Here is a 55,982-nt window from a genome sequence, read left to right on the forward strand (position 1 = left end):
GTGTGGCGGTGGGCGTCGATGCGCTGGAGTCCTACAGCAAGGCCTTCAAAACCGACCCGACCTCGGCGTTTGGCGGCATCATTGCCCTCAACCGCACGGTGGACGAGCGTGCCGCGCTACAAATTTCGAAGCAGTTCGTCGAAGTGCTGATGGCCCCGGGCTTCACGCCCGAGGCGCTGGAAGTGTTCAAGACCAAGGTCAACGTGCGGATTTTGCAGATTGACCTGCCACCCGGCGGTGCAACCGCCTGGGACCAAGGGCGCAACCTGATCGACATCAAGCGCGTCGGCTCGGGCCTCTTGATGCAGACCGCCGACAACCACGAACTGCTGCTGTCCGACCTGAAGGTTGTCAGCAAGCTGCAGCCCACGCCGGCTCAGTTGCAAGACCTGCTGTTCGCCTGGACCGTCGCCAAGTACGTCAAGTCCAACGCCATCGTGTTCTGTGCCGGCGGCATGACCATGGGCGTCGGTGCCGGCCAGATGAGCCGTCTGGATTCGGCCCGCATCGCCAGCATCAAGGCCGAGCATGCCGGCCTGTCGCTCAAGGGCACGGCGGTGGCGAGCGACGCCTTCTTCCCGTTCCGGGATGGCCTCGATGTGGTGGTGGATGCCGGCGCGACGTGCGTGATCCAGCCTGGTGGCTCGATGCGCGACCAGGAAGTGATGGATGCTGCCGACGAGCGCGGCGTGGTCATGGTGCTGACCGGCGTGCGCCATTTCAGGCATTGAGCAATAGCGCCGGCGACTCGCCGGCTTCTGAATCAAAAAAAGCGGCCTTGGCCGCTTTTTTTATGAGAAATAAGGTGTTTGCGCAAGGTGGGTATGCGCAAGCAGCTATGGTATTCAGAGCAAGCAACGGCATATCGAGGTTTTAACCCTGGGCGGTAGTGCCGTTCAGAGGCTCGCGAAAAACCGGGCTGCGGCATCCACCGTGGCGTCGATGTCTTCGGCCGTGTGCGCCGCGCTGACAAAGCCGGCTTCGTAGAGCGCTGGCGCGTAATACACGCCGCTGTCCAGCATGGCGTGGAAAAAGCGGTTGAAGGCCGGGCCGTCGGTCTTCATGACCTGCGGATAGTTCTGCGGCAGCGTGCCGAGCAGGAAAAAGCCGAACATGCCGCCTTCGCTGTCGCCGCAAAAAGGCACGCCGGCTTGGGTAGCGGCATGGGTCAGGCCGGTCACCAGGCTGCGCGTGCGCGCGCCCAGCGCGTCATAAAAATCGGGCTTCTGGATTTCGCGCAGCGTGGCCAGGCCGCAGGCCGTGGCGATTGGGTTGCCCGACAGGGTGCCGGCCTGGTAGACCCCGCCCAGAGGGGCCAGGTGCTCCATCACCGCGCGCGTTCCGCCAAAGGCTGCCATCGGCATGCCGCCGCCAATCACCTTGCCCAGCGCGGTCAGGTCCGGCTTGAAGCCGGGAATGCTGTGTGCATAGACGCTTTGCGCGCCGCCCAGCGCCACCCGGAAACCCGTCATCACCTCGTCGAACACCAGCAGCGCATCGTATTGCGTGCAGAGTTCACGGCAGCGCTTGACGAAGGGGACGCTGGCGCGCACAAAATTCATGTTGCCGGCAATCGGCTCGATCATCAGGCAGGCAATTTCCCGGCCATGCAGCGAAAAGGCTTCTTCGAGCTGGGCGATGTGGTTGTATTCCAGCACCAGGGTGTCCTTGACCACCTCGGGCGGAACGCCCGCGCTGGTCGGGCTGCCAAAGGTCGCCAGACCCGATCCGGCCTTGACCAGCAGGGCGTCGGAGTGGCCGTGGTAGCAGCCCTCGAACTTGACGATCTTGTTGCGCCCGGTGGCGCCGCGCGCCAGCCGGATCACGCTCATCGTTGCCTCGGTGCCGGAACTGACCAGTCGCACCATTTCGATGGAGGGCACCAGCTTGACGATTTCCTCGGCCATCTCGACTTCACGCTCGGTCGGCGCGCCGTAGGAAAAACCTTCCAGCACGGCTTTCTGCACGGCTTCCAGCACGGCTGGATGGCCATGGCCCAGGATCATTGGCCCCCATGAGCCGATGTAGTCAATGTAGCGCTGGCCGTCGGCGTCCCAGAAGTAAGCGCCCTGCGCGCGCTGCACAAATCGCGGCGTGCCGCCCACGGCCTTGAAGGCGCGGACCGGGGAATTGACGCCGCCGGGAATCAGTTTCTGGGCGCGTTCGAACAGGGATGCGTTGCGGAACGTTGTTGGGGAGAGGGCAGGCTTAGTGTTTGGTTGTTCCATTGGGGGGAAATTCAAAAGGTGTATGAGAAGTCAGGGCTGCATCGTTGGTGCCCGCGGCATCGGCCGTTTCGTCGTCAGGCTCTTCATCGGACTCGACCTGCGCCCAGAACAGCCGGTCCGGAACGATATGGCCCATGCCGGGGTGAAATCCGGCGTCCAGGCTGTGGTCCAGGTAGGTCAGCGCTTCGGATGTGGCGGCCTGCAGGTCGTGGCCGTTGGCCAGCAAGGCGCACAGGGCGGCCGACAGGGTTTCCCCAGCGCCTTCAAAGACTGCCTCGAAACGCTCGAACTTCTCACTGTAGAGCACAGCCTGCGGCGTGGCGAGCACATTGTCAATGAACTGGTCCGGCAGCGGGATACCCGTCACCAGCGTATACGGGACACCCAACGCGGCAGCCGCCTTGGCAATGTCGCGGGCCGACGGATTGCGTTCGGTGGACCAGTCGGGCAGCAGCCAGCGCCAGAGCGTGCTGTGGTTGCCGACCAACAGGGTCACTTGCGGCAGCATCAGTTCGCGAAAGGCATCCAGGTAGCTGTCGATCTTGCTTTCATCCCACCAGGACAGGCTGGGCATGTAAGCGATCAGCGGCACGTCCGAGTAGTCGGAGGCGATTTCGGCAATTGTGCTGATGTTCTCCGGACTGCCGACAAACCCGACCTTGATGGCGGCAACTGGCATGTCTTCCAACGCAGCGCGCGCCTGTTCGGTGACTGCCTCGTCGTCAAACGGCAAATGGTCGAAGATTTCCGCCGTGTCACGCAGATAGGTACCCGTGACAACAGACAGCGGATGAGCGCCTGCCGAAGTGATGGCCGTGATGTCCGCCGTGAGGCCGCCTGCGCCGCTCGGGTCATTGGCGTTGAACGTCATGACGCACGCAGGCGACGCATCGCTGTCCTCGATCTGGAGTTGCCGGCTGTCCAGTTCAGGTGTGTGGGGGTTTGCCATAGGCTTTGATTTTGCCCTGTGCATGAATTAGCAACGCCGTCTAGATACAATTGTTGCATTCTATTTGAAGGCAATTTAAGCTGTGACCCAATCAATGACCTGGATGTGTTTGATCTGTGGATGGATTTATGACGAGGCGCTGGGTGCGCCCGAACATGGCATCGCCGCAGGAACGCCATGGAGCCAGGTTCCAATGAACTGGACCTGTCCTGAATGCGGGGCACGCAAGGAAGATTTTGAAATGGTTCAGATGTAGGCTCGTGTGCCTGCTTGCCAAAAATATGACCACGGTGAACCCAACTGCTTCGGCGGCTGCAAAACAGGAGTAGCACAGTGAGCATTTCCAGTTCCGGACTCAAGGTATTGGTCATCGACGACAGCAATACGATCAGGCGCAGCGCAGAGATTTTCCTGAAGCAGGGCGGCCATGAGGTATTGCTCTCCGAGGATGGTTTTGACGCCCTGTCCAAGGTCAATGACTTCCAGCCCGACCTCATTTTTTGCGACATTCTCATGCCGCGTCTGGATGGCTACCAGACCTGCGCAATTATCAAGCGCAATGTCAAATTTTCGAACGTCCCCTTTGTGATGCTGTCGTCCAAGGATGGCGTGTTTGACAAGGCGCGTGGACGCATGGCGGGCTCGCAGGACTACCTGACCAAGCCCTTCACCAAAGACCAGCTGCTGCAAACCGTTCAGGCTTTGGGCTCTTCAAAACAAAGGGAAATCTGATGTCAATCAATAAAGTGCTGGTGGTGGACGACTCGAAAACCGAGTTGATGTTTTTGACCGATTTGCTGACGAAAAACGGCTACAGCGTCAAGACGGCGGAAAACGCAGAAGACGCTTTTCGCAGGCTAGCAGAGGAAAAGCCGGAACTGATTCTGATGGATGTGGTCATGCCGGGGCAAAACGGCTTCCAGCTGACCCGCGCCATCGCGCGCGATCCGCAGTATGCAGACATTCCCATCATGATGTGCACCAGCAAGAACCAGGAAACCGACCGGGTCTGGGGTATGCGTCAAGGTGCGCGCGACTACATCACCAAACCGGTCAATGCCGGCGAATTGATGGCCAAAATCAAGGCGCTTGGCTGAGCTTTGGCATAAGCCCACACCATGGCAAACAGACAAGCCCTTAAAGAGTTGCAAGCGCGTCTGGCAGAGCGATTGCAGCTTGCCAAAACACAGGGCATAGCGCCTTCCTGGCTGGCCGTTGAGGCCGCTGAAAAAAAATACCTTTTCCCGCTTGATCACTCAGGAGAAATCTTTCCCTGGGTTGGTATCCAGCCGGTTTCCTATACGCAGTCCTGGTTTTTGGGTGTGGCCGGCTTGCGCGGCGGTCTTTATGGCGTAGTGGATCTGGCTGGTTTTGTCGACGGTCAGGCATCGGGTAACCGAAGCGAACGTGCGCGCACCGAGTCTCGCTTGGTCTCGCTCAACAGTGCCCTTGAGGTCAATTGCGTCTTGCTGATCGACAAACTCTCAGGGCTGCGCAAACAGAATGACTTCATCGATTTTTCAGCGCCGGAGCCGGATGCCGGTGTGTTTTTTGGAAACCAGTACGTCGATCGCAATGGTGCAAGCTGGCAGGAAATCAACCTGCAACTGCTTGCACAGCAGGTTGATTTTTTGACTATTGCCGCCTAGTGCACCTTGGCATCCGTTCTACCCGTTTTTTGAAGGCTCATTCATGTCCGTTCTAGAAAATATCCAGAAGCTGTTTAAAACGAAGTCAGACTGGCCAGACGGCAGTGCAAGCACTTTTGGCATGAAGGATGAGTCTGCTGCCGGCCATACGATGGCACGCGGCCGGGCTGGCGCAGCACAAGCGCAAGAGGAGATTTTTTCACCCAGCATTTCCGAAGACGGCATCCTGATGAATACCGAACTTCTCAGTCTTCCCGTGCTGGGTGTGCGGCCGCTTGGGGAACACCAGAAGATACTGGTCGTGGCACTTGGGCTTGCTGTCGCCGTCCTGGCAGGGGTCACGTTTTTTGCACTCAGCAAGTCTGAACGCGTTGCGCAGCAGGTAGCGGCAACCGGACAAGCGCTGATGCAGTCCCAGCGCCTCGCCAAATCGGCCTCGCAGGCACTGGTTGGAAGCGCCCAGGCTTTCCCGGATGTGCGCGAAAGCGCCGATGTTCTCAGCAAGACCGTGATCGGAATGAAGTCGGGCGACGACACCCTGCGACTGTCGGCGGTGAGTGACGCGTTGCAGCCGGAAATGGCAAAGGTCGCGCCGCTGGTCGAGCGGGCCAGGCAGAATGCAGATATCGTGATGGGCCAAAAGGCCATCCTGCTTCAGGTGGGTGAGGCTCTGCGTACCATCAACCGGCAGTCCTCCGACCTGCTCGAAATTGCCGAAACTGTTTCTTCGCTCAAGCTTCAACAAAATGCAGCGCCGACAGAAATTTCCGCCTCCGGCCAGCTAGTGATGCTGACCCAGCGGATCGGCAAGTCTGCCAATGAGTTCCTGACCATGGAAGGCGTTAGTCCCGAGGCGGTCTTCCTCCTGGGCAAGGACCTGAATTCCTTCAAGGAAATTGCCCAAGGCCTGCTTGATGGAAGCCCTGAGTTGCGTCTGGGCGCATCAAGGGAAACACAGACGCGAGAACGCCTGGAAGCCCTGATCGCGCTTTACGAAAAAACGCGTGTCCAGGCGGGTGCCATCCTGGGCAACCTCCAGGGCCTGGTGTCAGCCCGGGAAGCGCAGGTTTCCATCATTGCCGATAGCGAACCCCTGCGCCGTGATCTCGAAGATTTGCAGGAAAAGCTGTCTTCACAGACGGGTCTGGGAATCGGGGCGCTTGCGACACTGGTTGCCGCCGCCTTTGTTGCCCTGCTGTGCGCAGCAGGTCTGGCTCGCCTGCAGGTGATCGACAGCCAGCAGCACCAAGCCGTTGCCGAAGGTCAGCGGCAGGATGCCAAAAGCCAGGAACAGGATGCCAAGCGCGTCAACGACGCTAACCAGGCAGCCATTTTGCGCCTGATGAATGAATTGCAGACTGTGGCCGAGGGTGACCTGACACAGGTTGCCACCGTTACCGAAGACATCACCGGTGCCATTGCCGACTCGGTCAACTACACCGTGGAAGAACTGCGCCAGCTGGTCGGCAATGTGCAGGACACGGCGACCCGGGTTGCGCAAACGACTTCACAGGTGGAAAATACCTCTACCGAACTCCTGGCCGCTTCTACCCAGCAACTGCGAGAGATTCGTGAAACCGGCCAGTCGGTGCTTGACATGGCAACCCGAATCAACGAAGTGTCCACCCAGGCTCAGGAGTCATCCCTGGTGGCCCGCCAGTCCCTGACGGCAGCAGAGTCCGGTCTGCAGGCGGTGCAAAATGCCATTGGCGGCATGAATTCCATCCGTGACCAGATACAAGAAACTTCCAAGCGCATCAAGCGCCTGGGCGAGTCGTCGCAAGAAATTGGCGAAATCACCGAACTGATTTCCGACATCACCGAACAGACCAATGTGCTGGCGCTCAACGCCGCCATTCAGGCTGCCTCGGCGGGCGAGGCGGGCCGGGGTTTCTCGGTGGTGGCTGAGGAAGTCCAGCGTCTGGCCGAGCGGTCCGCCGATGCAACCCGGCAGATTTCAGCACTGGTCAAGGCGATTCAGACCGATACCCAGGATGCCGTAGCCGCCATGGAGCGCTCGACCCAAGGCGTGGTCGAGGGCGCCAAGCTCTCCGACAACGCCGGCACGGCATTGACCGAGATTGACCAGGTGTCGCGCCATCTGGCCGAGCTGATTGAACAGATTTCCGAAGCCGCTTCCAGGGAAGCGGCTTCGGCCAATGTGGTGGCTGACAACATCCAGCATATTTTCGTGGTCACAGAGCAAACCGGAGAAGGAACCCGTTCCACAGCGCAGCAGGTGCGCGATCTTTCAAGCATGGCTGAAGAACTCCGGCAGTCGGTGTCCCGATTCAAGATTGTGTGACGCCTTAGCCAAGCCTTTGACTACGAACACCGATTCCTGAACCTGCCTGTTATTTATGCACCCCATGGTCACGAACTCAATTGCCGCCAAACCCGATGCCGTCATGAGTGACCTGGGGCCGCTGGCCTGGGTGTTCAACGAGCTCTGTAAATCTCTGGAGGCTGCCACCAAGGCGCTCAAGCGATTTATAAAAGAGGCTGAAGCAGCACGTGGTTCTGATCTGCTTGCGACGGACGCCAGCCAGTTGCGCGCTGCTCGCCAGCAGCTCCATCAGGCGGTTGGCGTATTGGAGGTGGTCGGTCTTGCGGAGCCTGCCATGGTGCTCCGCGCCATGGAGGCCGCTGTACAAAATTTCCTGCAGCACCCGGAGTTATGCAGCCAGGACGCAATCGCCAAAATCGAGTACGGCAGCTTTGCCCTCACAGAGTATCTCGAAGGCGTGCTGGCCGACAAGCCCTTTTCCGCCGTGTCGCTGTTTCCCCAATACCGCAATGTTCAGGAGCTGGTGCGAGCCGACCGCATTCATCCAGCCGATTTGTGGTCGTACCAGTGGCGCTGGCTTGAGCCGGAAGTGTCTCCGGTCGACGCGCATGCATATGGCCACGATGCGCGCGAAATGCTTGACAAGGACGTTCTCCAGCTGATGAAGGGCAAGGCCCCGCAAGCTGCCGCAAGTCTCAGGGATCTGAGTCTCGGGTTTGCAGCTGGACAGACCCAACGCCAGCCGAGAATTTTCTGGCTGCTTGCGGCTGGATTTTTTGAGGCCATAGCCCATAACCTGCTGCCCTCAGACCTTTACGTCAGGCGCTCCGCTTCCCGAATCCTGTTGCAATATGCCTCTTTGTCGCGAGGCGAGGCCGCCATTCCTGAGCGACTGGTCCTGGACTTGCTGTTCTTTTGTTCTCAAGCGGTGTCTGGCCGTGCCAGTGAAGCGCCCGTGCTTTCGGCGGTGCGCTTTGCCTATGGACTGGCCCGTTTCAAGCCCGTGGATTATGAATGGGTGCAATTCGGCCGTTTTGACCCCGCACTGCTGGCACAGGCGCGCAAGCGCATTGTTTTGGCGAAAGATGCATGGTCACTGCTGTGCGCGGGTGAGAGCACAAAAATCAAACAGGTCGCCGACCAGTTCGGTCTTGTGACTGATTCGCTGCGAAAACTCCATGCCGCCAGTGAACCGCTTGCGCGGGCCCTTTCTCAAGCGATTGAAATCACGGCAAACAGTAGGCAGGTTCCGGATATTGCGTTGGCAATGGAAGTCGCGACTTCCGTGCTTTATCTTGAGGCCGTGTTCGATGACCTGGATCCTTCCGATCCGCAATTGGCGATCCGGACCGCCAGTCTGGCAGAGCGGCTTCAGGGTGTCGTCGATGGCGGGTCGCCCCGGCCGCTGGAAAGCTGGATGGAAGAGTTGTACCGCCGGGTCAGCGACAAGCAGACCATGAGCAGCGTGGTGAGCGAATTGCGTGTCGCGCTGGCCGAGATTGAAAGCACGCTCGATCTGTTCTTTCGGAATTCCCAGGACAAGAGTCCCTTGCAATCGGTGCCGGGGCAGTTGGCGCAAATGCGCGGTGTGTTGTCGGTGCTGGGCCTTGACCAGGCTTCCCGGGCTGTGTTGCAAATGAAGGGCACTGTCGAGCAAATGCTGGACACCGAGATTGATGATCAGCAGGTGCGCGCGGCAGGAACTTTTGAGCAACTGGGCAACAACCTGGGAGTCTTGAGTTTCCTCATCGACATGCTTAATTACCAGCCAGCGCTGGTGAAAAAACTATTTGTTTACGATGAGGAAAAAGACCAGCTGACCTCCTTGATGGGGCGCTCGCCAAGTGCCCACACTGCCACTTCGAGCATCACTGTGGATATCGAGCAGCTTTCACCAGACACTGCCGATGCAGATGCAAAAGACGAAGACAAGATTTTTAATGACCTGGCTGGTGACCGTTCTGACAGTGTGTCAAACCTGGAGGGTGTGGTTGCGTCGCTGGCCGAATTTCAATCGGTAGCGTTTGCGAACAATGCCGCGTTTCAGCTGCCGGCTGGAGCCCCCGCACTGACCGACATTGTGTCCATTGAGATGCCGTTGTTTTCAGGGATGCCTGAGACGCCGGCTGGCATTGATTTCGAAGAAGATGATTTACGCGATATCTTCCTTGAAGAAGCCCGGGAAGTCTGCGGCCATGCTGTGCTGGCAATCGCCATGCTGGAAAGCCATCCTGATGACCAGGAGCAACTGACGGTTTTGCGACGCGCCTTTCATACGCTCAAGGGCAGTGCCCGAATGGTCGGGCTGGACGAGTTTGGCGAAGCTTCCTGGGCGATGGAGCAATTGCTCAACAGCTGGCTGGCTGACCAAAATGCGGTGAGCAGCGAATTTCGCGTTTTGTGCGGCCAGGTCATAGCCGGTCTGGAGCAGTGGACAGAAGACATCGCGGCCAACCAGGATAGTGCGTGGTCAGCCCTTGCGTTTTGCAACAGCGCTCAGGCCTTGCGCATGGAAGGGCGTTTCCTTGCCCTGGCCCTACCGGGTGATTCCGGTAATGGGCTTGAAATGCTTTCCCAGGGTGACGTACCAGTTTCGGAAATTGCCCCTTGGGCAGGGGCTGACATTGACAGCAAGCCCAAGCCTGACTTTTTCTTTGAAGAAGACGCCGGCATCGCAGCGCAAGCCCTGCCTGTCGGACAAGCCGATGCGGTTCCTGCCGGCATGGAAGAACTGGATTTCGACAGCCTGTTCCCAACGTCCTCCGAGCGCCGCCTTGCGGCCACAGTTCCGGATTTTGTCGAGGCGCCCACTGTTTCTGGTGCAGCATTCCAGATGGAAACGTCTTCCTGCATTTCAGCAGACGACAGCAACACCACGCACGAAGAAGTGCACGCGATCGAGCCGGATGACCAGAAGGAAAGAGAAGATGACGCGATCAAGGTCATCGATGGCTTGCGCATAGGCATTCCGCTTTATAACGTTTATTTGAATGAGGCTGACGAATGGTCGCGCCGTTTGGTCAGTGAAGTGGCCGAATGGGCACTTGAAAGCCATCAGCCCATCAGTGCGTCCACCGTGGCGCTTGCCCATTCGCTGGCAGGAAGCTCCGCAACGGTGGGTTTTCTGGCCTTGTCCGACCTGGCGCGTGCGCTGGAGCATGCGCTTGAAAATTCCCACAACCACCACAGCCACGGCGCTGGTGCCTATGGTGACCTGTTCATCGACGCTTCCGAAGATATACGCCGCTTGCTGCACCAGTTTGCAGCCGGTTTCCTACGTCAGCCCCTGCCTGGAATCCTTGAGCGGCTGGCCGGGCTTGAGTTTTCCGACTCGGTTTTGCCGGAAACAGACGACGATCGGCTTGAAGGCGTCAATGACCTGAAGCCTGCCGATGCAGCCGACGTGCGCTGGACCGCTGAGCGTTCGATGTCGAGCCCTGGCAGGACCATCAGCCAGGCAGCGTATGACGATGTCCACGACGACATTGATGCGGTCGATGCGATTGACCTTGACCTGTTCCCGATTTTCGAGGAGGAGTGCGACGAACTTATGCCTCGTCTGGGTTTGGCCCTGCGCAAATGGGCAGAAAAACCGGCTGACTCGGGCCCTCAATTGGAAATGTTGCGCGTGCTGCATACCCTCAAAGGCAGCGCACGCCTTGCTGGCGCGATGCGCCTTGGGGAAATGGCCCACCGAATTGAGTCCGAGCTTGCCTCCATTGGCTTGCAATCACCTGCCACTCAGGAGATTGAATTTCTGTTGACCCGTTTTGACGGAATGCAAAGTGCATTCGAAAGTTTGCGTCGTCTCGACACTGCATCGTCTCAGGCAATGCCGATCCAGGTCGAAACTTTGCCTTTCATTTCCGTTGAACCGGAGCTGCCGGACCTTCGTGTATTCCTGCCCGAAAATGATGTTGAGGAAAATGATGTTGAAATTTCCCCCGCCATCGACAGCACCCGTGCGACCACCAGTGCCAATACCTATGCCAGAAAAATTGAAATCCCCGGGCCGCAAGCCATGGTCATGCAGCCCTTGCGACAGGCTGCCAATGCCAGCATACGGGTGCGCACCCAGTTGCTTGACCGCATGGTCAACCAGGCCGGTGAAGTCATGATCAGCCGTTCACGCCTTGAGTCAGAGGTGGGCCAGTTGCGCATTTCCCTGACGGACATGACAGGCAGCCTGACGCGTTTGCGGCAGCAGCTTCGGGACATCGAACTGCAGGCTGAAACCCAGATGCAGTCACGTCTGGCGCTGGCGAAGGAAGACCAGGCAGGCTTCGATCCGCTGGAGTTCGACCGCTTTACCCGCGTGCAAGAATTGACCCGCATGATGGCCGAGTCGGTGAACGACGTGGCCACCGTGCAGCGCACCTTGCAGCGCACCATTGAAGCCACGGAAGACGATCTGGTCGCTCAGGGCCGCCAGGCAAGGGAACTGCAACGCGATTTGCTGCGTACCCGGATGGTCGAGTTTGAAAGCGTTTCCGACCGGCTTTACCGCGTAGTCCGGCAAACGTCCAAGGAAACCGGCAAGCAGGTGCGCCTCGACCTGCATGGCGGCAACCTCGAAATGGACCGGGGAATGCTGGACCGCATGATGCCCGCTTTCGAACATCTGCTGCGCAACTGCCTGACGCACGGTATTGAGGCGCCGCAAGTGCGTGCCCGGGCCGGCAAGGAGGCTGTCGGTCTGATCACCATTCAGCTCCGCCAGGAGGGCAACGACGTTTTCGTGCAGTTGGGTGATGATGGCGCCGGCCTGGACCTGGCCCGCATCCGCGCGCAAGGCGTCAAACAAGGCCTGATAACAGCCAGTCAGGCCACTGATGATGTAGCTACCGCCAACCTGATCTTCCTGCCGGGCTTTTCAACGGCGCAGGAAGTGACCGAACTCGCCGGGCGAGGCATCGGCCTGGACGTGGTACGGAACGAAGTGATTTCGCTTGGCGGCAGGATCAATACCTCGACCGTTGCGGGCAAGGGCACTGATTTCACCATGGTGTTGCCGCTGACGACTGCCGTGACGCAGGTGGTGATGATTCGGGCGGGTAGCATGTCGGTCGGTGTGCCGGCCAACGTGGTGGAAACCGTACGGCGCGTTAGTGCTGCCGAGCTGCAACAGGCTTACCGCTCTGGCATGCTCGATGTGGGCGGCGAGTCCGTTCCATTCTTCTGGTCAGGCGCCTTGCTGCAGGCCTCGCATTTCAGCAGCGAAGCCCAAGCCAAGACCACTGCCGTTGTTGTTTTCAGAAGCGCCGCCCAGCGGATCGCCATGCATGTCGACGAGGTGCTGGGCAACCGCGAAGTGGTGGTGAAGAATCTTGGTCCCCAACTGTCCGGGCTGCCGGGATTGACCGGCATGTCAATGCTGCCATCCGGTGCCGTGGTGCTGATCTACAACCCTGTAGGTCTGGCCGCTGTCTACGGCCAACAGGCCCGGACCTGGAGCAAGGACCACCTGGAGCAGTCCGCCAATCGCTTGACGGGCAACATTGCGCCGGTGCTGGCTGCGCCGCGAACCCCGCTGATTCTCGTGGTCGATGACTCCATCACCGTGCGCCGTGTGACCCAGCGCCTGCTGCTGCGCGATGGCTATCGGGTGGCCATGGCCGCCGACGGGCTGCAGGCCCTTGAGAGGCTGCAGGAAGAAATCCCTGCCGTGGTGCTCTCGGACATTGAAATGCCGCGCATGGACGGGTTTGACCTGGCGCGCAACATCCGGGCCGATGAGCGCATGAAGGATCTGCCGATCATCATGATCACATCGCGCATTGCCGGAAAACACAACGAGTATGCAATGGAACTGGGCGTCAACCATTACCTGGGCAAGCCTTACTCCGAAGACGAATTGCTGCGGCTGATCCGGCAATACTGCTCGGTGCAAACCCCTGTCTCTGCTTAAAAAGGCCTTTTGCGCATACAGTACGGGCGCGAGCTGCTACTAAAAAAATAGCGCTCAGGCATCAGGCCTTTTTCACAACCGCGTAGCGCTCCAAGGTCTTTGACCGTGCTGTGGCATGGTCGACCAGCGGCATCGGGTAGTTGCTGCCCAATGCCACGTCTGCGGCCATCAGCTCCACCCCGCCAGCCAGCCAGGGGCTGTGCAGTGCAGCCTTGGGCAACCGGGCCAGCACCGGCAGGTACTTGCGGATGAACTTTCCGTCCGCATCAAACTTTTCGCTCTGGCTGACGGGGTTGAAGATGCGGAAATAGGGCTGCGCATCGCAGCCGGTGCTGGCGGCCCACTGCCAGCCGCCATTGTTCGAGGCCAGATCGAAATCGTTGAGTTTTTCGGCGAAGTAACGCTCGCCCCAGCGCCAGTCGATGCCCAGGTCCTTGACCAGGAAGCTGGCCGTCACCATGCGCAGGCGGTTGTGCATGTAGCCGGTCTGGTTGATCTGGGCCATGGCGGCATCGACCAGCGGATAGCCGGTCCGGCCTTCGCACCAGGCAAGGAAAAGTGACTGGGCGTTTTCACCCTGTTCCCATCCAACCGCATCGTATTCGGGTTTGAAGGCACTGCCAGCCACATGCGGATAGTTGGACAGGATCTGGGCATAAAAGTCTCGCCATATCAGTTCACCTAGCCACGTGGCCGCGCCTTCGTTGCCTGTTTGACGCGCCAGCGCGACGGACGCCAGCTTTCGGACCGAGACGGTTCCGAAGCGCAAATGGACACTCAGGTAACTGGGTCCCCTGGTGGCGGGAAAGTCGCGGGTTTCCCGGTACTTTCCCATTCGGCTCAGGAAGTCTTCAAGCAGCGCATTTCCGCCCTGGCTGCCCGCCGGTAGCTTGAGCGTTGACAAATTCGTCACCTCAAATCCCAGTTCGGCCAGCGACGGCACGTCATGGGCTTCGTTCGCCGGCAGGGGCGCCAGTGCGGCGGCGTATGTTTCAACCGGATAGGGCTTGAGATAGAAGGCATCGACCTTTTTCAGCCAGGCATTCTTGTAGGGCGTGAACACGCTGTACGGCTTGCCCGCCAGCGTCAACACCTCCTGGCGTTCAAAAACGACATGGTCCTTGAAGGTGTGAAACGCCATGCCCTGGCCTTCAAGCAACGCCTGGATCTGAGCGTCGCGCGCCAGGCTGTAGGGCTCGTCGTCATGGTTGGCGAACACGGCATCCGCAGACAGTTGCCGCGCCAGCGCCGGCAGGGCACTGTTTGCCGACTCGTGCCGCACCAGCAAACCGGCGGAGGACGCCGATTTGTTGGGACAGAGTCGTGCCAACTGGCCATTCAGGTCCACCAGCGATTCCCGGATGAATTCCACGCGTCGGTCTGACTTGGGCAGCGCATCCAGAATCGACCTGTCAAAAACGAAGACGCAGTACACCTGTTCGCACGATTTCAGCGCATGGTAGAGCGCCGCATTGTCCTCGGCCCGCAAATCCCGCCTGAACCACATCAACCCTGTCTTGTATTTCTTGTGCATGCGGCCAATGGTAGTGAAAAGAATCCGGACCTGGCGCCTGAGTGCTTTTTGGCGGTGAAGATGGGCTTAGAAGGCCGGCTGCTTGCAACCGGCGTGCTTCGCCTGTGGCAAGTCAACGCGTAAAATCTCCGGATGGCCACGGACCCCACCCCTTTGATCAATCTCACGCACCACTTCCTCATTGCCATGCCCGGGCTGGAGGATGAAGGCTTTTCGAAAAGCGTGATCTACATGTGCGAGCACAGCGAGCGAGGCGCGCTGGGCCTGATCATCAACAAGCCCAGCGACATCAATGTCCAGGGCTTGTTCGACAAGGTCGAACTGCCGCTGCGCCGCGAAGACCTGACGACAATGCCGGTGTTCCAGGGCGGGCCGGTGCAGACCGAGCGCGGCTTTGTGCTGCATGAGTCCATGATGCCTGGCAACGAATCGGTGTACGCCTCGACCATGTCGATTCCGGGTGGTCTGGAAATGACGACATCCAAGGACGTGCTCGAAGCCCTGTCCACTGGCGCCGGTCCACGCAAGGTGTTTGTCTCGCTCGGCTATTCGGCCTGGGGCGAGGGCCAACTCGAGTCGGAACTGCTCGACAACAGCTGGCTGACGGTGGCCGCCGATTTGGGCTTGATCTTCGACACGCCGGTTGAGGAACGCTACGACAAGGCGCTGAAGCTGCTGGGCCTTGAAAGCTGGATGATTTCCCCTGTTGCCGGACATGGATGAACCGCAAACGCTAGCGGACCCCGATGGTTTTCAGCCACCTGAGCCATCGGCTGCCGTGCCGCATCCAGTGGCGCGCCTGCAGACTTTTCTGGCCTTTGATTTCGGGTTGAAGCGCACCGGCGTGGCTTCGGGCAACAGCCTGACCCGCACAGCGTCGCCGCAGGCCACCATTGCCGCCGAAGGGGTCGCGCGTTTTCCGCTGATCCAGGCGCGCATCAAGGAATGGCAGCCCGATGCGCTGGTGGTCGGCGTGCCATTTCACCCCGACGGCGCCAGCCACGACAATACCGTGCGCGCGCGAAAGTTTGCGCGCCAGTTGCGTGGCCGTTTTGGCCTTCAGGTGTTCGAAGTCGATGAGCGTTACAGCACCACCGAGGCCCTGGCCGGCGGCGCAAAAGATGCCGATGCCGCGTCGGCCTGCATCATTCTGGAACAATTTCTAAGGAGCCTTCCCCATGAGCAGTCTGGTTCTTGACGCCGAGGCGCTGTATGCCGATCTGCTGCGCGGCATGCGCCAGCAGCTGGCCGCTTCCCCTCAGCCGCCGCGCCTGGTGGGGGTGGCGTCGGGCGGTGCCTGGCTGGCCGAGCGCCTGAAAAAAGACCTTGAGCTGAAGGAAGACATTGGCATCCTGTCGTCGTCCATGCACCGCGATGATTTTTCGCACCGCGGGATGTCATCCAGCGGCCAGACGGTGCTGCCCTTCGATGTCAATGGCTCGCACCTGATCGTCGTTGATGATGTGCTCTATACCGGCCGCACGATCCGCGCCGTGCTCAACGAACTGTTTGATTACGGACGGCCCGCCAGCGTCAGGCTGATGGTGCTGGTGGACCGGGGCGGGCGCGAGTTGCCGGTCCAGGCCGACCTGGCCGTGGCGCGCGTCGTCCTGCCGGCTTCGCAAACGCTGGAACTGGCCCGCACCGACGACGGCCGGTTCCGGTTTCGTCTCCAGGCTATTCAAACCCCCGCCTGAACTGAAAGCGCAAGAGGAACTTAACGCGTGTTGTACCGACGAAACCCCCAACTCAACAAGAACGGCGAGCTGATCCACCTGCTGTCCACCGAAGGCCTGTCCAAAGCCATCCTGACGCAGATTCTGGACACCGCCGCCAATTTCGTGTCCGTCAGCAGCCGCGAGGTGAAAAAAGTCCCGCTGCTGCGCGGCAAGAGCGTGTTCAACCTGTTTTTTGAAAACTCCACCCGCACCCGCACGACGTTTGACATCGCCGCCACGCGGCTGTCGGCCGATGTCATCAACCTGGACATTGCCCGTTCGTCGGCGTCAAAGGGCGAATCGCTGCTCGACACCATTGCCAACCTGAGCGCCATGGCGGCCGACATCTTCGTGGTGCGCCACAGCGAATCGGGCGCGCCCTACCTGATCGCCCAGCATGTTGCGCCGCATGTGCATGTCGTCAATGCCGGCGATGGCCGCCATGCACACCCGACGCAGGGCCTGCTCGACATGTACACCATCCGCCACTACAAGAAGGATTTCAGCAACCTCACGGTCGCCATCGTCGGTGACGTGCTGCATTCGCGCGTGGCGCGCTCCGACATCCACGCACTGACCACGCTCGGCTGCGCCGAAGTGCGGGTGGTCGGCCCCAAGACCCTGGTGCCGTCCGACATGGCGCAGATGGGCGTTCGCGTGTGCAACACCCTCGAAGAAGGCATCAAGGACGCTGACGTGGTCATCATGCTCAGGTTGCAAAACGAACGCATGACCGGCGCGCTGCTGCCCAGCAGCCAGGAGTTTTCGAAAAGCTTTGGCCTGACGCCTGAAAAGTTGCAGCTGGCCAGACCGGATGCCATCGTGATGCATCCCGGCCCGATCAACCGGGGTGTGGAAATCGATTCGGCCGTGGTCGATGGCGTGCAAAGCGTCATCCTGCCGCAGGTCACGTTCGGCATTGCGGTGCGCATGGCCGTGATGAGCATCGTTGCAGGGAATGAGGCATGAGCCCCCACGCTTCCCACTGCGTGTGGTTCGCTGCCCCCCGGGGGGGCGCTGCGCCTGCGGCCCGGCAAAGCCAAGGATGTGGCCCCCACGGTCGCCCACTTCGTATGGCTTCCTGCCCCCCGAGGGGGCCGCTGCGCCTGCGGCCTGGCAAAGCCAGTTCCGCGGCCCCTGCTGGTGTGGAGAAAGACGCCATGCCATGCCTGCAACAGGGCGGTTTTGCTCGGGACCGCTTGTTGCCTGGACCGGCGTTTTTATTTTTCACGTCGGAAAAAATCAAATGAAGCTTCTCATTAAAAATGGCCGTGTCATCGACCCGGCCACCGGCTTCGACCAGGTCGGCGACCTGGCGATTGCCGCCGGGCGCATCGTCTCGCTGAACGGTGGGCTGGCCGATTTCACGCCGAACAAGACCCTTGACGCGACCGGCTGCATCGTCGCCCCGGGCCTGATCGACCTGTCGGCGCGGCTGGGCGAGCCTGGCCATGAGCATGAAGGCATGCTGGAAAGCGAACTGGCTGCAGCGGTTGCCGGCGGCGTGACCAGCCTGGTGTGCCCGCCCGACACCGACCCGGTGCTCGATGAGCCCGGCCTGGTGGAAATGCTCAAGTTCCGTGCCGAAAAAATGCACCAGTCGCGTGTCTTTCCGCTGGGCGCCCTGACGCGGGCGCTCAAGGGCGAATCCCTGACCGAGATGGTCCAGCTCACCGAATCGGGCTGCGTGGGCTTCAGCCAGGCCGAGGTGCCACTGGCCAATACGCAGGTGTTGATGCGCGCCATGCAGTACGCCGCCACGTTTGGCTATTCGGTCTGGCTGCGTCCGCAGGAAGTTCACCTGGGCAAGGGCGTGGCCGCCAGCGGAGCGCTGGCCACGCGCCTGGGGCTGAGCGGCGTTCCGGTGGCTGCCGAAACGATTGCCCTGCACACGATTTTCGAGCTGGTGCGCGCCACCGGGGCGCGCGTCCACCTGTGCCGCATCAGCAGTGCGGCCGGCGTGGCGCTGGTGGCCCGTGCCAAGGCCGAAGGCCTGGATGTGACCTGCGACATCAGCATCAACAGCCTGCACCTGACCGATGTGGACATCGGCTACTTCGACAGCCGGATGCGCCTGGACCCGCCGCTGCGCCAGCAGCGCGACCGCGATGCGCTGCGCCTGGGGCTGCTCGACGGCACCATCGATGCGCTGGTGTCGGACCACACGCCGGTTGGCGCGGATGCCAAGACCCTGCCGTTCGCCGAGGCCGAGGCCGGCGCGACCGGCCTGGAACTGCTGCTGGGACTGGCCTGCAAATGGGGCATCGAGAGCGGCGCGAACATGCGCCGGGTGCTGGCTGTGCTGACCAGCGAACCTGCCCGCGTGCTCGGACCTGCGCTGGGCACGCTGCAGGCCAGCGCGGGCCGGCTGGTCAAGGGCGGCGTCGCCGATGTCTGCGTGTTCGACCCGACAAGCGAGTGGACGGTCAAGCCGGCTGCCTTGCGCAGTCAGGGCCGGCACACGCCGTTCTCAGGCCACGCCCTCCCAGGCTCCGTTCGCTACACCCTGGTCGGCGGGCAGCTCGCCTTCGAGCGCGCCTGAGCCATGCCGGCAGGCTTTTTTTCGATGGCCGGCAACATGCCCGCAGACGCTTGATGAGGCGCATCCGGGCCTGCTGGCGTTTGCTGCGCGTTTTTTTTCATATCCTGACCGGCCTGTGGATTGCCGCCGTGCGCCTGCCACGCCTGCAACCTGCCGCTCAGAGCGCCCAGGTCCAGGTCTGGTCGCTGGCATTGCTGGGCCATATCGGTATTGCGCTGGAGGTTCGCGGCCAGCCGCCCGTTTTGGGACCGGTGCTGCTGGTGTCCAACCACATCTCCTGGCTCGACATTCCGGTGCTGCACGCCGCGCGGCATTGCCGCTTCGTCTCCAAGTCCGACATCAAGGACTGGCCGCTGGTCGGCACGCTGGCCACGGCGGCTGGCACGCTGTACATTGAGCGCAGTTCGCGCCGCGATGCCATGCGCGTGGTGCACCTGATGCGTGATGCGCTGCTGGCTGGCGAGGTGCTGGCGGTGTTCCCCGAAGGCACCACGGGCGATGGCTTGAGCGTGTTGCCCTTTCATGCCAACTTGCTGCAGGCCGCCCTGTCGGCCGATGCGCCAGCCCAGCCCGTGGGCCTGCGCTTCATTGACAAGGCCAGCGGCCAGCCCAGCCACGCGCCAAGCTATGTGGGCGACGACACCTTGCTGGGCTCGATCTGGCGCACCTTGTCCGCCCCGCCGATGGTGGCCGTGGTGCATTTCGGAGAGCCCGAACAGGCTGCGGGGCGCGACCGGCGTGCCTGGAGCGCGCAGTTGCGCAGCAGCGTGGACGGCTTGCGCCGGGGTTGACGCTTGCCGGATGGCCTTTTCAACCTCATCCGGCAGACTGGTGTTTTGACTGGCGGTGTCGCCGCACTGGCTGTGGCTACGCGTCCCCTGCGGGATGGGTCTGAAAGGAAGGCCTCGGACTCGGATTAATTAGGCTACTGAATTAATAGCTGAAAGTTCAATGGGGGCATGCGCAAGAGGCATATTTTGTTCAGAATTTGCATCTGTTTCGCGCACAAAGGTCACCACATGGTCCACTTCGGCCCGGATGCCCACCCATTCGCCGACCGCATGGTCGTGGTGGCTCGGCACATGGGCCAGCAGCGCTTCGCCACTGGCCAGTTGCATCGTGTACAAAAACTCTGAACCGCGAAATGACTTGCGGATGATGCGGGCCTTCACCGGCGCGTTGTCGTCGTGCACGATGTCGTCGGCGCGCAGCAGCACGTCGCATTCGCCGCCAGGGTAGCTCGACGGCAGCGGGCACTCGTCCAGCCCGACCAGATCGCCCAGCGGGGTGCGTGCCACCACGCCGCTTGGCTGGTGCATCAGGGTGGCCGGCACAAACACGCCGTGGCCGATGAAGTCGGCGACGAAGCGGGTGGCCGGCCGGTGGTAGAGCGCATAGGCGTCGTCCCACTGGTGCAGGTGGCCTTCATGCATCACGCCGATGCGGTCGCCGATGGCAAAGGCTTCGAGCTGGTCGTGCGTCACGAACAGGGCGGTGGCGCCCGCCGCTTTCAGGATGCCGCGCACTTCATGCGCCAGCCGTTCGCGCAGATCGACATCGAGGTTGGAAAACGGCTCGTCGAGCAACAGCAGGCGCGGCCCCGGTGCCAGTGCACGGGCCAGCGCCACGCGCTGCTGCTGCCCGCCTGACAGCTCGTGGGGAAAGACTTTGTGGGCATGGCCCATGCCGACCAGTTCCAGCACCTCGTCAACGCGCCGGTTGCGGGCGCAAGCGCTCAGGTGGTTCAGGCCGAAGGCCACGTTGCGGGCCACGTCCAGGTGCGGAAACAGCGCGTAATCCTGGAACACCATGCCGATCTGGCGCGACTCGGCGGGCAGATGAAACTGTGGACTGCTGACGATTTGACGGGCCAGCCGGATGCTTCCCACATGCGCGCGCTCCAAGCCCGCAACGGCGCGCAGCAGCGTGGTCTTGCCACAACCCGACGGGCCGATCAGCACACCGATCTCGCCGGCCTGGAGGCTGAATGACACGCCATCAACCGCCGCGTGGCGGCCTCCTGCGTAATGCACACCGAGTTGGGAGACTTCGAGAAACATAGGTTGATTGTAGATGCTTACAATTCTCATTTGCAGTAACTGGCTGCAAACACCACGGCGCAAGCGGGCAGGGCAGGGGCCAGCCGGCAACAGCCTTCCATCGGGTTTCAATGTTCCGCCGACTCTTCTTTCGCTTTGTCCCTTCCGCCTTTCTGCTCCTGCTGGTGGCATTCCTGACACTGCCGGTGCTGGCCGTGGCGCTGTCCTGGCTGCAATTCGACGCCACGGCGCGATCCATCCTCACGCAGATGCTGCAGACGGTGCTGCCCGACTACGCCTGGACATCGCTGCTGCTGTGCCTGCTGGTCGGCACGGGCGTCGCTGCCGTCGGCATGGCCACGGCCAGCGCAGTGACACTGTTCGAGTTTCCGGGCAGGCGCACGTTTGAATGGGCCTTGCTGCTGCCGCTGGCCATGCCCGCCTACGTGGTGGCCTATGCCTATACCGACTTCCTGCAATATGGCGGGCCGCTGCAAACCTGGCTGCGCATGGCTTTCGGGCTGCAGGGCCGGCTGCTGCCAGAAGTGCGTAGCCTGGGCGGCGCGGTATTGGTGTTCACAGTGGCGCTGTACCCGTATGTTTATTTGCTGGCGCGCACCGCCCTGTCCGAGCGCGCCGCGCACCTGATGGAAGCGGCGCGGCTGTTGGGCGCGCCGCTGTCCCGGCGCATCCGCGAGGTCGCCCTGCCGCTGGCGCGTCCGGCGGTGGCGGCCGGCGTGGCACTGGCGCTGATGGAAACGCTGGCAGACTTTGGCGTGTCCAGCTACTTTGGCATCCAGACCTTCACCGCCGGCATCTACAAGGCCTGGCTGTCGATGGACAACCGCTTGGCGGCCGCGCAACTGGCGACCGTGCTGCTGGTGTTTGTCGCGGTGCTGCTGCGCATCGAGCACAGCGCCCAGCAACGCATGCGCTTTGCCGCTGGCCGCGGCGCGCGCGCCGGGTCCGCCGACGCCGCACCGGTGCCCTTGCGCGGCGGGCGGGCGGCGCTGGCTTGGGGCCTGTGCGCCGCGCCGATCGCCTTCGGATTCGTGCTGCCAGTGTTGTTCATGCTGCGGCCGCTGGTGCTGGGCTGGGACAACCTGTTCTGGGACCAGTTTGCCAACTGGACGCTGAACAGCCTGTGGCTTGCCGGGCTGAGCGCCGTGTTGGCCACCGCGCTGGCGTTGGGCCTGGCATTTGCCGTGCGGCGCCAGCCCGACCTGCTGACCCGTGGAGCGGTGCAACTGGCCAGCCTGGGCTATGCCGTCCCGGGCGCCGTCATTGTCGTCGGGCTGCTCTTGCCGGTGGGCTGGTTGCAGGCGGCTGCACCGCAAACCGGCGCAGGGTACTGGATCACCGCCACCGTGCTTGGCGTGGTCTGGGCCTACCTGGTGCGTTTCAGCGCAGTGGCGCTGCAAAGCATACAAAGCGGGTATTCGCGCATTCCGGCCAGTTTTGACGACAGTGCCCGCCTGCTTGGCACCACCGGCGCCGGCCTGCTGGCGAAGGTGCACTGGCCGCTGCTCAAGCGCTCGGTGGCGGTGGCAAGCCTGCTGGTGTTTGTCGATGTGATGAAGGAATTGCCCGCCACGCTGGTGTTGCGGCCCTTTAACAGCGACACCCTGGCTGTGGTGACTTACCAGTTGGCGCGTGACGAGCGCCTGGGCGAGGCGGCCCTGCCGGCACTGGCGCTGGTGCTCGTCGGCCTGCTGCCGGTGGCTTTGCTGAGCCGCACCCTGCGCGTAAAAAAATAACCGTTCTGGCGCCTGCCCAGCCAGACTGTAGTCATCAGACTACCGGTTCAAAATCCGCCTGCCTACTTCTTCGCCGCGTTGCCATGGCTAGCATCTTATTTCTGCAAACAGGGACGGTTGCCCTTGCGGCGTTCTTCGGAATGCCAGGCAGAGTGACACCATAACGAGGAGAAAAGCATGAACCAAGATCGAGTGGAAGGTAACTGGCTCCAGTTCAAAGGCAAGGTCAAGGAGCAGTGGGGCAAGCTGACAGATGATGACCTCGATGTCATCGCCGGCAAGCGTGACCAGTTGCTGGGCAAGATCCAGGAGCGCCATGGCGTGACGCACGAAGAAGCTGAAACCCAGGTGAATGCCTGGCACGAGCGCAATCCGACCAATTTTTTCGAGCGTTACTGAGCGGCGGCCGGTCAAGCGCCTGCCTTGCAACTTAAAACTCAACACCCTCAAACTTTTCAAGGATTCATCATGAAAACCAGAATTCTGATGCTCAGCGCGGTCATGTCTTGCATTTTGGCTGGCAACGCCGTGGCCTTGACCAAGGCCGAATACGACACCCAGAAAAAGCAGGTCAGCGCCGACTACAAGGTCAACCGTGACAAGTGCGGCAGCCTCAAAGCCAATGCCAACGATATTTGCGTGTCTGAAGCCAAAGGCGCGGAAAAGGTCGCCAAGTCGGAACTTGAATCCCAGTACAAGCCCAGCGCCAAGCACACCCGCGATGTCGCCATGGCCAAGGCCGACGCGGCTTACGACACTGCCAAGGAAAAGTGCGACGACCTGACCGGCAATGCCAAGGACGTGTGTGTCAAGGATGCCAAGGCTGCGCATGTAAAAGCCAAGGAACAGGCCAAGGTCGTCCAGGCCTCAACCGACGGCAGCGCCAACAAGACGGCGAATGTGAAAGAAGCCCGCAAGGAAGCCAACGCAGAAACGCGCGAAGCCGATTACAAGGCTGCCAGGGAGCGCTGCGACAGCCTGGCCGGCAATGCCAAGGACACCTGCCAAGCCGATGCCAAGGCCAAGTTCGGCATGTGATGCTGGCCTGAGTGCGGGTCCGGGCAGTCCCGGCCCGTCATGACTAGGCCCTGAAAACCCCAGAACTGCGCCGACAGGCCGGGATTTTTTGTCGTTCCTATTGACCCCTCTCTTTTTGATAGCCAGCATCAAGTGCGGGACAAGCGCTGCAAGCCTTTTTTAGCAACAATTCTGCCGGTTATGGCGGTTATGGCGGTTCAGGCGGCCATGCGACAGTTGCCCGCCCTTTCAAACGAGGACGGACAGGGCAGAAGTTTTTCCAGGGTTTGCGCAATCTTCAGCAGGCGCGGATCGTCGCCCGCTGCCTCGTCGCAGGTGTCGTTGATACAGAAGAACGGCAAATTGCCGAAGTTCCGCGTCAGCGCCTCAAATTGCTGCGCCGCCTGGGCATCGCCTGTGTCGATATAAAGGGGATTGAGGACCTGCTGCTCTGCATAGCCCATTTGCACCATCCAGCGCGGTGCCAGGTCGGGAACGATTGGCGGAATCCGCCAGGAGCGGAAGACGGTGGAGCGAACCTGCGCAAACCAGTCTTGAGCCAGGTGTTCAAGCTCATGCATGATGCTTTTGCGCATGGCCCGCGGCGTATGCGAATACACCTGGGGAAGGTGCAGGTAGTGCGGGTAGCGCTCGGTCAGCCAGCGGCCGGACTTGATCGATGCATTGACCAGCGCTGTCTCGCCTGGATGCAGCGACTTGGGGTGCGTCGCAGACACAGGCTCCAGAAACACCTTCAGCCGCCCTTCGAACCACCATGTGGGATTGACCTTCTGGCCAAAAAAAACGTCGTCGTTCAGGTAGATGAAACGCTCGGACAGGCCGGGAATGTGGTGCAGATAGGACTCGATATGGCCCGAGTCGAACACCTTGGGCGACGCGGGGGGCAGCAGGGTACGGTGATCAACCAGCGTTACCTGGCTCGACGGCTGGAGCCAGGCCGGTGTTTGCCCGTCGGTCACGATGTAGACATGGCCGTGGTCCGGGAAAAATAGCTCCAGCGCGCGCAGGTTGAAAAGCAGCTCTGAATTGTCCCGGTAGCGGCCGGCCACGTTGCCAAAAACCGCCAGTTCTTCACCGTTCTGGCAGGCCCAGGCGGCATAGGCACTATGGCGCTTGCTCAGCCAGACAGGATCGGCACCGTTTACCCAGAGATAAACAATATCGATCCGGCCTGTATCTTCACTTGGGCCACGGAGCGGAGTCTTCAATTTTTGCTTGTCCTTGCCGTTCAGGGCATGAGTGCGTTCAGCATTGCTTGTACGGGACAAGGCATGAACTGGAAAGTTCTGGGCAGCGGCTCAACGAGAGCCATGGGCTTGAAAAGTGCGGAAATTCCCACTCAAGTTGCTAGCCAGAAATTTTTGGTTAACGGATATGCCTTCTGCGCTTGTTCTGATTGCATGTTCCGCTATTTAAATAATAGCAAGAACAAGACAGCGAAGAGCTTGCACGAAAGTCTCCATGGCACCGGATTTTTCAATGTCCGGCATTTCCATCCAAAGTAATTTCGTCGATCACCTCGGTGAGGTTACATTTTAAGCAGATTTGATACAAAGAAAACCCTCAGGAAAAATGGCATATTTCAAGGTGGGCTCGGGTTGCTGTCGCAGATTGGTTTCAAACGTTTTTCAGCCCTGCGACCTGAAATGCCAAGCACAGTTGGCTTGATGCCTTGGGGTTGGGCTTGCATCCGCGCGATCGTTTGCTGGTGACGAAATTGGCGCTGGGACTGTAGGCGTGTATAAAAGCCAGCGTTGTAGTGAATGAATGTCACGTTTGATGCAAAATAACAATTTTCAGAAACCCTGACCACGCCCTGGGTCCTAACAAACGCCTGTCTCGCATGCCTAAAAACCATCAGAACGATCGGGTAGACGCGACGCAGATGCCTGCATTCCTGGCCAATGGTGGCGAAATGGGCCGGCTGATCAATGCCCAGGATTGGCGTGGGACCGCTCTGGGCCCACCTGCCAATTGGCCCACCACCCTTAAAATCATGCTGGCCACGCTGCTCAGCAGTCCCCAGCCGATGATCATGGGCTGGGGCCCGGGTTTTCTCTCGTTCTTCAACGACAGTTATCGCCAGATGCTCGGTTCGCGCTTTCAAGGTCTGTCGGGCGTGCCTGCTGCCGAAAAATGGACCGATTCCTGGGCAGAAATCGAGCCCATTGCTCAGAAAGCACTTGGCGGCGAAGGCGCCTACTACGAAGACATGGCCTTGACCCTGACACGCAAGGGCTACAGGGAGCCGACCTGGTGGAGGCTTTCATTCCTGCCTTTCCGCGACGAAGCAGGTCAGGTCCCTGGCGTGTACTGCCTTCTCGTCGAAACCACCGAAAAACGGCTGGCGGAACAGCGCAAGGCGCAAGCGCAAAAGCAACAGGCTTTTCAGGTCGATATCAGCGATGCCTTGCGCGACGCCCTTGAACCAGAGCCCTTGATGATGCTGGCGTCTCAAAAACTGGGCCAGTACCTCAACGCTGCGTGTGTCGGCTATGCCGAGGTTGGAGAAACGGGTGAATGGAGCGCGTTGATGCCGATGTGGACCGATGGCAGATATTCCAGCCTGGCTGGAAGTCACCGGCTTGACGCTTACGGAGCGGTCCTGCTTGCGGAACTCCGTTCGGGGCGCACCGTGGCCATCAATGACACATCTGTCGATCCGCTCACCGCTGCGGCAGTCTGCGAGGCCAGCGACAAGCCCGTGCGGGCCTGTGCCTTCATGGGTTCTGCACACATCGTCAACAACCGCCTTGCGATGGTACTGTTTGTGGTGGATTCCCGGTCGCGTGTCTGGCTGGACTGCGAGAAAACGCTGATTGAGGAGGTTGCGGCACGGACCTGGATTTCACAGCGGCGGCTGCTGGCAGAAAAAAACTTGCGTCTGACGAATGCGATGCTAGAACAGCGCACGACCGAACTGCTGCGCAGCGAGACGGCGTTGCGCCAGTCGCAAAAACTGGAAGCATTGGGGCAACTCACTGGCGGAGTCGCCCACGATTTCAACAACCTGCTGGCCGTGATCAACTCGTCGGTCGAACTGCTGCGCAGCCATCGGCTCCCCGCAGAACATTGCGACTATTACCTGGAACTGATCCACGACACGGTGGGCCGCGCCGTCAAACTCACGGGCCAGCTGCTTGCCTTTGCCCGCCAGCAGCCGCTCATCCCGGAAGTGTTCGACGTCGACCGGCAGGTGCAAAGCGTGATTGATCTGGTTAAACCGCTGCTGGGATCGCGGATAGAAATCCTTCATCAGTCTTGTCTGCAGGAAGGCTGTTTCGCCTTGGCCGACGTCAACCAGTTCGAAACTGCCTTGTTAAACCTGGCGGTCAATGCCCGCGATGCCATGAATGCCAGTGGCCAGTTCGTCATCGCGGTTCAAAAGGTCGACAGGATACCGGCCGGCCCGAGTCGCGGTCACCGGCAGGGCGAATTCATTGCCATTTCGGCCAGCGACACGGGCTGCGGCATTGCGCTGGAAAAACTGGAGGCGATTTTCGAGCCTTTTTACACCACCAAGGAGGCCGGCAGGGGAACAGGCCTTGGCTTGAGCCAGGTTTTTGGCTTTGCCAAGCAATCGGGCGGAGAGGTGAATGTCAGGAGCGAGCCCGGCAAGGGATCTGTTTTTACGCTCTATTTGCCACGCGCCGAAAGGGTTGCCGAGTCGCAGGCTGCGGCTCCAGCGCCAGAGCCTGCAATGTCCTGCCAGGGTATCGGTGTGCTGGTCGTAGAGGACAACGAAGCCCTGGGTCAGATCGCCTGTGAAATTCTCGAGTTGCTGGACTACCGGCCAGTCTGGGCTGCCAGCGCCGCCGCCGCGCTGAGACTCCTGGCCGATGACGCCGGACGGTTTGGCCTTGTTTTTTCAGATGTCGTCATGCCCGGCATGGATGGATTCGAGTTCGGCGAACAGGTTCGGCGCGAATATCCGGGACTTCCGGTGGTACTGACCAGCGGCTACAACTCCGTCATGGCGCAACAGGAACATCATGCGTTCAAGCTGGTTTTGAAGCCTTACACGTCGGACACGCTGGCGCGCGTGTTCAGACAGTCCGTTGCCGAGCACAAACCGACGGTCTTTTTGCCCCCCGGCACGACCGGCTGAAGCAGAAAAGTCCGGCGTTCCCAAGGGTGTACAAGTTTCATGGGCTCGCATAAATCGCCTGTCGACCAAGTTTTTGCCCTCGAGGGGTGTTTCTATGCTCCGAAAAGCAAAAGGGCTGGTACCAAGACCAGCCCTTTTGCTCGGTTTTCAATCCGAGTCAGATCTTGTCGACGGCGTCTTTCAGGACTTCCTTGGCGTCGCCAACATTTTTCTGTACCCGTCCTTCTGATTGTTTCAAAAGACCTTTTGCCTCTTGCTCGGGGCTGTCGATCAATTCCCCCGTCGTGGATTGAACCTTGCCAGCCGCTTCCTTGAGCGCGCCCTTGACTTGATCGGTGTTCATCGTGTAATCCTTTTCAGTGTTCAGGTGAGTGGTGACGCTACTTTAGTGCCGTTTGCACACCGTGAAAAGCGTTGCAAAGCTCAAGCAGACGTGGGCTGCTTCCTACGTACCGATTTGCGCCAGACCGCATTTTGCAATTTGGTGTTGCCCAAGTGGAAAGCGCAGGCTTTTTTGGGCAGGCGCGCTGTTGGATCAGTCCATTTCAGACGCTTGGCAAGCGTCAACGGAAAACATCATCCGTCTTCAAAAAACATGAGTAACACCAGTTTTTGCGCCATGTAAATAGGCTTTTTTTTTAAAAACAGTTCTCGGGGCGTGCCGTTGACAAATGTCCGAAGTGGCCATCAACGCAAGGTGCGGTTTCATCATGGCGATAGAACTCAATGGTGTTTGGCCAAACCCTCCGGCATGAAAAGACGGGCTGGACAAGCTGCAACAGCAAGCGCTGTTCTTTCTTCTACAGATGTTGAATCACGCTGGATGGCCGGCCGCTGTTCAGGAGTCGATCCATTCGCTGTGAGGGAGCTTTGCGCAGGACGCAAAGACAAGGCACGTATCCGCAAACCGCGCTGACCATGTTCAGGTCGACAGCCTTTCATGAAACATTCACAATGAAAACGTGTGCACGACGCATCACACCGATCAATACCCTCATCACAAGGCTGCAAATATGGAACGAGACACCTTTACGGAAATCCTTGCCCGGGAAGGATTCAAGGAAGTGGTGACCGTGACACGGGAACCCGGCGGGTTTCTTGAGATGCACATGCATCCTTTCGAAGCCAAGGCGTTGATCCTCAGCGGTGATCTGTGCCTTCAGACGGGTGATGAAGACCAGTGCTATCGGACCGGTCAGGTGTTTCATCTGCCCGCGGGGAAACCCCATTCCGAGCAGTATGGACTTGAAGGCGTCACGTACCTGGTGGGCCGGCGATGACGTTCCGTCCGTCCATGACTGCCATGCCTGACCACTGGTGACCGGTTTAGCGTGCCAGCTGGTTGAGCTGAATGATGGGCAGCAGCACGGCAAGAACGATCAGCATCACGACCAGGCCCATGACCACGATCAGCAGCGGCTCCAGCAAGGTGGCCAGTTGCAGCGCACGGCGTTGCACTTCGGTGCCAAGCTGGCGGGCTGCGCGGTCCAGCATGACCGGCAACTGGCCGGTCTGCTCACCCAGGCGGGCAAACATGCTCAGTAGCCCTGGAAAACGCTTTTTATGACCGATGGCTGAGGCCAGCGGTGTGCCTTCGCGCACCAGCACCAGCGCATCCAGCGCATCGGCACGCATGGCCCGGTTCGACAGCGTGTCAGCCGCTGCCTGCAAGGCCTTGAGGATGGGCACGCCGGCGCCCGCCAGCATGGCCAGGGTGCCGGCAAAACGCGCGGCGTTGTAGCCGCGCGAGAGCTTGCCCAGCACCGGCAGCGTCAGCCAGGCGGCATCGAACCTTTCACGAAAAGCAGCGCTGCTCCAGGCCAGCCGGAAGCTGGCTGCCATCGCAGCCAGCGCCAGCAGCATCAGCCAGCCCTGGTTGCGCACGAAGCCGGCCAGGCCGAGCATGATGACGGTCAGCGCTGGCAAGGCCCGCTTGCTGCCAGCAAACACCTGCGCCACCTGCGGCACCACATAGCCCAGCAGGAAGGTCACGATGGCAATGGCCACCAGGGTGACGATGGCCGGGTACAGCGCTGCGCCCACCAGCTTGGCCTTGAGTTCCTGACTCTGCTCCAGGTCGTCGGCCAGCCGCTCCAGCACCATGCCGAGATTGCCGCTGTGCTCGCCAGCGCCCACGACCGCGCAATACGTCGCTGAAAACTCGCGCGGGTGCTGGGCCAGCGCGGTGGCAAAAGGGGTGCCGCCGTTGACCTCGGCCCGCAGGTTGGCGACCAGGTGGCGCTGGGGAATGTTTTCGGATTCGTCGGCCAGCGCCGTCAGCGCCCGCTCCAGCGGCAGGCCCGAGGTGACCAGCCCGGCGATCTGGCGCGTCCAGATGGCCAGCGCCGTGGCATTGAAGACACGTTTGCTCCACAGCGTGGTGTTCCAGCCCGAAGCGCCGGCCGGCTGCACACCTCTGCCTGTCGCGCCAACTGCCTGGACCGCCAGCGGCACCAGCGCCTGCGCCCGGAGCATGCTGCGCGCCGACCGTGCGGTGTCGGCCTCGATGATGCCCTTGCGGGTTGCGCCCTCGGCGGTGAGGGCTTCGAATGAATAGGCAGGCATGGAAAACTCTCGTTAAACGTTCAGCAGCTCCGGCGCACGACCGCCCAAAACCAGTCAGGGCCGCGGAACTGGCTTTGCCAGGCCGCAGGCGCAGCGCCCCCCCGGGGGGCAGCGAACCACACAAAGCGGGAAGCGCTGGCGTTTTCGCTCCAGACCAGCCGGGGCCGCGGAACTGGCTTTGCCAGGCCGCAGGCGCAGCGGCCCCCCCGGGGGGCAGCGCATTACACGAAGTGAAAAGCGCTGGCGTTTTCGCTCCAGACCAGCCGGGGCCGCGGAACTGGCTTTGCCAGGCCGCAGGCGCAGCGGCCCCCCCGGGGGGCAGCGCATTACACGAAGTGAAAAGCGTGGGGGTCATCTAATCCCGAGTCACACGCACCAGTTCCTCGCGCGTGGTGATGCCGGCCTGCACCAGCCGTTCGCCGTCGTCGCGCATCAGCGTCATGCCGTTTTCGAGGCCCGCCTCGCGCAGGTCGGCTTCCGACGCCCGGTGGTGAATCTGCGCCCGGATGGCGTCGTTGGTCGCCAGCAATTCGAACACGCCGGTGCGTCCCTGGTAGCCGGTTTGGCCGCAGGTGGCGCAGCCGGCGCCTTTGCAGTGAACGCAGACCTTGCGCACCAGCCGCTGCGCCAGCACGCCGAGCAGCGACGAACTGAGCAAAAACGGCTCGATGCCCATGTCGGTCAGGCGCGTGACGGCGCTGGCAGCGTCGTTGGTGTGCAGCGTGGCCAGCACCAGGTGGCCAGTGAGCGAGGCCTGGATGGCGATCTGCGCGGTTTCAAAGTCGCGGATCTCACCGATCATGATCACGTCCGGGTCCTGGCGCAAGATGGCGCGCAGGGCCTTTGCAAAGTCCAGGTCTATTTTTGCGTTGACCTGGGTCTGGCCGACGCCGGCCAGTTCGTACTCGATCGGGTCCTCGACCGTCATGATGTTCTGGCGCCGCGTGTCGAGCCGCTCCATGGCGGCGTACAACGTGGTGGTCTTGCCCGAACCCGTCGGGCCAGTCACCAGAATGATGCCGTGCGGCTGCGCCACCAGGTGCTCGAAGCGGCTCAGCACGTCGCCCTGCATGCCGACGGCTTCCAGGTTGAGCCGGTCGCCACTCTTGTCCAGCAGCCGCAGCACGGCGCGCTCGCCATGGGCGCTGGGCAGCGTGCTGACGCGCACGTCCACGGCACGGGTGCCGATGCGCAGGGAAATGCGGCCGTCCTGCGGCAGGCGTTTTTCGGCAATGTCAAGTTCGGCCATGATTTTCAGGCGCGAGATCAGTGCGGCATGCAACGCGCGATTGGGCTGCACCACGTTGCGCAGCGAGCCATCGACCCGAAAGCGCACGGCTGAATGGCGCTCGTAGGGCTCGATGTGGATGTCGCTGGCGCCATCGCGCGCGGCCTGCGTCAGCAAGGCATTGAGCATGCGGATGATGGGCGCGTCGTCGGATGTTTCCAGCAAGTCCTCGATGGCCGGCAGTGCCTGCATCATGCGGGACAGGTCAACATCGCTTTCAACCTCGCTGATGACGGTGGCAGCGCTCGATTCGCTCTGGGAGTAGGCGGCGCTGATGCGTTGCTGGAGCAACTCGGGTGCCTCGATGCTGATGTGCTGGACCTCGAACTTGCGCATCACTTCGCTGATGGCACCTGCCGTTTGAGGCGTGCCCAGGCTGTGCAGCCACAGCGTCAGGTCGCCGCCGAAGTCCTCCAGCAGCAATTGCTGGCTGCGTGCGAACCCATAAGGCAAAGGGTAGCGGGCGGGATGTTCCATGCTTATCGGTCGTTCACCAGGGGCAGCGGGGCTGTCTGGAACAGGGGTGCAGCCACTGGCCTGGCCGGCGCCACCGCAGGCATGGGCGTGATCGCCGGCAGCACCGGCGACTCGTTGACCGGCACCAGGCTGCTGTTGACTGGCTGCGTCTGCTGTTGAGTGGTGCGCATCAGGTCATAGCGGTCCATCGACAGGGCGTTCGTGGAGGCGGCATCGCGCACCACCACCGGCCGCAGAAAGACCATCAGGTTGGTTTTCTTGCGGCTGCGGCTTTCGGACTTGAACAGGTTGCCGAACACCGGCACGTCACCCAGGCCGGGCACCTTGTCCTGGTTGCCTGAGTACTCGTCCTGCAGCAGGCCGCCGAGCACGATGATCGCGCCATCCTCGACCAGCACGTGCGACTCGATCGAGCGCTTGTTGGTGATCAGGCCGGTGGCCGAATTGACCGAACCCGGCTGCACGCTGGAGACTTCCTGGAAGATCGCCATCTTGACCGTGCCGTTTTCGCTGATCTGCGGCTTGACGCGCAAGGTCAGGCCGACGTCCTTGCGCTCGATCGTCTGGAAGGGGTTAACGCTGCCGTTGCTGCCACCGCTGCCGGTGTTGGTGAACTGGCCTGTCACGAAAGGCACGTTCTGGCCAATGATGATCTTGGCCTCTTCGTTGTCCAGCGTGATGAGGTTGGGCGTTGACAGGATGTTGCCGGCGCCCGAGGTCTGCAGGAAGTTGGCCAGGAAGCCGAGGAAGTAGACGCCGTTGCTGCGCGCCGCCACACCGAGGTTCAAGCCGGTTCCGGGGGGCAGGGGTGTGCCGCTGGAAGCGCCCAGGGCCGACTGGATGATGTTTTTGCCGCTGCTGCCAAAGTTGGTGCCCAGCAGGCCGATCAGGCTGTCGCCCTTGCCGCCGAGGGGCCCCTGCCACTGGATGCCGAACTCGGCCGCCTTGTCCATGTTGACTTCGGCAATCAGGCTTTCCACGTAGACCTGCGCCCGCCGGGCATCGAGCTTTTCAATCACCGCGCGCAGTTGCCGGTACTGCGGCTCCGAGGCGGTGATGATGAGTGAATTGGTCGACGGGTCGGCCTGGATCTGCCCGCCGGTCGAGGGGCCTGCGCTCGGGGTGATGGGGGCGGTCGCTGCACTGCTGGGCTGGCCCATGCTGCTGGTCGTGCCCGCTTGTCCCGCCGTGTTCATGGCCGGTGTATTGCCCATCTGCGGCGTTGCCGGGCTGGCCGAACCGCCGCCGGTCATGGAGGCGCGCAAGACCGTCGCCAGGTTGGTGGCATCGGCATTCTTCAGGTAGACCACATAGATGTTGCCGGCATCGCCGTTCGGGCCGTTCATGCTTGGCGTGTCCAGGGTCTTGAGCAGCGACTTGACCAGTTCCAGGCGCGCGCCATTGGCGGCACGAACAATCAGCGAATTGCTGCGCGGCTCGGCGAGCACGGTGGTTTTGTAGCTGGCCTCGGCGGTCACCACGCCGCCGCCAGCGCTGTTGTCGAGCAGCCGCGTCAGCAGGGGCGCCAGGTCGGTCACCGACGCATAGCGCACCGGGAGCAGTTCGACATTGGTGGCGTTGGCCACGTCCAGCGCGGCAATGATGCGGCCCAGGCGGTTCAGGTTGTCGGCATAGTCGGTGATCACCAGCGAGTTGTTGCCGGGGTTGACGTTGATGGTGTTGTTCGGGCTGATCAGCGGCCGCAGGATGGGCAGCAGGTTGTTGGCATTCTCAAAGCTGAGCTTGAAGATCGTCGTGGCGATCTGCCCGCCGCCGACTGGCACGTTGGTGGACACGGCGCCGCCCTGCAGTTTGGCGTCAGCTTCGGGAACGATCTTGTCCAGGCCGGCGGCGTTGACCACGGTAAATCCCTGCAGTCGCAGGATGGCCAGAAACTGGCTGTAGGCCACGGCCGGGCTGACCGGGCGTTCGGTTGTCAGCGTGATCGTCCCCTTGACGCGTGGATCGACCACCACGTTGCGGCCCGTCAGCGTGGCCATGGTGCGGGCCACCGCGTCGATGTTGGCATTGACGAAGTTCAGCGTGATGGCTTCGCCGCGCTTGCCTGCGGCTGCCGGTGACGCCACTTGCGGCTGCGCCTGCGAATCTAAGGGAAATAGGCCTGTTCCGCATGCTAGCAGGGCACTTCCAGCTATTGAAAATATAGCAAGCTGGTGTTGTTTGAAGTTCGGATGTTTCATGCGGCTTTAACCCACTGTGATGACGGCCGTTGCGCCATTGCGCCGCCCGATGATGTTCAAGAGATTCGAGAGCGCGTCGACGCTCCCGGGCGAGGCGCTGGCAGCGCCATCGAATCGCAGCCGCTGGCCGACCCACTGGCCTTGGCCGGTGAGTTGCAGACTGCCGTCAAGGGTGCTCAGCTCAAGCGTGGGTGGGCTGCCGCCCGTCAGCATGAGGCGGTAGCTGCCCATGGGGTGCAGCGTGGACAGGCGTGAGGAAATCTGCAGGGCGTCAAGCTGCAGGCGGCCTGCCAGCACCAGCCGGCCCTGTGTCCATTGGGCTTTGAGGCCCTGGGTCGAAGCCGCCAGCTGGCCTTGCGCCTGCACCGTGTTCCACGGTGTGCCCAGGCCTGAGAGCAGTGCGGCGGGCCATTGTGACTGGCTGTCAGAAATCGCCAGCTGCACGCCGCTCCAGCCTGTCGGCCGGGCCTGAAGCCGCCAGGCCTGCTGCATGCAGCATTCGGCGTGGAGTTGAAGCTCCAGGCCGGTCCAGTCCGGCCGGATCCGCCAGCTCACCTGTCCGGGCAAGGCCACGGCGTCGAGGCTGCCTGCGCCCCCCGACAACACGAGTCGCGCCGAGCCCTGCCAGAAATTGCCCCGGGGTGCCGCCAGCAGGGCATGGCCGCCGCTGGCCTGAAGAACCAGCGCCGCAAGCCAGCGCGCCGGGGCAAACAGGCCCAAGGCCAGTACCAGCCCGCCAAGCGCGCCCGCCACTGCCCAGCGCCAGGGGGCAGTGGCAAAGGCAGGGCTGGCAGCGGTAGGGGCAGGGTGGGAGGGCATGGTCTGGCTAGCGGGCTGGCAGGCCCATCACAAGAACGCCATTCCAGACCGGGCCGCCTGGCGTCGAGGCGCGCACCAAACGGGCCTCAATCAGTGCCGAGCGGGCATTCAGGCGCGCCTGCGTCAGCCACTCTGCCAGCGCATCGGGGGTGGCGTCCTTGACGGTGATGCTGGCGCGCTCGCCTGCCAGCACCAGCTGGGCGCTGGCGCCCAGCGTTTGCTTGGTGGTGGCGGTCAGGGCGCGAACCGCTTCGTCAAAGCCCAGTGGAGGCTGCTTCTGGACGGCCTGCGCCTGCAGCTGCATTGCCTGCATGGTCTGCAGTTGCGCGTCCAGCACCCTGGCTTGGGCGTCGGCGGTGCGCAGCGTGCCAAGTGCCGGCCTGATGCTGAATTGCCAGAGCACGATGGCCAGGACCAGCAGGCCAGCCAGCCGGATGCCATTTTTTTCGCGACCCGGCAGTTGGACCCAGCGCGCTCGCAGCGGCTCCAGGGCACTTGTCAAGCTCATGGAAAACGCTCCTCTTTCATTGTCAGGCCATCGGCCTCCATGCGCAGGCTGTAACCCCGGGGCTGCAGTCGCGCGTCGATTTCGGCCAGAGCGGAAGCCGAGAGGGAAAGTCCTTTCATGCGGAGTTCATTTGCTATGAATTCAATAGCTGTCGGTGAAGTCGTATCGGGCGCGGAAGCCTGAAAATGTCCTAACATGGTTTCCATGTCGGCAGCCGAGGCGACGCCATTGCGGCGTTGCAGGTCGGACAGCGCGCGGGCCATTTGCACCGGCGCGTCCACGACCACGCGCACGTCGGGGAACGTGGCGGTCAACAGGTTGCGGATGGAGGAGCGCTGGGCGGCCTGTGCGGACTGCTCTTTCCAGGCCCAGGCCTGAAGGCCCACCAGGTTGGCCAGTACCAGGGCCGCACTGGCCCATCGGGCGGCACGCCAGCGCGGCGCCCTGAACAGCGAGGACAGCATGGCCGACAGATGCTTGCGGGTACGGGTGCCCCTGGTGTAGAGCAGGTCGAACTGCGCCATGTCCCAGTCCGACTGCGCCGCCGCCAGCCAGCGCTCCGGCGGCGTCTGCAGCCGGGCTGGACGGTTGAAGAAATGTTCCGCCAATGCGGCAACGCCGGGTTCTGCCAGCACTTCGGCCTCTTGCGGCCATGCCATCAGCGCGGCGCTGGCCACTGACAGCGGCAGCAGCGTCACGCCTTCAGGTCCGGTGCGCATCAGCTGGGCCTGGTCGGGCGTGCCAGTGATATGCAGCGAGGCGGGGGCATCGCCAGAGGGCGGCGCCAGTTCGGGTACGATGCGCGCGACCGGCCTGCCGGCCTGCGTCAGCATCGCCAGCCAGGCATGCAGCCAGGCCCTGTCACAGGCCGCGACCCACACGGGTTCGTCTGCGCGCGGGTTCGGCTCGATGGCGAAATGCAACTGGCTGGTCTCGTCAAGCACGCTGTCTTCCAGCAGCCCGTCGAGCACGGCACGCAGCCGCCCGGCATTGCCATCCTGGAACAAGCCACCCTTCAGTGCGCCCCGGGGCAAGGCAAGCCGGTGCCAGGACAAGCGGCTGGCGGGAACCACCGCCACGATGACGGCGCTGGAGGGTGCGGGCAACAGGGATGCGGGTGCCTGAACGGCGCGCAAAACGGTGTATCCGTCATCGCTCAAAACGCCCTCGCAAAGCATGGCGGCAGTCGGAAGCGGCTGGGAAAGGGTGACGATCAGGGTAGTCATGCTTGTATTAAGGGGCCATTGTAGGGGGGCGTGTCAAGGCACCGAAGCGCCCCGGTCGCGCCACAAGGTTTTCACCTCCAGACCGTCGCGCTGCACCACTGAACGTTCCTCGACCACTGCCTGGTCCAGCCGCAGCCGCCCCTGAACCTCGAAGAAACGTGAATTGACGCTGTGCTGCGCTTCATTCAGCGGCAAGGCCGTCTGGCCAAGCTGCGCAGTCACTTCGGCCAGCGTCTTGAAGTGATTTGCCTGGCGTGTGTTCACCAGCCGCTGGGCCTGCCCCATTTCCAGCGAAGGAATGCAGGCCGACAGCACGGTGGCGCTGGCGGTGTTCAGGTTGACCGGGGTGCGCACCGGCAGGAGGGTGATGTAAGGCCGCAGGACGGCCAGACTCGGCGCCGACAGTCCCAGCCAGACCAGCTGATCGATGCGCTGCGGCAGCAGGGGCGCCTGTTGGGCAGCCGCATTTTCGGGGCTGGTGTCCAGCGCAAGCCGCAGGTTTTCAACCAGCACCTGCAGTTCCCCCGGGGGAAGTCCCAGCAACTCGAACAGCTTGGCAAAGGCTTTCACCGACGGCTCGGACACCTTGCCACCGCTTTCCACCAGGTTGATGATGTTCAGGCGCGATTGCAAATCGGTGATCAGGCCCGACAGGAAGGTTTGCGAAGCAGTGGCCTCGTCGTCCGGGTTGGTTTTTTTGTCGGCCGCCAGAAAGGTTGAAAGCCGCGCTTCTTCCAGCGGCACAGCCCAGGGTTCCGACAGGTAGTCGGCGCCGCCTGAGCGGGCATCCTCGCGCAGGATCAGGCGCGCCCAGTCGAGCGCACCGGTCAGCAGCCAGAGCGACTGCACCCGCGCACGTTCGGCGGCTTCTACTTCAACGCTGCGCCATTGCTGCCACAAGGCACCGGCCGCGAGGCTGGCCACCAGCGCCACCGTCAGCATCGCCGTGAGCAGGGCTGCGCCCGCCTGGCGGGCTTGGCGTGCAGCCGCTGCCGCGCCGGGACGCGCCAGCGACTTTCCAGTGTGCATCACGACTTGGAGCCCGCCAGCGCTGGACGGACCCAGTCGCGCGTGATGACGCCGTGGATGGCTTCGCTGCCGGGAAGGGTCAGCACCAGCCGGACGCCGTCGGGCAGCGCCAGGTCGTTGTCAGCGGGCTCGGGTGGGCTGCGAATCGGCGACGCTGCGGGGGTGTTGGCGTTGTCGCTGGACAGAGGATTGGTCCAGGCATTGCCGCGAAAGTAGAAGATCTGCCATTGCGCCAGCGGTGTGATGCGGACTTCGTCCCTTTTTTCGGCATCGCCCGGGTTCTGTGCCCACTGGGCGGCACGCTCCCAGGCGGTTTGCAAGGCGCCCCGGGAAAACTGCGGCGGCGACTGCCATCGCAGCCACTGGTCGGTGCCGTTTACATTGCGCCGTGACCAGGCCACTACCAGCAGGCCGTCGCCAGGCCGGACGGTGCTGCGGCGGACAATCCGCAGTCCGCGCCCATCCCAGTCCAGGGTGGGTGTGCGAGGCAACTGCGCCAATGCGTCCAGGTCTGCCGACCATTGCGTGAGGCCAGCCTGCAAGGTGAGCACCGCATCAGCCCGCTGTTGGATCTGCGCCTGTGCCCGCACCATGCCGTCGAGCCCGCGCCAGCTCAGGCCGGCCATCAGCGCCATCGCGGCCAGGGCCACCAGCAGCTCGATCAGGGTAAAGCCGCGTGCCTGCGCAGGGCGCGGCAAACGGCGTGAAGCAGCATGTCGGAGCGCCATGTTCAGTACCTTCCCACGATGGTCGACAGCGCGAGTATTCGCGCTGCACCGTCGAGCACCTGTGCTTCAACCCGGAGAAAATTCGGATTGGGCGTAGGCTGCACCCACAGTCGCACCGCCAGGCTGCGGCCGGCTTGTTCGCAGGTGCTGGTATTGTCGCCAACCGCTGGCATTTGCCGGGACAGCCGAACATTCACCAATGCATTTTCGGCGCACAGGTGGGCCAGCAGCAAATCAGACTGGCGTTCCGAATTGCGCGTCAACGAGCCTGTGGCCCGCACACCGGCGGCCAGCGCGACCGCGACGATGCCAAGCGCGACAAGCACCTCGATCAGCGTGAAGCCGCGAACGCCAAAGCGTTTGATCCGGCTGCGCAGCATCACCTGCTACCTTCCACCATGACCGAGAAAGGCCGGATGCCATCCGTGGCCAGAATCAGGCTGCGCGAAGGGTCCGAAATGGACACCAGGCGAATTTGCTGCGGCCCGATGACCGGTTCTGGTCCTAGCACCACGACATTGGTGACGGCTGCGCGAACGTCCGGGCCCAGCCACTCAGAGGGAAAACTTGAGCCTTTCGCCAAGCCTTCGAAAACAAAGCCGGTGGCGGTGGGGCGCCATCGCACCGGGTTGGCAGTCATGCGCGACTGCGCCCGGGCTGAATCTAGCAGGACCGCGAGCCGCTGCGCTTCGCGTTCCAGCGCCGTCCCCGACGTGTCGCGCAGCGCCAGCCCCACGCCCGCTGTTGCTATGGCCATGATCGCCAACACCATCAGCAATTCAATCAGTGTGAACCCGGCCTGGCGAATTCGCCGTGCAGGCGCACCGCGCGTCATGGCAACCTTGGAATGCAGCGAATCAAGCAAAGCGGGAAACGTGCGCGTACTCGTTCCAAACCAGCCCGGGCTGTGGAACTGGTTGTGCCAGGCCGCAGGCGCAGCGGCCTCCTCGGGGGTCGGCGCAGCACACGCAGTGACAAGCGCGGGAACTACCTCAATCCCAGCTGCCAATATCCGCATTCTTGCCCTCTCCACCGGGTTGCCCGTCGGCACCGAAGGACATCACGTCGATTTCGCCCTTGATGCCAGGGTTTAGGTACTGGTAGGGTCGACCCCAGGGGTCGTTGGGCAGCTTGTCTACGTAGGATTTCCAGTTGGAAGGAATTGATCCGGTGGTCGGCTTCGCCACCAGCGCCTTTAATCCCTGCTCGGCGGCAGGGTAGCGCTGGTTGTCCAGCCGGTAAAGTTTGAGCGCCTGCATCAGGTTGTTAACGTCGGTCTTGGCAGCCGTGGCGCGCGCATCGTCAGCACGTTCCAGTACGTTGGGCACCACCAGCGCGGCCAGCACACCGATGATCACCAGCACCACCATCAGCTCAATGAGAGTGAAACCTGCTGAGAGGCGCCGTCGAACGGACAGGAAGGAAGGTTGTTGTGTAGTCATATAGTCGCTTCAATCATAATCGTGCCATGCAGACAGATGCCCATCACCTATGGTTTACCAGAATTGTGACATTCACCATCTCCGCACTGGCTGCTGCCAGCGTCGTGTACTGGGGTCTGAAGATCCGGGGACTGCCAACGCCGGTCGTGCCTTCCTCCACGCTGCTTGAGCCAACGCCTGCTGCCAGTTCACAGGCCATTGCCCGGGCGCTGGGCGGCGGGATGACCCCTGCCGCCACGCCGTTAACCGCAGCGCCTGCAGCCAGTCGCTACAACTTGATTGGCGTGGTGGCAGGACGCATCCAAGCCGGCGCTGCGCTGATATCGGTTGATGGCCAGGATGCCAAACCGGTTCGGGTGGGTACCCTGGTTGACAACGAGATGGTGCTGGAATCGGTAGACGGTCGGCAGGCGGTATTGACCTCAAGCACGGGAAGTTCGGCAAAGCTGACGCTGGAGATGCCCAAGCTGACTCAGTAATGCTTGTTTTTCCATGCCACCCGACGTATGACCCACCAATTTTCAGGAGATCAGCGTCGAAACGGTTCAGGTTGAATCCATCAAACCTGGTTCTGTTGCATTCTTATTTATTTTGCAAATAATTGAAGCAAGATACTGCCGTTGTCGAGTCGCTTGGTTTACACCTTGCAATCATTAAGCGATGATTCTTTCTTTGACAACGTATTGAAAACCATGTCTGTTACCGAGACCGCACCAAAAAATCCAGCCCTCACGGCTTTGCCTGGACTCGGCAGAGCTTTGGTGTCGGCTGGAAAACTGGGCCAAAAGGCAGCCGAGGACATTTTCCTCAAAGCGCAGGGCAGTCGAAGCAGTTTCATCGCCGAATTGACAGGGTCAGGCGCGGTCTCGGCGTTCGACCTGGCGCACATCATGGCAACCTCCTTTTCCGCGCCGCTGGTGGACATGGACGCTGTCGATATGCAGCGTTTGCCCAAGGACTTGCTCGATACAAAAATCTGCCTGGCCTGCCGCATCGTGGTGCTGGGAAAGCGCAACAACCGGCTCATCATTGCAACCGCAGATCCGTCCGACCAGAGCGCGGCAGAACAGATCAAGTTCTCCACCCAATTGGGCGTTGACTGGATCATTGCCGAATACGACAAGTTGTCCCGGCTGGTCGATGGTTCTGGCGCCACGGCGTCAGAGATGATTGAAAACATCGTTGGCGAGGAGTTCGAGTTTGACGAGGACATCTCGGCGCCGGCTGCTCAGGAAAATGAAGCGAGTGCGTCGGAGGTTGAAGACGCACCGATTGTCAAATTCCTGCACAAAATGCTGGTCGACGCTTTCAACATGCGTGCGTCAGACCTGCACTTTGAGCCGTTCGAGCATTCCTACCGGGTTCGATTCCGCGTGGACGGCGAACTGCGTGAAATTTGTTCTCCGCCCATAGCGATCAAGGAAAAGCTGGCCGCGCGCATCAAGGTGATTTCCAAGCTGGACATTTCCGAGAAACGGGTTCCGCAGGACGGCAAGATGAAGCTCAAGATCGGGCCCGACCGCGTGATCGACTTCCGGGTTAGCACCTTGCCCACCATGTTCGGCGAAAAAATCGTCATTCGTATCCTGGACCCCAGCAGCGCCAAACTGGGCATTGACGCACTGGGCTACGAGCCGGAAGAAAAGGAACGCTTGCTGGAAGCGATCAAGCGGCCCTACGGCATGGTGCTGGTGACAGGGCCGACAGGCTCGGGGAAAACTGTCTCGCTCTACACCTGCCTGAACATCCTGAATACCGCCGGTGTGAACATTTCCACGGCCGAGGACCCGGCCGAGATTACCTTGCCCGGGGTCAACCAGGTCAGCATGAACGAGAAGGCTGGAATGACCTTCCCGGTGGCCCTGAAGGCCTTTTTGCGGCAAGACCCCGACATCATCATGGTCGGCGAAATCCGTGATGTCGAAACTGCAGACATTGCCATCAAGGCTGCTCAAACCGGCCACCTGGTGCTTTCCACACTGCACACCAACGATGCGCCGACAACCCTGACGCGCATGCGAAACATGGGGATTGCGCCCTTCAACATCGCCTCAAGCGTGATCCTGATCACTGCCCAGCGGCTGGCACGGCGCTTGTGCCCGCACTGCAAGGCAGCCATCGAGATTCCGCGCGATGCCATGCTTCAGGCTGGCTTCGAGGACGATGAGGTCGATGGCTCATGGAAGCCTTTTCATCCGGTAGGTTGCGCCAAATGCAACAACGGCTACAAGGGCCGGCTGGGCATTTACCAGGTCATGCCCATTTCCGAAGAAATCCAGCGCATCGTCCTGCGCGACGGCAGCGCCATGGAAATCGCGGCCCAGGCCGAAGCTGAAGGCGTGCGCAGCCTGCGCCAGTCCGGCTTGTACAAAGTTAAACTGGGAATGACCTCGATGGAAGAGATATTGGGCTGCACCAATGCCTAGCCTGGTGCGTGGCATGGCCTGGACAAGGACATCGGGCGGCAGCGACAAGACGGCTCAAAAGCCGTCCACACAACGATAAGGCTTTATGGCAACCGCATTGTCCAAAGATATCAAGGAATTTGTCTTCGAGTGGGAGGGCAAGGACCGGGGCGGCAAACAGGTTCGCGGCGAGGTTCGCGCTTCGGGCGAGAATCAGGTCAAGGTATCGCTGCGCAGGCAAGGGGTAATGGCAACCAAGATTAAAAAGCGCCGCATGCGTTCAGGCAAGGCCATCAAGCCGCGTGACATTGCCATCTTCACCCGCCAGCTCGCCACCATGATGAAGGCCGGCGTGCCGCTTTTGCAGTCTTTCGACATCGTGGGCCGCGGTAATCCCAACGGCAGCGTAACCAAACTGCTGAACGATGTGCGTACCGATGTTGAAACCGGAACGTCGCTCAGCGGTGCTTTCCGCAAATACCCGATGTACTTCAATGCGCTGTACTGCAACCTCGTCGAGGCGGGCGAGGCTGCCGGTATTCTGGAGTCGCTGCTCGATCGCCTGGCAGTTTATATGGAAAAAACCGAGGCCATCAAGTCAAAAATAAAATCGGCACTCATGTATCCGGCTTCCGTCGTAGTGGTGGCTTTCGTGGTGGTTGCCGTGATCATGATTTTCGTGATTCCCGCGTTCAAGGAGGTGTTTTCATCATTTGGCGCCGATTTGCCGGCGCCCACACTGATCGTCATGGCCATCAGCGAGTTTTTTGTCGCCTACTGGTGGCTGATTTTTGGCGGCGTAGGTGGTGGCATCTATTTTTTCCTCCAGGCCTGGAAACGCAGCGAAAAAATGCAGAAGGTCATGGACCGGCTGCTGCTGAAACTGCCTGTATTTGGCACCCTGATCGAAAAATCCGTCATTGCCCGCTGGACCCGTACCCTGTCCACCATGTTCGCGGCCGGCGTGCCGCTGGTCGAAGCGCTGGACTCGGTCGGTGGCGCATCGGGAAACTCGCTCTACGCCGACGCCACCGAGAAAATCCAGCAGGAAGTCTCCACCGGCACCAGCCTGACCGCTGCCATGGGCAATGCCAACCTGTTTCCCACCATGGTGCTGCAGATGTGCGCCATTGGCGAGGAATCGGGCTCGGTGGACCACATGCTCGGCAAGGCCGCCGATTTTTATGAAGCCGAAGTCGATGAGATGGTGGCCGGCCTGTCCAGCCTGATGGAGCCCATCATCATTGTGTTTCTGGGTACGCTGATTGGCGGGATTGTGGTGTCCATGTACCTGCCAATCTTCAAGCTGGGCCAAGTCGTTTGATGCTGCTGGCAGCAGACATGGGGCCCGGACTTGTCGCGGTGCTCGCTGGAATTCTCGGTCTGCTCATCGGCAGCTTTCTCAATGTGGTCATCTACCGGGTTCCCAGGATGATGGAGCGCCAGTGGGCAGCCGAATGTGCCGAGCTGAACGACGCGCCAGCGCAACCGGCAGAAAAATTCAACCTGGTGACGCCGCGTTCACGCTGTTCCAGTTGTGGCCATTTGATCCGCTGGTATGAAAACATTCCGGTGCTCAGCTATGTTTTCCTTCTTGGCAAGTGCTCGGCTTGCGGTGCGCCTTACGGGGTTCGCTATCCGCTGGTCGAGGCCGTCACGGGCGGCTTGTTCTTCTTTTGTGCCTGGCGCTGGGGCTGGACACTGACGGCGCTGGCCTGGTGCGGATTTTCTGCCGTGCTGCTGGCGCTGGCAGTGATTGACTGGGACACCACCCTGTTGCCTGACGACATGACCTTGCCCCTGCTGTGGGCGGGGCTGATCGCGGCTGCGATGCAATGGAACCCGGCGGTCGATCTGCCATCGGCCCTGTGGGGGGCGGTGGCGGGCTATCTCTCATTGTGGGGGGTGTACTGGGCCTTCAAGCTCGCCACCGGCAAGGAGGGCATGGGCTATGGCGACTTCAAGCTGTTTGCCGCGCTCGGGGCCTGGTTTGGCTGGACCGCACTGGTGCCCATGATTCTGATGGCTTCGGTGATTGGCGCGGCGGTTGGCATCGCAATGAAGTTCTCCAGCGGCCTGCGCGAGGGCGGCTATGTGCCTTTCGGACCTTTTCTGGCCGGGGCGGGCTTTACCGCGATGATTTTCGGCCCCCAGTCTATTCTTCAGTTCATTGGTTTGTAAGCCATGCATCCGCTGGTTCAGCGTATCGGCCTGACAGGCGGCATCGGCAGCGGCAAAAGCACTGTGGCGCGCGTTCTGGTGAAGTGCGGCGCCGGGCTGATCGATGCCGATGCGATTTCCCGGCAGCTGACAGCGTCAGGAGGGGCCGCCATCGGGGAACTGGCTAAGCAGTTCGGTCCGCAGATCATCACGGCAGACGGCGCAATGGACCGTGACCGGATGCGCCAGCTTGCGTTCAGCGACCCGGCGATCAAAGGGCAGCTCGAAGCCATCATTCATCCCCTGGTCAGCCAGGAAGCCACCCGCCAAACCAGCGCAGCCGTGCAAGCCGGCCGAGCCTGCATCGTGTTTGACATTCCTTTGCTGGTGGAATCCAGACGCTGGCGCTGTCAGCTCGACCGTGTGCTGGTCATTGACTGCACGGAAGAAACGCAAATTGCTCGTGTCATGGCCAGAAACGCCATGTCGCGTGAAATGGTCGTGAAAATCATCGCCGGCCAAGCCACCCGCGCGCAACGGCTGGCGGCGGCTGATGCCTGTATTTGTAACGACACCTTGTCGCTGCAGGCGCTGGAGCGGCAGGTGCGTGAGTTGGCATGCAGCTTCGGGCTATGATGACAAAACATCTACTGAAGCTAGGAAAACCAGTTCCGTGATTCTTTACGAGCATCCCTTCAACGAACGCATACGCACTTATCTGCGGCTTGAACACCTGTTTTTGCGCCTGGCTGAACTGGTGAAACGGGAAAGCCCGGTTGACCATCACCACGCGCTGGCGACCATTTTCGAGATCATGGACGTCGGTGCACGGGCTGACCTGAAAACCGATGTGCTCAAGGACATTGAAAAACAGAAACACGTGCTCAACGGCTACCGGGGCAACCCGGTTATCTCCGAGCGGGTGCTTGACGACATCACCGCCGAGCTTGAAGCGTGTTTCTCAAGCATGAATGAACTTTCAGGCAAGGTCGGCCAGTCTTTGACCGAAAACGACTGGCTGATGAGTATTCGCAGCCGTGTCGGCATCCCGGGCGGTACTTGCGAATTCGACTTGCCGGCCTACCATGCCTGGCAGCACCTCAGCGTCAACGTTCGCCAGCATGATTTGCAACGCTGGGTGTCGCCGTTGGTGCCGCTGGCGGAGTCGCTGAACCTGCTGCTCAGGCTGGTGCGCGATTCGGGGGCGCCGCAAAAAGTGATTGCGCCAGCTGGTCAGTACCAGCAAATGCTGCCACAGGGGCGGACTTTCCAGTTGTTGCGGCTGCGGCTGCGTTCAGGCGTGGCGGTGATTCCCGAAATCAGCTGCAACCGCCTGATGGTGTCCGTGCGTTTCATGTCCCATGACAACGACGGTCGCCAGCAGGCCAGCAACGAGGAAACCGTGTTTGACCTGACACTGTGCACCTGAGCCGGACCAGACCGAACTCGCATTGCGTACTTCATCCTGACACGATCCTTCTTCTCCATATGAAAAAAGCCCCTTCACCTGTGCGGCAGGTGGTCTGTCCCGGTTGCGGCGGTCCCAGCGTTTATGCACCCAGCAACCCTTTTCGTCCCTTTTGCAGCGAACGCTGCAAAAACGTCGACCTGGGTGCCTGGGCGAGAGAAGATTTCCGCCTGCCCGCAGACACGCCGCCTGATGACTCACCCTACGGCGATCCGAAACTGCATTGAGGCCTGACTTGGCTGGGCCTTTCAAGACTGCTCAAAGGGGCATTGCGGCGTAAGCAGGTGGCAACATGGAGATAAAAATGAAAAACATCGTAGTCAGGCCATTTTGGACCGCCATTTGCCTAGCCGCCATGCTGGTCGGCAGCGCGCACGCCGGGGCATCATCCGTAACTTCCGGCGACAAGCCGGCGGCGTCCGCCAAGAAGAAAAAGACAGGCGCCAGCGGCCAGGTCTGGTTTCTGCCGGGTTCCGCCGAAATGCCCAATGAACGAAACAGTCGCCTGAAGCGTGAATGCCAGGGACAGGTCAATGCCGGTGCCTGTGCAGGCTATACGCGCTGAAACAGAAATGAAAAACGCCCGCAGCGCGGGCGTTGCATGGGGTTGCTTGGCTTCAGTCCTGGGGGGCGCCCAGCATTTCCTGGAGTTCGCCGTTCTCGTACATCTCCATCATGATGTCGGAGCCGCCCACGAACTCGCCCTTGACATACAACTGGGGAATGGTTGGCCAGTTGCTGTAGGTCTTGATGCCGTTGCGGATGCCTTCGTCTTCCAGCACATTGACCGTAGCCGGCTTGGTCACGCCGCAGGCCTTGAGCACCTGGATCGCGCGTCCGGAAAAACCGCACATCGGGAACTGGGCAGTGCCCTTCATGAAAAGCACCACATCGCTTGATTTGACAATTTGCTCAATGCGTTGCTGGGTCGGGTCGGTGGGGCTCATGTTGAAATCCTTCGGGTGAAAAGGCCTTGCCAGGCCGTGAGGTCGGTAACCGGCCAAGAGGCCGGAGCGTTGAATCCATGGAACTTGAATGCAGCCATTCCAAAACTGGATTATCGCTGTCTGCCCGATGCCGCGCACCCGTCAGGGATTGTCATGTCAAGCTGGCCGTTGGCCGCCGGAGCAGCGCTCGATGCCTGCCAGATCGTAACGGCTTCCAACCTGTAAAAATCCTTGCCGAAGCAGCAATTCGCGGACCTGCCCCGCCTGGTCGTAGCCGTGTTCCAGCAGCAGCCAACTGCCAGGCAGCAGATGGCCGGGCGCTTGCTGGATGATGCGCCGGATGTCGTCGAGCCCATCGGCGCCGGCCGTCAGCGCCTGCAGCGGTTCATGCGTCAGGGCCGCCAAGTGCAGGTCGGCGCTGGCGATGTAAGGCGGATTGCTGGCGATCAGGTGAAAGCATCCGTCCACTGCTTGCAGCCAGGAGCTTTCAATGAACGCCACGGCCAGGTCCAGTCGCTGGGCGTTTTCACGGGCGACATCCAGCGCATCGGCACTCGCATCAACCGCGGTGACCTGCGCTTCGCGGCCCGCTGCCTTCAGGCTGTGCGCAATGGCCAGGGCAATCGCGCCGCTGCCCGTGCCCAGGTCCAGAACCTGCAGCGCCGTGCCTTGCGCCTTCAACACCTCAAGCGACCATTCCACCAGGGTTTCGGTATCGGGACGGGGCACCAGCACGCGCTTGTCGACTTGTAGCGGCAGGCCAAAGAATTCCTTGGTTCCGACAATATAGGCCAGCGGTTCGCCCTCGGCCCGGCGCAGGCTCAGGGCGCCAAACAACGCGATGACCCCTGGCGCGAGTTCGTCGGTGTCGTGCGCCAGCAGCCAGGACCGGCCGCTGGGGGGCTTGCCCAGCGCGTGCAGCAGCAGCAACTGGGCATCGAGCCGGTCGAGCCCAAGTCGTTGGGCCGCTGCCAGGGCGTGCGCGCAGGAAGATTGATTCACGGTCTTATTTTTATTTGCTATATAAATAATAGCAGTTTACGCCCGTGCTTATTGCGCGAAGCGGCTATTTCTCTTGAAGTGACAGGGTTTTTCTGATCAGCCGCCGTTGTTCGCCGCTTCCAGCTCGTTCAGCTGCTCGGCGCCGCGCGCCACTTGCAGCGCCGTGATGACGTCGTCCAGGTCGCCCTCCATGATGCTCAAGAGCTTGTACAGCGTCAGGTTGATGCGGTGGTCGGTCAGCCGGCCCTGCGGGAAGTTGTAGGTGCGGATGCGGTCGCTGCGGTCGCCGCTGCCAATCAGGCCCTTGCGCTCGGCGGCGTCCTTGGCGGCCTGCGCCGAGCGGTCTTTCTCGTGGATGCGCGCGGTCAGCACCTTCATCGCCTGGGCCTTGTTGCCGTGCTGGCTCCGGCCTTCCTGGCATTCGGCGACGATGCCGGTCGGAAGGTGCGTGATGCGCACGGCCGAATCCGTCTTGTTGATGTGCTGGCCGCCGGCGCCGCTGGCGCGGTAGGTGTCGATGCGCAGGTCGGCCGGGTTGATCTGGATGGCGACGGCTTCATCCGGCTCGGCCAGCACCGCCACGGTGCAGGCGCTGGTGTGGATGCGGCCCTGGGTTTCAGTCGCCGGCACGCGCTGCACGCGGTGGCCGCCCGACTCGAAGCGCAGCTTGCCGTACACGCCCACGCCCAGAATGTCTGGCGGGCCGTCGATGCGCAGCACCACTTCCTTGTAGCCGCCCAGCTCGCTCGGCGACTCGCTGATGATCTCGACCTGCCAGCGCTTGCGTTCGGCAAAGCGGGTGTAGAGACGGAACAGGTCGGCGGCAAAAAGTGCGGATTCATCGCCGCCCGCGCCAGCGCGGATTTCAACGAAGGCCGCCCGCTTGTCGTCAGGGTCCTTGGGAATCAGCATCAGCTGGAGTGCTTCGTCGAACTGGGCGATATCGGCCTTGGCGGCATCCATTTCTTCCTCGGCCATGGCCGCCATGTCGGGGTCGTTCCTGGCTTCGGCCAGCATGCTTTCGGCGCTGGCCAGGTCGGCTTCGCGGCGCGTGAGGCGGTGGTACTGCTCGGCCACCACGCTGGCCTCGGCATGTTCGCGGGTCAGGGTGCGAAAGCGGTTCAGGTCGCTGACCACGTCACTGGCGGACAGCAAGGCGTCAAGTTCGTGCAGCCGCAGCAACTGGCGGTCGAGGGTCTGGCGAAGAAAGGGTTTCATGGGCAAGGACAAGAAAGCATCAGGAGAGACTTCCGGCAGCTTGCCGGGAGGAAGGTGCAACGCGCTTTGGCGTCTGCGGCTGTGCGAGATCCGGCGCTAACGCTCTTTGCGATCTGACGTGGACCGGGGGATCTGCCCGCGCAGAAAAAGCTTGGACACGGTGCGCGCTGTGGCTTCGCGGCTGCTGGCATCGCCCGCATGCAACTCGGCCATCGTGCCATGCAGCATTTTTTGGGTCAGGCCGCGGCTCATGGCTTCGAGCACTTCCTCAATTGATTCGCCCCGGGCCAGCAGTTTTCTGGCGCGCCCGATCTCCAGCGCGCGCCAGGCATCGGCCTGCGCATTGAGCTGCTGGATCAGCGGCACGCTGCCGCGCTGGTCCAGCCAGTGCATGAAGTTCTGCACGCCCGCGTCGATGATCACCTCGGCTTCGGCCACTGCCGCCTGACGGCTGTCGCGGCCGGTCTGCACCACATGCGCCAGGTCATCGACGGTGTAGAGGTAAACATCGGACAGCGCCTTGACTTCGGGCTCGATGTCGCGAGGCACCGCCAGATCGACCATGAACATCGGCCGGTACCGGCGCTGCTTCAGTGCGCGCTCGACCGCGCCCAGGCCGATGATGGGCAAGGTGCTCGCGGTACAGCTGACGACGGCGTCGAATTCATGCAGCCTGCCCGGCAGGTCGCCCAGGCGCATCACCTCGGCGCCAAAGCGGCTGGCAAGCTTTTCGCCACGCGCCAGGGAGCGGTTGGCAATCGCCATGGCCTTGGGATTTTTGGCGGCGAAGTGGGTGGCCGCCAGGTCAATCATTTCACCGGCACCGACAAACAGCACCTTGATGTCGGCCAGGTCTTCAAACAGCTGGCCCGCCAGCCGCACGGCCGCTGCCGCCATGCTGATGCTGTGCGCGCCGATTTCGGTGCTGGTGCGCACTTCCTTGGCAACGGCGAAGGAGCGCTGGAACAGCTGGTGCAGCGTGGTACCCATGGCGCCGGCGTCTTCGGCGGCGCGCACCGCGTCCTTCATCTGGCCGAGGATCTGTGGCTCGCCCAGCACCATCGAATCGAGCCCGCTGGCGACGCGGAAGGCATGGCGCGCGGCTTGGTCATCGTGCAGCGTATAGGCATGGGCGCGCAGCAGAGCCGGCGACACGCCGCCGTTGTACGCCAGCCATTCGACCGTGCTGTCCAGGTCTTCGGTAGCGCCAGCGCAGTAGATCTCGGTGCGGTTGCAGGTGGACAGCAGCGTGGCTTCGGGCTGGCGTGCCAGCGAGGCGCGCAGGCCGCGCAGGGTGGGTTCGACCTGGTCGAGGGCGAACGCGAAGCGCCCGCGCAAATCCAGCGGTGCGGTGTGATGGTTTAGCCCCAGGGCCCAGACTGACATACGCGCATTATAAAATTGAAGTGATCAGAACCGGACATCCGGTCACAATCTCCTTTTGCCTCTTTCCACCGGCCGCTTCTGGCGCGTTCCCCTGAATCCCGACGGACTGCCATGACTGCTTATCTCCTTGCCGGGCACTTGCTCAACCTGCTGGCGCCTGCTGCGCTGATCGCCTTGCTGATGGTGGCGTTTTCCCGCCTGGTTCCGGGGATTTATACACCAAAGAAGGCGCTTGCGCATACCTGGTGGGCACAAGCAGCTATCAATTTTGTAGTCGGTTCAGCGGTGCTGGTCGCTGGCCTGGTGCTCCTGGGCCGTGATGGCAAGATGCTGACCTATGTGCTGCTGGTGCTGGCCATGGCGGCCAGCCAGTGGTTTCAGCTGGGCGGCTGGAAGCGCTAGCGCCAGGCCTTCCCGTGCAAGGCTGGCAACTGGTTTTTTGATCTGGGTCAATAAACCGACGGCCGGATCAAGTCGGGCTGAACAGATCGACCCGGTCGGTGATGATGCCGTCGGTGCCCAGTTCCATCAGGCGCCGAACGGCAGCGTCGTCGTTCACGGTGTAGCTCAAGGCGCGCAAGCCTGCATCGTGGGCAGTTTCAACTCGGGCGCTGTCCCATAAAGCATGGTTGCAGACCACTGCGACGCAGCCCAGCGCAAGGGCGGTTTGCAGCCAGCTGTCAGGCAGCGTCTCCAGGAGCAGGCCGCGCGGCAAACCGGGCGCAGTTTCGCGTGCACCCAGCAGCGCATCCTGTGAAAAAGAGGTCAACAGCGGCATAACGCTTGCGCCTTGCCACCAGCGCATGGCATGCGATGCCACCACCTCGCCGGTGCGGCGCTCGGTTCCCGGCGTCGGTTTGATCTCGATGTTCAGCGCATAGCCATTGGCGCGGCAAAAGCGGGCGGCGTTTTGCAGCGTTGGCAGCGGCTCGCCGGCAAAAGCGCGCGAATGCCAACTGCCGGCGTCGAGTTGCGACAATTCGGCCCAGGCATGGTCGCCGCCTGTCGCGCTGGCACCGGCTTCCAGCTTTTCGGCGGCATTGGTCGTGCGGCTGAGCGTGGCGTCGTGCATCAGGAAGGGCACGCCGTCAGCGCTGAGCTTGGCATCGCATTCGAACATGCGGTAACCATGCTGTGCCCCCAGGCGGAAGGCAGCGAGCGTGTTTTCAGGCGCCAGCTTGCCGGCGCCCCGGTGCGCAATCCAGAACGGATAAGGCCAGCTGGCCCCCACGCTCCCCACTGCGCGTGGTGCGCTGCCCCCCGAGGGGGCCACTGCGCCTGCAGTCCGGTGGGGTGTTGCCCCCACGCTCCCCACTGCGTGTGGTTCGCTGCCCCCCAAGGGGGACGCTGCGCCTGCAGTCCGGCTAAGCCGGTCCTGCGGCCCCTGCTGGTTTGAGGCGGGGATGAGGCCGCTGGCCTTGATTTGCCTGCTTGGGTCCGGGTTTGTCATAGGCGCTGGCCAGTGGCTGCGTCGAACCAGTGCAGCCGGTCGGGACGCGGTGTGACCTGCAGCGTGGCGCCAATCGTTGGCGCGGACGACAGGCTTTCGTCGGTTCGCACGATCAGGAACTCGTCGCCCAGACGGCAGTATAACAGGCGCTCGGCACCCAGCATTTCGACGGTGTCGACCACCACTTTCCAGCCGCTGTCGCCGACCAGCAGGTGCTCGGGCCGGATGCCCAGGATGGCGCCTGGCTGGCCGCCAAAGTCGGCGTTGGGTCCGTTCTTCAGCAGGTTCATCGGCGGCGAGCCCATGAAGCTGGCGACAAAGGTGGTGGCGGGGCGGTTATAAACCTCTTCCGGCGTGCCGAACTGTTCCATGCGGCCAGCGTTCATCACCATCATCCGCTGGGCCAGTGTCATGGCCTCGACCTGGTCGTGCGTGACGAAAAGTGATGTGATGCCGAGTTCGCGGTGCAGCTTCTGGATTTCAAGCCGGGTCTGCACGCGCAGCTTGGCGTCCAGGTTGGACAGCGGCTCGTCGAACAAAAACACCTGCGGCTGGCGCACGATGGCCCGGCCCATGGCGACGCGCTGGCGCTGCCCGCCCGACAGGGCACGGGGCTTGCGGTCGAGCAGGTGACCGAGTTCGAGGATCTTGGCGGCCTTGTCCACGCGCGCCTTGATCTCTTCCTTGGGCACCTTGGCAATTTTCAGCCCGTAGGCCATGTTGTCGAACACGCTCATGTGCGGATACAGCGCGTAGTTCTGGAACACCATGGCGATGTCGCGCTCGGACGGTTCCAGGTCGTTGACGACCTTGCCGCCGATAGAAATCTGGCCTTCGGTGATTTCCTCCAGCCCGGCGACCATGCGCAGCAGCGTGGATTTGCCGCAGCCCGACGGGCCGACGATGACGATGAATTCGTGGTCGGCAATCTCGGCGCTGACGCCGTGCAGCACCGGGACCGCGCTCTTGCCGGCGCCGTAGCGCTTGATGACGTTGGTGAGGGAAAGGGATGCCATTGATTGAGTGCCTGTCTTCTTGTCTATTTTTCGGTGTCAACCAGGCCCTTGACGAACCACTTCTGCATCAGCACCACGACCAGCGCGGGCGGCAGCATGGCCAGGATGGCCGTCGCCATGACCACGTTCCATTCATTGGCCGCGTCGCCGCCGGCAATCATCCGCTTGATGCCGATGACCACCGGGTACATGTCTTCGCTGGTGGTGGCCAGCAGCGGCCAGAGGTACTGGTTCCAGCCGTAAATGAACTGGATCACGAACAGTGCAGCAATGGATGTTTTCGACAGCGGCAGCAAGATGTCCCAGAAAAAGCGCATCGGTCCGGCGCCATCCATGCGCGCCGCCTCGACCAGCTCATCCGGCACGGTCATGAAGAACTGGCGGAACAAAAACGTGGCGGTGGCCGAGGCAATCAGCGGCACTGTCAGGCCGGCGTAGGTATTGAGCATGCCCAGGCTGGACACCACCTGGTAGGTCGGCCCGATGCGCACTTCCACCGGCAGCATCAGCGTGACAAAGATGGACCAGAAGAAGAAGTTCTTGAATGGAAAGCGGAAATACACGATGGCGAAGGCCGACAGCAGCGAAATCGCGATCTTGCCAAAGGTGATGCCAAGGGCCGTGACCAGGCTGACCCACATCATGCGGGCCACCGGCGCGGTCGAGCCGGCACCATCGCCGCCGCCGAACAGCGCGGTCCTGTAGGTTTCCCACAGGTTGCTGCCCGGCCACATCGGCATCGGCGCCTGGACGATCTCCTGCGCCGTGTGGGTCGAGGCCACGAAGGCCAGGTACAGCGGAAAGGCGACGATCACAATGCCCAGCAGCATGACCAGGTGGGCAAATATTTTCAGGACGGCGCTGCGCTCAACCATGATGGCGCGCCCTGAAATGCTGCAAGCCAATAGGGGGTGAAAAAGTGCGCATCAGTACTGGACCTTCTTTTCAACATAGCGGAACTGGACCACGGTGAGCGCGACCACGATCACCATCAGCACCACCGACTGCGCCGCAGAACTGCCCAGGTCGCCGTTCTTGAAGCCGTCGTGATAAACCTTGTAGACCAGGATCAAGGTGTCGCGGCCCGGTCCGCCCTGCGTCGAGGCGTCGACGATGGCAAAAGTGTCAAAAAACGCGTAAACGATGTTGATCACCAGCAAAAAGAAGGTCGTTGGTGACAGCAGCGGAAACTGGATAGACCAGAAACGCCGCCAGGGCCGTGCGCCGTCAATCGCTGCGGCCTCGATCAGGGACTTGGGGATCGACTGCAGTCCTGCCAGGAAGAACAGGAAGTTGTAGGAAATCTGCTTCCACACCGCTGCCATGATGATCAGTGTCATCGCGTGGCTGGAGTTGAGCAGGTGGTTCCAGTCGATGCCAAGGCCGCTCAGCGCATACGCCACCACGCCCAGCGTCGGCGAAAACATGAAGATCCACAACACGCCTGCCACGGCAGGCGCCACGGCGTAGGGCAGGATCAGCAGGGTCTTGTAAGCCAGCGCGCCCTTGATGATGCGGTCGGCAAACACCGCCAGCACCAGCGACAGGCTGATGCCCAGCACCGCCACCATGACCGAGAAGAAGGCGGTGGTCTTGAACGACTCCAGGTAGGCCTCGTCGTTAAACAGGTTCCTGAAGTTGTCCAGGCCCACCCATTCGGTGGACAGGCCAAAGGCATCCTGCAATTGAAAGGATTGCAGCAGCGCCTGACCAGCGGGCCAGAAGAAAAAGACGCTGATGACGATCAGTTGGGGCGCCAGCAGCAGCCAGGGTAGCCAGGCCGAGCGGAAAAGAACGCGTTTTTCCATGTTTCCATTCAGATTGAAACCGCCCGGGTGAGCTGTTTTGCAAGCGTCAGACCCGAGCGAGACAGTTTGCAAAGCCACAGCGTACACAGGACGGGCAGGCAAAAAACGTATTTTGGCATAAAAAATGCCGTTTCCGCCCGTCTATCATGTGCCAGTAGCTATGGATTCAGTAGCAAATGACGCCGCTTGCTTGCAAGTGTGTCGGCCAGTGCTTCAGGACTTGTTGGCCTTTTGGAAGCGTTCGAGTTGCTCGTTGCCCCGCTTGATGGCGGTATCCAGGGCTTCCTTGGGTTGCTTCTTGCCGCTCCAGATCTGTTCGGTTTCTTCGTCGATGATGGTGCGGATCTGGTTGAAGTTGCCCAGTCGCACGCCGCGTGACTTGTCGGTGGTCTTGCGGATCATCTGCGTCACGGCCACGTCAGTGCCCGGATTTTGCTTGTAAAAACCCGATTTTTCGGTCAGCTCGAACGCTGCCATGGTGATCGGGAGATAGCCAGTGCGTTTGTGGCTGGCCGACTGGACTTCAGGCTTGGACAGGTAGTTGAAGAAAGCCGCGACGCCTTTGTATTCATCCGGTTTTTTGCCGGCCATGGCCCACAGGCTTGCGCCGCCGATGACCGTGTTTTGCGGTGCACCGGCCACGTCCGGGTAATAAGGCAGCTGGGCAATGCCATAGGCAAACTTGGCTTCCTTGCTGACGCGGGCGTACAGGCCGGACGAGGCCGTCATCATGGCGCATTCGCCCGACGGAAAAGACACGTCTGCTGCATTGGCGCGGCCCTTGTAGACAAACAGGCCCTGCTTGGACATGTTGGCCAGGTTCTCGAAATGGCGCACATGCAGCGGCGAGTTGAAGGCCAGCCGGGCCGACGGGCCGCCGAAGCCGTTGTTCTGGGTGGCAAACAGCGTGTTGTGCCACGTCGAGAAACTCTCCAGTTGCGTCCAGCTGACCCAGCTGGTAGTGAACGGGCATTTGTGGCCGGCAGCCTTGAGCTTGCCGGCGGCCAGCGCCACTTCGGGCCAGGTGGTCGGGGCTTTTTCAGGGTCCAGACCGGCCGCCTTGAAGGCATCCTTGTTGTAAT

The 55,982-nt window shown here is 61.5% G+C and carries 54 protein-coding genes (2 of these 54 running past the window's edge); 28 read left to right on the forward strand and 26 right to left on the reverse strand.

All coding sequences use genetic code 11. The annotated features are described in order from the left end of the window. On the forward strand, positions 1-731 hold the 3' portion of the coding sequence (purH, locus tag IWX85_RS03070; protein WP_196868710.1) for a bifunctional phosphoribosylaminoimidazolecarboxamide formyltransferase/IMP cyclohydrolase. Its footprint begins 868 nt before the window's first position; the window shows 731 of its 1,599 coding nt (coding positions 869-1,599); its start codon lies off the left edge, out of view; it ends in the stop codon at positions 729-731. Positions 732-896: 165 nt separating this feature from the next. Here the strand turns inward: purH and hemL are convergent, their stop codons facing one another. Together hemL and IWX85_RS03080 are read right to left on the reverse strand one after the other, a co-directional pair. Next, positions 897-2,228, reverse strand: coding sequence for a glutamate-1-semialdehyde 2,1-aminomutase (gene hemL, locus IWX85_RS03075; RefSeq protein ID WP_036809210.1), 1,332 nt, complete (start codon positions 2,226-2,228; stop codon positions 897-899). Then, on the reverse strand, positions 2,209-3,177 hold the full coding sequence (locus tag IWX85_RS03080) for a bifunctional hydroxymethylpyrimidine kinase/phosphomethylpyrimidine kinase (protein ID WP_051984257.1): 969 nt from the start codon (positions 3,175-3,177) through the stop codon (positions 2,209-2,211). Before IWX85_RS03080 ends, hemL begins: the two co-directional genes overlap by 20 nt. 82 nt (positions 3,178-3,259) lie before the next feature. Here IWX85_RS03080 and IWX85_RS03085 point away from each other — a divergent pair, with 82 nt between their 5' ends. From IWX85_RS03085 to IWX85_RS03110, 6 genes are all read left to right on the forward strand, one after another. After that, positions 3,260-3,433, forward strand: coding sequence for a rubredoxin (locus IWX85_RS03085; protein WP_081932592.1), 174 nt, complete (start codon positions 3,260-3,262; stop codon positions 3,431-3,433). 77 nt (positions 3,434-3,510) lie between these two features. Next, positions 3,511-3,909, forward strand: a complete 399-nt coding sequence (locus IWX85_RS03090) for a response regulator (protein WP_196868711.1) — start codon at positions 3,511-3,513, stop codon at positions 3,907-3,909. Next, positions 3,909-4,274 carry a response regulator transcription factor gene (locus IWX85_RS03095; RefSeq protein ID WP_196868712.1) on the forward strand — a complete coding sequence of 122 codons (366 nt, stop codon included), beginning with the start codon at positions 3,909-3,911 and terminating at the stop codon, positions 4,272-4,274. Before IWX85_RS03090 ends, IWX85_RS03095 begins: the two co-directional genes overlap by 1 nt. Before the next feature lie 21 nt (positions 4,275-4,295). Then, positions 4,296-4,826, forward strand: a complete 531-nt coding sequence (locus tag IWX85_RS03100) for a chemotaxis protein CheW (RefSeq protein ID WP_196868713.1) — start codon at positions 4,296-4,298, stop codon at positions 4,824-4,826. 43 nt (positions 4,827-4,869) lie between these two features. Then, positions 4,870-7,131, forward strand: a complete 2,262-nt coding sequence (locus IWX85_RS03105) for a methyl-accepting chemotaxis protein (protein ID WP_196868714.1) — start codon at positions 4,870-4,872, stop codon at positions 7,129-7,131. Positions 7,132-7,186: 55 nt separating this feature from the next. After that, positions 7,187-13,021, forward strand: coding sequence for an Hpt domain-containing protein (locus IWX85_RS03110; RefSeq protein ID WP_196868715.1), 5,835 nt, complete (start codon positions 7,187-7,189; stop codon positions 13,019-13,021). 61 nt (positions 13,022-13,082) lie between these two features. On the opposite strand, the gene IWX85_RS03115 is transcribed toward IWX85_RS03110, so the two are convergent. Further along, positions 13,083-14,555 carry a deoxyribodipyrimidine photo-lyase gene (locus tag IWX85_RS03115; protein ID WP_231379485.1) on the reverse strand — a complete coding sequence of 491 codons (1,473 nt, stop codon included), beginning with the start codon at positions 14,553-14,555 and terminating at the stop codon, positions 13,083-13,085. Positions 14,556-14,687: 132 nt separating this feature from the next. On the opposite strand from IWX85_RS03115, the gene IWX85_RS03120 reads away from it, so the two are divergent. The 6 genes from IWX85_RS03120 (at position 14,688) to IWX85_RS03145 (ending at position 19,606) form a co-directional block, all read left to right on the forward strand. Continuing rightward, positions 14,688-15,278 (forward strand): YqgE/AlgH family protein, encoded by a 591-nt coding sequence (locus IWX85_RS03120; RefSeq protein WP_196868716.1) that lies wholly within the window; start codon positions 14,688-14,690, stop codon positions 15,276-15,278. Further along, positions 15,271-15,753, forward strand: a complete 483-nt coding sequence (ruvX, locus tag IWX85_RS03125) for a Holliday junction resolvase RuvX (RefSeq protein ID WP_196868717.1) — start codon at positions 15,271-15,273, stop codon at positions 15,751-15,753. The genes IWX85_RS03120 and ruvX overlap by 8 nt, the downstream gene beginning before the upstream one ends. Beyond that, positions 15,734-16,252 carry a bifunctional pyr operon transcriptional regulator/uracil phosphoribosyltransferase PyrR gene (gene pyrR / locus IWX85_RS03130; RefSeq protein WP_196868718.1) on the forward strand — a complete coding sequence of 173 codons (519 nt, stop codon included), beginning with the start codon at positions 15,734-15,736 and terminating at the stop codon, positions 16,250-16,252. The genes ruvX and pyrR overlap by 20 nt, the downstream gene beginning before the upstream one ends. Before the next feature lie 27 nt (positions 16,253-16,279). Beyond that, positions 16,280-17,242: an aspartate carbamoyltransferase catalytic subunit gene (locus IWX85_RS03135; protein ID WP_036809229.1), complete on the forward strand. Its 963-nt coding sequence runs from the start codon at positions 16,280-16,282 to the stop codon at positions 17,240-17,242. A 277-nt stretch (positions 17,243-17,519) separates the two neighbouring features. Beyond that, positions 17,520-18,815, forward strand: coding sequence for a dihydroorotase (locus IWX85_RS03140; protein ID WP_036809232.1), 1,296 nt, complete (start codon positions 17,520-17,522; stop codon positions 18,813-18,815). Between the two features lie 53 nt (positions 18,816-18,868). Continuing rightward, positions 18,869-19,606: a 1-acyl-sn-glycerol-3-phosphate acyltransferase gene (locus tag IWX85_RS03145; RefSeq protein ID WP_036809235.1), complete on the forward strand. Its 738-nt coding sequence runs from the start codon at positions 18,869-18,871 to the stop codon at positions 19,604-19,606. A 129-nt stretch (positions 19,607-19,735) separates the two neighbouring features. On the opposite strand, the gene IWX85_RS03150 is transcribed toward IWX85_RS03145, so the two are convergent. Next, the gene (locus IWX85_RS03150) at positions 19,736-20,875 is read right to left on the reverse strand and encodes an ABC transporter ATP-binding protein (RefSeq protein ID WP_196868719.1); all 1,140 of its coding nucleotides are present in this window, start codon (positions 20,873-20,875) and stop codon (positions 19,736-19,738) included. A gap of 110 nt (positions 20,876-20,985) precedes the next feature. Here IWX85_RS03150 and IWX85_RS03155 point away from each other — a divergent pair, with 110 nt between their 5' ends. From IWX85_RS03155 to IWX85_RS03165, 3 genes are all read left to right on the forward strand, one after another. Next, on the forward strand, positions 20,986-22,611 hold the full coding sequence (locus IWX85_RS03155) for an iron ABC transporter permease (protein WP_036809241.1): 1,626 nt from the start codon (positions 20,986-20,988) through the stop codon (positions 22,609-22,611). Between the two features lie 177 nt (positions 22,612-22,788). Continuing rightward, complete coding sequence (locus IWX85_RS03160; RefSeq protein WP_196868720.1) at positions 22,789-23,010, forward strand: CsbD family protein; 222 nt, start codon at positions 22,789-22,791, stop codon at positions 23,008-23,010. Between the two features lie 69 nt (positions 23,011-23,079). Continuing rightward, entirely contained in the window at positions 23,080-23,649 is a 570-nt protein-coding gene (locus tag IWX85_RS03165; RefSeq protein WP_196868721.1) for a hypothetical protein, read from the forward strand. 197 nt (positions 23,650-23,846) lie between these two features. On the opposite strand, the gene IWX85_RS03170 is transcribed toward IWX85_RS03165, so the two are convergent. Continuing rightward, positions 23,847-24,857 (reverse strand): Stealth CR1 domain-containing protein, encoded by a 1,011-nt coding sequence (locus IWX85_RS03170; RefSeq protein WP_196868722.1) that lies wholly within the window; start codon positions 24,855-24,857, stop codon positions 23,847-23,849. A gap of 63 nt (positions 24,858-24,920) precedes the next feature. Between IWX85_RS03170 and IWX85_RS03175 the strand changes: the two genes are divergently transcribed. Together IWX85_RS03175 and IWX85_RS03180 are read left to right on the forward strand one after the other, a co-directional pair. Continuing rightward, positions 24,921-25,154: a hypothetical protein gene (locus IWX85_RS03175; RefSeq protein WP_231379486.1), complete on the forward strand. Its 234-nt coding sequence runs from the start codon at positions 24,921-24,923 to the stop codon at positions 25,152-25,154. Between the two features lie 338 nt (positions 25,155-25,492). Continuing rightward, on the forward strand, positions 25,493-27,757 hold the full coding sequence (locus tag IWX85_RS03180) for an ATP-binding protein (RefSeq protein ID WP_196868724.1): 2,265 nt from the start codon (positions 25,493-25,495) through the stop codon (positions 27,755-27,757). 157 nt (positions 27,758-27,914) lie between these two features. Here the strand turns inward: IWX85_RS03180 and IWX85_RS03185 are convergent, their stop codons facing one another. Next, a complete protein-coding gene (locus IWX85_RS03185; RefSeq protein ID WP_036809246.1) occupies positions 27,915-28,100 on the reverse strand; it encodes a CsbD family protein in 186 nt (61 codons plus the stop codon). A 670-nt stretch (positions 28,101-28,770) separates the two neighbouring features. On the opposite strand from IWX85_RS03185, the gene IWX85_RS03190 reads away from it, so the two are divergent. Beyond that, positions 28,771-29,037 carry a cupin domain-containing protein gene (locus tag IWX85_RS03190; protein ID WP_081932604.1) on the forward strand — a complete coding sequence of 89 codons (267 nt, stop codon included), beginning with the start codon at positions 28,771-28,773 and terminating at the stop codon, positions 29,035-29,037. A 46-nt stretch (positions 29,038-29,083) separates the two neighbouring features. Here the strand turns inward: IWX85_RS03190 and gspF are convergent, their stop codons facing one another. The 11 genes from gspF to gspG all read right to left on the reverse strand — a co-directional run bounded on the left by gspF (position 29,084) and on the right by gspG (position 40,040). Then, complete coding sequence (gene gspF / locus IWX85_RS03195) at positions 29,084-30,322, reverse strand: type II secretion system inner membrane protein GspF (protein WP_036809255.1); 1,239 nt, start codon at positions 30,320-30,322, stop codon at positions 29,084-29,086. Positions 30,323-30,677: 355 nt separating this feature from the next. Beyond that, the gene (locus tag IWX85_RS03200) at positions 30,678-32,087 is read right to left on the reverse strand and encodes a GspE/PulE family protein (RefSeq protein WP_036809258.1); all 1,410 of its coding nucleotides are present in this window, start codon (positions 32,085-32,087) and stop codon (positions 30,678-30,680) included. A gap of 2 nt (positions 32,088-32,089) precedes the next feature. Next, on the reverse strand, positions 32,090-34,288 hold the full coding sequence (gene gspD, locus IWX85_RS03205) for a type II secretion system secretin GspD (protein WP_196868725.1): 2,199 nt from the start codon (positions 34,286-34,288) through the stop codon (positions 32,090-32,092). Positions 34,289-34,294: 6 nt separating this feature from the next. Then, the gene (locus IWX85_RS03210) at positions 34,295-35,107 is read right to left on the reverse strand and encodes a type II secretion system protein N (protein ID WP_036809264.1); all 813 of its coding nucleotides are present in this window, start codon (positions 35,105-35,107) and stop codon (positions 34,295-34,297) included. 7 nt (positions 35,108-35,114) lie between these two features. Beyond that, on the reverse strand, positions 35,115-35,615 hold the full coding sequence (gspM, locus tag IWX85_RS03215; protein ID WP_036809267.1) for a type II secretion system protein GspM: 501 nt from the start codon (positions 35,613-35,615) through the stop codon (positions 35,115-35,117). Continuing rightward, positions 35,612-36,841: a type II secretion system protein GspL gene (gene gspL / locus IWX85_RS03220; RefSeq protein ID WP_196868726.1), complete on the reverse strand. Its 1,230-nt coding sequence runs from the start codon at positions 36,839-36,841 to the stop codon at positions 35,612-35,614. The genes gspM and gspL overlap by 4 nt, the downstream gene beginning before the upstream one ends. 33 nt (positions 36,842-36,874) lie before the next feature. Then, a complete protein-coding gene (gene gspK, locus IWX85_RS03225; RefSeq protein WP_051984260.1) occupies positions 36,875-37,870 on the reverse strand; it encodes a type II secretion system minor pseudopilin GspK in 996 nt (331 codons plus the stop codon). Further along, positions 37,870-38,598 carry a type II secretion system protein J gene (locus IWX85_RS03230; RefSeq protein ID WP_036809273.1) on the reverse strand — a complete coding sequence of 243 codons (729 nt, stop codon included), beginning with the start codon at positions 38,596-38,598 and terminating at the stop codon, positions 37,870-37,872. The genes gspK and IWX85_RS03230 overlap by 1 nt, the downstream gene beginning before the upstream one ends. Before the next feature lie 2 nt (positions 38,599-38,600). Then, entirely contained in the window at positions 38,601-38,978 is a 378-nt protein-coding gene (gene gspI, locus IWX85_RS03235) for a type II secretion system minor pseudopilin GspI (protein WP_036809276.1), read from the reverse strand. After that, entirely contained in the window at positions 38,978-39,607 is a 630-nt protein-coding gene (locus IWX85_RS03240) for a prepilin-type N-terminal cleavage/methylation domain-containing protein (protein WP_370584187.1), read from the reverse strand. Before IWX85_RS03240 ends, gspI begins: the two co-directional genes overlap by 1 nt. Beyond that, on the reverse strand, positions 39,591-40,040 hold the full coding sequence (gene gspG, locus IWX85_RS03245) for a type II secretion system major pseudopilin GspG (protein ID WP_036809279.1): 450 nt from the start codon (positions 40,038-40,040) through the stop codon (positions 39,591-39,593). Before gspG ends, IWX85_RS03240 begins: the two co-directional genes overlap by 17 nt. A 65-nt stretch (positions 40,041-40,105) precedes the next feature. Between gspG and IWX85_RS03250 the strand changes: the two genes are divergently transcribed. The 8 genes from IWX85_RS03250 to IWX85_RS03285 all read left to right on the forward strand — a co-directional run bounded on the left by IWX85_RS03250 (position 40,106) and on the right by IWX85_RS03285 (position 46,638). Beyond that, positions 40,106-40,519, forward strand: a complete 414-nt coding sequence (locus IWX85_RS03250) for a general secretion pathway protein C (protein ID WP_196868727.1) — start codon at positions 40,106-40,108, stop codon at positions 40,517-40,519. Positions 40,520-40,732: 213 nt separating this feature from the next. After that, positions 40,733-42,466 carry a type IV-A pilus assembly ATPase PilB gene (pilB, locus tag IWX85_RS03255; RefSeq protein ID WP_196868728.1) on the forward strand — a complete coding sequence of 578 codons (1,734 nt, stop codon included), beginning with the start codon at positions 40,733-40,735 and terminating at the stop codon, positions 42,464-42,466. Positions 42,467-42,551: 85 nt separating this feature from the next. Then, the gene (locus IWX85_RS03260) at positions 42,552-43,769 is read left to right on the forward strand and encodes a type II secretion system F family protein (protein ID WP_196868729.1); all 1,218 of its coding nucleotides are present in this window, start codon (positions 42,552-42,554) and stop codon (positions 43,767-43,769) included. Between the two features lie 17 nt (positions 43,770-43,786). Beyond that, the gene (locus IWX85_RS03265; RefSeq protein ID WP_231379487.1) at positions 43,787-44,626 is read left to right on the forward strand and encodes an A24 family peptidase; all 840 of its coding nucleotides are present in this window, start codon (positions 43,787-43,789) and stop codon (positions 44,624-44,626) included. A gap of 3 nt (positions 44,627-44,629) precedes the next feature. Further along, on the forward strand, positions 44,630-45,241 hold the full coding sequence (gene coaE / locus IWX85_RS03270; protein WP_036809288.1) for a dephospho-CoA kinase: 612 nt from the start codon (positions 44,630-44,632) through the stop codon (positions 45,239-45,241). Positions 45,242-45,278: 37 nt separating this feature from the next. Continuing rightward, positions 45,279-46,034: a cell division protein ZapD gene (zapD, locus tag IWX85_RS03275; protein WP_036809290.1), complete on the forward strand. Its 756-nt coding sequence runs from the start codon at positions 45,279-45,281 to the stop codon at positions 46,032-46,034. Positions 46,035-46,093: 59 nt separating this feature from the next. Beyond that, positions 46,094-46,300 (forward strand): DNA gyrase inhibitor YacG, encoded by a 207-nt coding sequence (locus tag IWX85_RS03280; RefSeq protein ID WP_036809293.1) that lies wholly within the window; start codon positions 46,094-46,096, stop codon positions 46,298-46,300. Positions 46,301-46,377: 77 nt separating this feature from the next. Continuing rightward, a complete protein-coding gene (locus IWX85_RS03285; protein ID WP_196868731.1) occupies positions 46,378-46,638 on the forward strand; it encodes a hypothetical protein in 261 nt (86 codons plus the stop codon). A 52-nt stretch (positions 46,639-46,690) separates the two neighbouring features. Here the strand turns inward: IWX85_RS03285 and grxD are convergent, their stop codons facing one another. From grxD to hemA, 4 genes are all read right to left on the reverse strand, one after another. After that, positions 46,691-47,020, reverse strand: a complete 330-nt coding sequence (gene grxD, locus IWX85_RS03290; RefSeq protein WP_036809300.1) for a Grx4 family monothiol glutaredoxin — start codon at positions 47,018-47,020, stop codon at positions 46,691-46,693. Positions 47,021-47,176: 156 nt separating this feature from the next. Next, positions 47,177-48,022, reverse strand: coding sequence for a peptide chain release factor N(5)-glutamine methyltransferase (gene prmC / locus IWX85_RS03295; RefSeq protein WP_036809302.1), 846 nt, complete (start codon positions 48,020-48,022; stop codon positions 47,177-47,179). Between the two features lie 96 nt (positions 48,023-48,118). Then, positions 48,119-49,240, reverse strand: coding sequence for a peptide chain release factor 1 (gene prfA / locus IWX85_RS03300; protein ID WP_036809305.1), 1,122 nt, complete (start codon positions 49,238-49,240; stop codon positions 48,119-48,121). Positions 49,241-49,336: 96 nt separating this feature from the next. Continuing rightward, complete coding sequence (gene hemA / locus IWX85_RS03305) at positions 49,337-50,626, reverse strand: glutamyl-tRNA reductase (protein WP_036809308.1); 1,290 nt, start codon at positions 50,624-50,626, stop codon at positions 49,337-49,339. A 111-nt stretch (positions 50,627-50,737) separates the two neighbouring features. Here hemA and IWX85_RS03310 point away from each other — a divergent pair, with 111 nt between their 5' ends. After that, entirely contained in the window at positions 50,738-51,028 is a 291-nt protein-coding gene (locus tag IWX85_RS03310) for a hypothetical protein (protein ID WP_196868732.1), read from the forward strand. Positions 51,029-51,095: 67 nt separating this feature from the next. Here IWX85_RS03310 and ugpQ read toward each other — a convergent pair whose 3' ends face one another. The 5 genes from ugpQ to ugpB all read right to left on the reverse strand — a co-directional run. Then, the gene (ugpQ, locus tag IWX85_RS03315) at positions 51,096-51,857 is read right to left on the reverse strand and encodes a glycerophosphodiester phosphodiesterase (protein ID WP_370584189.1); all 762 of its coding nucleotides are present in this window, start codon (positions 51,855-51,857) and stop codon (positions 51,096-51,098) included. 215 nt (positions 51,858-52,072) lie between these two features. After that, a complete protein-coding gene (locus tag IWX85_RS03320) occupies positions 52,073-53,092 on the reverse strand; it encodes a sn-glycerol-3-phosphate import ATP-binding protein UgpC (protein ID WP_196868733.1) in 1,020 nt (339 codons plus the stop codon). Positions 53,093-53,115: 23 nt separating this feature from the next. Next, positions 53,116-53,967 (reverse strand): sn-glycerol-3-phosphate ABC transporter permease UgpE, encoded by an 852-nt coding sequence (gene ugpE / locus IWX85_RS03325; RefSeq protein WP_196868734.1) that lies wholly within the window; start codon positions 53,965-53,967, stop codon positions 53,116-53,118. 51 nt (positions 53,968-54,018) lie between these two features. Then, on the reverse strand, positions 54,019-54,900 hold the full coding sequence (gene ugpA, locus IWX85_RS03330) for a sn-glycerol-3-phosphate ABC transporter permease UgpA (protein ID WP_036809320.1): 882 nt from the start codon (positions 54,898-54,900) through the stop codon (positions 54,019-54,021). 213 nt (positions 54,901-55,113) lie between these two features. Continuing rightward, positions 55,114-55,982, reverse strand: partial view of a sn-glycerol-3-phosphate ABC transporter substrate-binding protein UgpB gene (ugpB, locus tag IWX85_RS03335; RefSeq protein WP_036809323.1) — the 3' portion only. 445 nt of this gene lie beyond the right edge of the window; the window shows 869 of its 1,314 coding nt (coding positions 446-1,314); its start codon lies beyond the right edge, outside the window; its stop codon occupies positions 55,114-55,116.

Origin of the sequence: Polaromonas sp. CG_9.11, from assembly GCF_015752225.1 — a bacterium.
GTDB lineage: Bacteria > Pseudomonadota > Gammaproteobacteria > Burkholderiales > Burkholderiaceae_C > Polaromonas.

Bases quoted from the DNA above. Each gene is read 5' to 3' on its own strand.
- hemL (WP_036809210.1), bottom strand. From the start codon at position 2,228: ATGGAACAACCAAACACTAAGCCTGCCCTCTCCCCAACAACGTTCCGC.
- IWX85_RS03080 (WP_051984257.1), bottom strand. From the start codon at position 3,177: ATGGCAAACCCCCACACACCTGAACTGGACAGCCGGCAACTCCAGATC.
- IWX85_RS03095 (WP_196868712.1), top strand. From the start codon at position 3,909: ATGTCAATCAATAAAGTGCTGGTGGTGGACGACTCGAAAACCGAGTTG.
- IWX85_RS03100 (WP_196868713.1), top strand. From the start codon at position 4,296: ATGGCAAACAGACAAGCCCTTAAAGAGTTGCAAGCGCGTCTGGCAGAG.
- IWX85_RS03105 (WP_196868714.1), top strand. From the start codon at position 4,870: ATGTCCGTTCTAGAAAATATCCAGAAGCTGTTTAAAACGAAGTCAGAC.
- IWX85_RS03110 (WP_196868715.1), top strand. From the start codon at position 7,187: ATGCACCCCATGGTCACGAACTCAATTGCCGCCAAACCCGATGCCGTC.
- IWX85_RS03115 (WP_231379485.1), bottom strand. From the start codon at position 14,555: ATGCACAAGAAATACAAGACAGGGTTGATGTGGTTCAGGCGGGATTTG.
- IWX85_RS03120 (WP_196868716.1), top strand. From the start codon at position 14,688: ATGGCCACGGACCCCACCCCTTTGATCAATCTCACGCACCACTTCCTC.
- ruvX (WP_196868717.1), top strand. From the start codon at position 15,271: ATGGATGAACCGCAAACGCTAGCGGACCCCGATGGTTTTCAGCCACCT.
- pyrR (WP_196868718.1), top strand. From the start codon at position 15,734: ATGAGCAGTCTGGTTCTTGACGCCGAGGCGCTGTATGCCGATCTGCTG.
- IWX85_RS03140 (WP_036809232.1), top strand. From the start codon at position 17,520: ATGAAGCTTCTCATTAAAAATGGCCGTGTCATCGACCCGGCCACCGGC.
- IWX85_RS03145 (WP_036809235.1), top strand. From the start codon at position 18,869: ATGAGGCGCATCCGGGCCTGCTGGCGTTTGCTGCGCGTTTTTTTTCAT.
- IWX85_RS03150 (WP_196868719.1), bottom strand. From the start codon at position 20,875: ATGTTTCTCGAAGTCTCCCAACTCGGTGTGCATTACGCAGGAGGCCGC.
- IWX85_RS03155 (WP_036809241.1), top strand. From the start codon at position 20,986: ATGTTCCGCCGACTCTTCTTTCGCTTTGTCCCTTCCGCCTTTCTGCTC.
- IWX85_RS03160 (WP_196868720.1), top strand. From the start codon at position 22,789: ATGAACCAAGATCGAGTGGAAGGTAACTGGCTCCAGTTCAAAGGCAAG.
- IWX85_RS03165 (WP_196868721.1), top strand. From the start codon at position 23,080: ATGAAAACCAGAATTCTGATGCTCAGCGCGGTCATGTCTTGCATTTTG.
- IWX85_RS03175 (WP_231379486.1), top strand. From the start codon at position 24,921: ATGAACTGGAAAGTTCTGGGCAGCGGCTCAACGAGAGCCATGGGCTTG.
- IWX85_RS03180 (WP_196868724.1), top strand. From the start codon at position 25,493: ATGCCTAAAAACCATCAGAACGATCGGGTAGACGCGACGCAGATGCCT.
- IWX85_RS03185 (WP_036809246.1), bottom strand. From the start codon at position 28,100: ATGAACACCGATCAAGTCAAGGGCGCGCTCAAGGAAGCGGCTGGCAAG.
- IWX85_RS03190 (WP_081932604.1), top strand. From the start codon at position 28,771: ATGGAACGAGACACCTTTACGGAAATCCTTGCCCGGGAAGGATTCAAG.
- gspF (WP_036809255.1), bottom strand. From the start codon at position 30,322: ATGCCTGCCTATTCATTCGAAGCCCTCACCGCCGAGGGCGCAACCCGC.
- IWX85_RS03200 (WP_036809258.1), bottom strand. From the start codon at position 32,087: ATGGAACATCCCGCCCGCTACCCTTTGCCTTATGGGTTCGCACGCAGC.
- gspD (WP_196868725.1), bottom strand. From the start codon at position 34,288: ATGAAACATCCGAACTTCAAACAACACCAGCTTGCTATATTTTCAATA.
- IWX85_RS03210 (WP_036809264.1), bottom strand. From the start codon at position 35,107: ATGCCCTCCCACCCTGCCCCTACCGCTGCCAGCCCTGCCTTTGCCACT.
- gspM (WP_036809267.1), bottom strand. From the start codon at position 35,615: ATGAGCTTGACAAGTGCCCTGGAGCCGCTGCGAGCGCGCTGGGTCCAA.
- gspL (WP_196868726.1), bottom strand. From the start codon at position 36,841: ATGACTACCCTGATCGTCACCCTTTCCCAGCCGCTTCCGACTGCCGCC.
- gspK (WP_051984260.1), bottom strand. From the start codon at position 37,870: ATGCACACTGGAAAGTCGCTGGCGCGTCCCGGCGCGGCAGCGGCTGCA.
- IWX85_RS03230 (WP_036809273.1), bottom strand. From the start codon at position 38,598: ATGGCGCTCCGACATGCTGCTTCACGCCGTTTGCCGCGCCCTGCGCAG.
- gspI (WP_036809276.1), bottom strand. From the start codon at position 38,978: ATGCTGCGCAGCCGGATCAAACGCTTTGGCGTTCGCGGCTTCACGCTG.
- gspG (WP_036809279.1), bottom strand. From the start codon at position 40,040: ATGACTACACAACAACCTTCCTTCCTGTCCGTTCGACGGCGCCTCTCA.
- pilB (WP_196868728.1), top strand. From the start codon at position 40,733: ATGTCTGTTACCGAGACCGCACCAAAAAATCCAGCCCTCACGGCTTTG.
- IWX85_RS03260 (WP_196868729.1), top strand. From the start codon at position 42,552: ATGGCAACCGCATTGTCCAAAGATATCAAGGAATTTGTCTTCGAGTGG.
- IWX85_RS03265 (WP_231379487.1), top strand. From the start codon at position 43,787: ATGGGGCCCGGACTTGTCGCGGTGCTCGCTGGAATTCTCGGTCTGCTC.
- coaE (WP_036809288.1), top strand. From the start codon at position 44,630: ATGCATCCGCTGGTTCAGCGTATCGGCCTGACAGGCGGCATCGGCAGC.
- IWX85_RS03280 (WP_036809293.1), top strand. From the start codon at position 46,094: ATGAAAAAAGCCCCTTCACCTGTGCGGCAGGTGGTCTGTCCCGGTTGC.
- IWX85_RS03285 (WP_196868731.1), top strand. From the start codon at position 46,378: ATGAAAAACATCGTAGTCAGGCCATTTTGGACCGCCATTTGCCTAGCC.
- grxD (WP_036809300.1), bottom strand. From the start codon at position 47,020: ATGAGCCCCACCGACCCGACCCAGCAACGCATTGAGCAAATTGTCAAA.
- prfA (WP_036809305.1), bottom strand. From the start codon at position 49,240: ATGAAACCCTTTCTTCGCCAGACCCTCGACCGCCAGTTGCTGCGGCTG.
- hemA (WP_036809308.1), bottom strand. From the start codon at position 50,626: ATGTCAGTCTGGGCCCTGGGGCTAAACCATCACACCGCACCGCTGGAT.
- IWX85_RS03310 (WP_196868732.1), top strand. From the start codon at position 50,738: ATGACTGCTTATCTCCTTGCCGGGCACTTGCTCAACCTGCTGGCGCCT.
- IWX85_RS03320 (WP_196868733.1), bottom strand. From the start codon at position 53,092: ATGGCATCCCTTTCCCTCACCAACGTCATCAAGCGCTACGGCGCCGGC.
- ugpE (WP_196868734.1), bottom strand. From the start codon at position 53,967: ATGGTTGAGCGCAGCGCCGTCCTGAAAATATTTGCCCACCTGGTCATG.
- ugpA (WP_036809320.1), bottom strand. From the start codon at position 54,900: ATGGAAAAACGCGTTCTTTTCCGCTCGGCCTGGCTACCCTGGCTGCTG.